The sequence below is a fragment of the Pseudomonas akapageensis genome, from assembly GCF_011355085.1.
In the GTDB taxonomy this organism is placed as follows: Bacteria; Pseudomonadota; Gammaproteobacteria; order Pseudomonadales; family Pseudomonadaceae; genus Aquipseudomonas; species Aquipseudomonas akapageensis.
On sequence record NZ_VXCP01000029.1, the window covers coordinates 1 to 57,303 of the forward strand.

Genomic DNA, 57,303 nt, shown 5'->3' on the forward strand with positions numbered 1-57,303 from the left:
GCCCCTCCATGGGCCCTACGCTGCGCTCCGGGTTCCCTCCCTCCGGTGTCACTGCGGGGGATTGCGGCCCAGGGTTGCTGCGCAACCCTACAGCTCGCAACCTCGGCTACGCCTCGGGCGCTGCGCGCTCCCCCCTCCGTGACACCTCCGCTCGGCCTGCTGGAAAGGGGCGGAAGATCAAAAGCAAAAGCAAAAGCAAAAGCAAGATCAAAAGCTGGACCCTGTAGCCGCTGCCACATGGCTGCGCTCGCGCGCGAAGCGGGCGCAGAATCTCAAGACCGCCGGGGAGCCCCTGCGGGACTCCAGCGCAGCCTGCGGCAGCGGCTACGTTAGCGTGGGCCGCACGAACTGCTTTGGCTTTGGCTTTTGATCTTGCTTTTGATCTTGATCCACCCGCCCTTTCCGGCAGGCCGACCGGAGGCGCTGTGAAGCAGGCGGTGCGCAGCACCCCTCGGCGCAGCCGAGGTCGCGAGCTGTAGGGTTGCGCAGCAACCCTGGGCCGCGAGCCTGCGTAACAGCGCCGGAGGGAGGGGACCCGTAGCGCAGCGAAGGGCCAACGGCAGGGCGAGACCTTTTGGTTACTTTTGGGGCGTTTGCCAAAAGTGACCCGCCGTAAGGGCGGAACCGCCAGCAGCAACACCACCCAAAACGGATATGCCCACAAAATCAAACATCAAACATCAAACATCAAACATCAAACATCAAACATCAAACATTAACCACCAACCGCTCAAGCGCCGAACGCAGCGCCTGCGACATCGCAACGGGACGCCGCGACTCACGCCCCACATACACATGCACAAAATGCCCCTGCGCCGCCGCCAGCGTCTCCCCCTCCCGGAACAGACCCACTTCATACCGCACACTGGACCCACCCAACCGAGTCACCCGTACCCCCGCATCGATCACATCAGGAAATGCAATCGAAGCAAAATAATTGCACTGAGTCTCAACCACCAGCCCGATAGTCTCACCACGCTCGTAATCGAGCACCCCCTCGCTCAACAGAAAGCCATTCACAACCGTATCGAAGTAACTGTAGTAATTGACGTTATTGACATGACCATAGACATCATTGTCCATCCAGCGCGTCTGAATCGGACGAAAATACCGGTAATCATCGCGTGAATTGGCGACAGGCTTTGACATGAGAAAATACACCTGAAAAAAATTGGCCCGACTCAAGGATTACGCACGTCGCCAGAGCGACGTGCCCATGAACCGCGTTACTCGAAAATCACTTTCTGACCGCTGCTGCACCAGGCCTCGGCCCGATCGACATAGCGCTCCTCAATGACACCGCGACGGATTTTATGGCTTCCATGAAGTCCACCAGTTCCTGGGGCAGATGCGCCATGACATCCTCGGCCAGGTAGCTTTGCAGGTCGTCCGAGCGCCAGCCCAGTTCGCGCAGGCTCTCCCGGGCACCGGGGTTGCTGCGCAGCAGGATCACGATCAACTGCAAACTGGCAGGCCAGCCACTGGTCAATTCGTGGATGAGATGATTCGTTGCTGGCACCTTCAAGGGGCGTGCCGGTGTCGATCGTGACACCCAGCCGATTGAGCGCTCCCCTCAAGTAGGCGAAAAAGGTCGAAAGATGTTTGTCATCGGCACTGAGCGACAGCCAGGCCACCTCGGCGCCGGCGCGCATCATCGTCTGGCGCCATTGCACCAGCAAGGTGGTCTTGCCAAAGCCCGGGCTGCCAATGACCAGACCGACGGTGCAGTGCTCCATGCGCTGCAGTTGCTCGATCAATTGGCTGCGGGGAATCGATAGCGTGCCGATTCGCGGCGGAGCGAATTTGGTCGATACAAGCAGTTTGTCCGTGTGTATTTCCAAACCGAATCTCCGGTTCCCTGCCGCCTGTGAGAGGCCCAGACAGGCCGTGACATTGATGAAAACAGCGCTGGGGCGCATGGGCCGGGCGTGCGCTCCATTTTAGCAGAGCACGACAGGCCAAACTCCGCACAGATTCAGAACCTGGGCGATAGTGCGGGCTGCGGCGGCACAGCCTGCCCCCTCTATTGGAGGGGGGCCGCCCCCTTCGTCCCCCTCTACACGAGTGGCCATGCCCCGGGGGGTTTTGAGTTTCAGTCCTGCCGGGCCCTGGTGCCTGCGCCCGGCAGATCGGCGGCAAGCGACGGGCCACTGGTCACCACAGGACAAAACACATAAAAAGTAGCCAACAACCACTGCGAGGTATTCCAATGAGCGTTCTGAATGCATTTTCCCTGGCCGGCAAGATCGTGCTGGTCACCGGCGCCTCCAGCGGCATCGGTGCGCACCTGGCCCAGGTGGCGGCGCGCGCTGGTGCCCGCGTGGTGCTGGCGGCGCGGCGCCTGGAGCGCCTCGACCAGGTGGCCGCAGCGATCCAGGACGAAGGCGGCCAGGCCCTGGCAGTGAAGTTGGACGTCACCGATCGCGCCAGCGTCGAGGCGGCCTTCGATGCCGCCGAAGCGGCCTTCGGCGTGGTCGACGTGGTGCTCAACAATGCCGGCGTGGGCAATGGTCAAGGGGCGCTGAAAATCAGCGAAGAAGCCTGGCGGCAAATGTTCTCGACCAACCTCGACGGCGTCTGGCGTGTTGCCCAGGTCGCCGCGCAACGCCTGGCCAACGCCGGAAAACCCGGCAGCATCGTCAATATCGCTTCGATGCTTGGCCTGCGCGTCGGCACCGGCTATAGCCACTACTGCGCAGCCAAGGCCGGCGTGGTCCAGCTGAGCAAGTCGCTGGCGCTGGAGCTGGCGCGCTATCACATCCGCGTCAACGCCATCGCTCCCGGCTACTTCAAGACGGAAATGAATGACGACTTCTTCGACAGCGAGAAAGGCCAGGCCTACATCCGCGAAGCGGTACCGATGCGTCGCCTGGGTCAATTGCAAGAGCTGGAAGGCCCCTTCCTTCTGCTTGCCAGCGAAGCAGGCGCCTACATGAGTGGTGCGGTACTCGCTGTGGATGGTGGGCAGTTGGTCGGCAGCCTGTAAAACCAATGACCGAGTTCCTCTTTCCCACGCTCCGCGTGGGAATGCATCCAGAGACGCTCTGCGTCGCGGTCACGCAGGTCGACGCGGAGCGTCTGGCACGGCATTCCCACGCAGAGCGTGGGAACGAGAACAAAGACCGTGGTGCGCGCCCCCGCTGCCGCCAGGCTGGGACCCACCCCAATAAGGGTGGTGTTTCCTGGGCCAAGTCTGTTCAAAATCGTGAAATCGTTCGACGCCGATGCGCTGGACGCCCCACAAAACAGTTTTCGTAGGAGCAGACATACTTTTCGACAGACTGGGCGGTCACCCTCCTCTGCTGAAAAGCTGCTCCTACTTTTTATAAGGAGCTGAAGACGGATCTGCGCAGAGCGTTCCGGGCTTTGGCTTCAGTGTTATGCGTGGTGCTCAAGGTACTCACTCAGCGCCTTGCGGGTCAGGTCATTGAGGGAAATGCTTTGCCGGGTAGCGGCAACGCTGGCGGCCAGGTGCAGGGCATGCCCCACCCGCACATTGAACGAGCCTTTGCAAGGCACCTCCGCCTCCTGCCCAAGTGACTCACAGGTGTTCAGGTAGTCGTCGACTGCCTCGCGGAACGCCTGGGCCAAATCGGCAACGGTTTCACCTTCATAGCTGATCAAGGCGCGAATGAACTGAAGCTTGCCGAACAGGCAGTTGTCCTCTGGGCTGGCGTCGATGGAGCCGTAATAGCCACGGTGCTGCAACATATTTCTCATCGGATCAACCCTCCTGCCTGCAATTGCTCGATCACTTGGCGTTTGACGTAGGCCTTCAGCTCATTACCGGGATGCGGCTTGTGCAGGCTGATCATCGCCTGCGGGTTGCCGTTGTCGAACTTTACTCGGCTCCCGTCGCCTTCGATCTGGCGGTATCCAAGTCCACTCATCAGCGTAACCAGCTCCGACCAGGTAAACCCGGCCTGCTTGTTCAGCAACTTGGCAAGCAGTTTTCCTTTCCTGGACATTTGAGACCCTATGGTGCAACTATTTTCAGTTGCTTGCAAAAGAATGATCAGCCGAAACCCAAAGAGCACAAATGTACTCCTGCATTCTTGTCAGTCAGACCACCCTTTTACTGTATTTATATACAGTTGGCAGACGTAAAAACATGTCGAAAGGTAAACTCACATCCAGAGCGGGATTGCCGAATCGTCACCCTTGCTCGGCGAACCAGACTGAAGTATCCAGTGACAAATGGCGGCGTGTGGCAACAAGCAAAACTGCTTCCTCTCTTTAAAGCCGGGAAATATCCTACGCACCAGATCGGTACCGCCTTATTGGCTCGATCTACACCATCACACTACCCTCCTCCAGTCGCTGCAAATTCAGCGATCGGGCGTAGGAACCCGAAGATCTTCAGGCGCGCAAGCGCCCACCTTCTCGTGTGATGGCGTTTTTTTATGTCAGCACGTCGAGTTATGGCGGCTGTGCGCGGGCATGCTTCGACATGGCCGGGTGCCTGGAGTCCCGGTTCCTACCCCGCGTATGGCTGCCACCCCAAGCCCGTAGGAAGGCCGGTGGCAGTTCCCTTACTTCAGGAGCTGCATGAAATGATCAAGATCGTTCCCGATCCACCTGCCGATTCCGACGAGTCTCTCGCCTGCCCCACCGGCACACTTCACAAAACCGCCCTGACTGTGTTCGGCGCCTGCGATGCCGGGCATGCGCCCTTGTTCGCCGTGTGCGCGGGCATTCCGGCTGAAGATGCCCTGGTGCATGCGTCACTCTTGCTTAAGGGCGCGTTCGCTTCAGCCTTTGCTGCTTGCGATGTTGGGGGTGACGGGGAGAAGCAGGGGTTGCTGTGGTCGACGTTGCATGCGGTCGAGATGGCCAAGGGGTTGATTGATGCGGTGTTGGATGGGGCTGAGGTGGAGGGTTTGGAGCGAGGGTCGAGACCATAGAATTGGGTAGCCAGTCATTGCGGCCGCTGCGCGGCCGATCGCTGGCAAGCCAGCTCCTACAGGAATCGATGTCGGGCACATAATGGCGGTTTGACGCAGGGCCTGTTCCTCGTTCCCACGCTCCGCGTGGGAATGCCGTGCCAGACGCTCCAGCGTCGACCTGAAGGGCGTGTCGTGGAGCATCGCCGGAGGCATTCCCACGCAGAGCGTGGGAACTAGGAAAGATCTGATTAGTTGAGCGCCTTGAAGTTCTGCGGCAATGGATAACCACGGCTGGACACACGACAGAACGCGAAATCACTGGACAAAGACAGCTCAAACTCACTTGGCAGAACTTCGAGGCCCGAACGGGCTGGACTACCGACAGCTTTCCAACCCAGCATCATCGTGGAACTGTTGCGATGTACAAGCGCCACCCCCCGGTAATTGCTCCTGTCCTTTTCGCACCATAGCGAAACGGCTGCGGCCATGACCGCCTCTAGATGTTCATCCTCCAGCGCTTCTGCGTAGGCGGACTGCTCCAGCCAACGGTACAGCTTGAGATGCTGCGTCCAGTCAAACACCCGGCCACGGTAGTTGAAATGCCGTATGAAATCGCGAAACAGCTTATCGCCTTGAGCGTCATCAAGCTTCAATAACTCCGGACACAAATCAAACAGGGTGTGCCGGTGCAACTGAAGCCCTTTACCTGCTCGATACTCTGCCTTTCTCATCAATAGCACCCTGTTAAAGTCCCGGCGCCAAACGAGGCGCCGGGCATTCACATCTTGAAATCAGCATCAATGAGTGGTCATACCGGCCATATGCATCATCAGCCGGAAAAAGCTGGCGACGACACCCAATGCAACAACACTGCCGAACCAGATAGCTATCAACCAGAGAACCCGTCGATACCAGGGGGCGGATTCGCTTTGTGTAACCGATACTTCAGAGCGTTCCATGTAGAACCTCCATCATCAGCCCGGTGGCGGATGCCAGCATGATCAATCCGCCTGGAAACATGAGACTTGACTCAGCAACTTGCTTGTAAAAGGGAACGGGTTGTTCAGTGCTTTGGGTGTTTGCGCGATCAATGGTAACCATCACCAATCCTCACTTTTCCGCGGAACACGTAATAACTCCAGCAGGTGTACGTCAGAATGATTGGCAGGATGAACAAGGTGCCGATCAAGATGAACAACTGGCTGGACAGCGGCGATGCGGCCTCCCACAAGCTGATCGAGGGCGGTACGATGTTCGGCCAGATACTGAATGCAAGGCCCATGTAACCCAGAAATACCAGCGCCAGGGTGAACACGAATGGCCAGTGGGAGTGGTACTGGCGCAATGTTTTCAGCAGTCCGACCAGCGCCAGCACACCCAGGATCACCAACCCGCCAAACACCACGGTATGCGCATGGGTGAACCAGCGAGTCGCAATCTCGGGATGTAACAGCGGTGTCCACACACAGAGCACAGCGACAATTGCCATCAGTACGAACGCCAGCGGCCGGGTGTAGTGACGCATGCGCGATTCAAGCATGCCTTCGGTCTTGACCAGCAACCAGGTACTGCCCAGCAGCGCGTAGGCGACGACCAACCCCACACCACAGAACAATGGAAAAGGTGACAGCCAGTCAAAGGCACCGCCCACAAACACGCGATTGACCACTGGAATGCCAACGATGTAAGTACCAATCGCTATGCCTTGGCTGAAGGTTGCCAGCAGTGAGCCGCCGATGAAGGCCTTATCCCAGATATGGCGTCTTTCAGGGCTGGCCTTGAAGCGAAACTCGAACGCCACGCCGCGAAATATCAACCCCGCCAGCATGAAAATCAGAGGCAGGTACAACGCCTCCAGAATCACCGAATAAGCCAGGGGAAACGCACCGTAGAGTGCCGCGCCACCGAGTATCAGCCAGGTTTCGTTACCGTCCCAGACAGGCGCTACGGTGTTCATCATCACATCGCGCTCCTGCGCATCCGGGATGAGCGGGAACAGGATGCCCAACCCCAGATCGAACCCGTCCATGATGACGTACATCATCACCCCGAAGGCGATGATGACGCCCCAGATCAACGACAGATCTATGCCTTGAATACCCATGATCGATCCCCCTTGTTCAGTTGACGTGTTCGACGGACGCGAACGTCTCGGCGACGGCGGACAGGGGACGGCGTGCCGTGCGCTCCTGGCCGGGACCGCCATGCGGCGGATGCTCGTGATGGGGCTGAGGACCCTTGCGTACCAGTTTCATCATGTATCCGATGCCCACGGCGAACACCGAGAAGTAGATCAATACAAACAACGCCAGCGAAATGCTCAGTTGCACGGCACTGTGATTGGAAGCCGCATCGGCGGTTCGCTGCAGTCCGTACACGACCCACGGCTGACGGCCCACTTCCGTGGTGATCCAGCCTGCCAACATGGCGATGAGTCCGGTGGGGCCCATGAGCAACACCAGGCGCAGGAACAGGCGATTGCGGTACAGCGCACCACTGCGACGCAAGGCAAGACCCAGCAACCCGGTGAGGATCATCAACATCCCAAGCCCGGCCATGATCCGAAAGCTGAAGAAAATGATGGTCGCGTTCGGCCGGTCCTCTTTCGGGAAACTCTTGAGCGCGGGGATCTGCTTATCCAGGCTGTGAGTCAGGATCAGACTGCCCAGGTAAGGCACTTCTATCGCATACCCTGTCTTCTCGGCCTGCATGTCGGGGATGCCGAACAGCACCAGCGGCGTTGGCTCATTGCCGACGTTTTCCCAGTGGCCTTCAATGGCGGCAATTTTCGCCGGCTGATGTTCCAGGGTATTCAGACCATGGGCATCACCGACCACGGCCTGGATCGGCGCGACGATCAAGGCCATCCACAATGCCATCGACAGCATCTTGCGTACTTGCGGTGTGTCATTCCTGCGCAGCAGGTGCCAGGCGGCGGAAGCCCCGACAAAGAACGCCGTCGACACAAAGGCGGCGATCGCCATGTGCGCCAGTCGGAACGGGAACGACGGGTTGAACACGATGGCCAGCCAGTCCATCGGCACAATTCGGCCATCCACAATGGAGAAGCCCTGTGGCGTCTGCATCCAGCTGTTGGAAGACAGAATCCAGAAGGTCGAGATCAATGTGCCGATGGCGACCATGACCGTGGAAAAGAAGTGCAGCCCACGCCCTACCCGGTTCCAGCCGAACAACATCACCCCGAGAAAGCCCGCCTCGAGGAAAAAGGCCGTCAACACCTCATAAGTGAGCAACGGCCCGGTAATGCTCCCGGCGAAGTCGGAGAATCGGCTCCAGTTGGTACCGAACTCGTACGCCATGACCAGCCCGGAGACCACCCCCATGCCGAAGTTGACCGCAAAGATTTTCGACCAGAAGTGATAAAGGTCCTTGTACACCGAGTTGTTGCTTTTCAGCCAAAGCCCCTCGAGCACAGCCAGGAAACTGGCCAGCCCGATGGTGATGGCGGGAAACAGGATGTGGAACGAGACCGTGAACGCGAATTGAATGCGTGCCAGGTCGAGCGCCTCCAGATTTAACATGACGATACCCTCATAGTGGCTCGATGCGTATGCATGCAAAGCCCGGCCGCCGTGAGCCTTTCGGCTCGCAGCGAACAGATTTCAGTGATGCGGCAAGGTTGGGGCGACGATCACACCGCCCCGGCCAGACTCAAGCGCCGGTGGATTGGATCAGGTTGCTGGTCCTGGCCTGTTCGAGGCGAATGGCGACGAACTTCGAAGTCGGCGTGAACGTGCGATCGCCATAGCTTTCCAGCGGCACCAGCGGGTTGGTTTCCGGGTAGTAGGCGGCGGCCTGGCCACGCGGAATGTCATAGGCGATCAAGGTAAAGCCGGTCACACGACGCTCGCGGCCATCCCCCCACAGGGAGACCATGTCGACCTTTTGCCCCGGCTCGTAGCCCAGTTCGCGAATGTCCTGCTCGTTGACGAACACCACGTCGCGCATGCCGTAGACGCCGCGATAACGATCATCCAGCCCGTACAGGGTGGTGTTGTACTGGTCGTGGGAACGCATGGTTTGCAGGATCAGATCCGGTTTCACGTCCAGGTTGCGCACGCCTTCACTGACCAGGTACTCCGGCAATACGCTGGGGGTGAACTGTGCCTTGCCAGTGGCGGTTTTCCAGTTGCGTTCGGCAGCGTCGTTACCCAGGTGAAAGCCACCGGGGTGCAGGAGTTTTTTATTGAAATCCTCGAAGCCGGGAATGGTGTCGGCAATCAGGTTGCGGATTCGGCTGTAGTCTTCGATCACCCAGAGCCAGTCAATGGGGTGTGCGCCCAAGGTCGCGTTGGCAATCCCGGCAATGATCGCAGGCTCCGAACGCAGCAACGGCGACTTGGGTTTCAGTTGGCCGTGGGAAATGTGCACCATGCTGAAGGTGTCTTCCACCGTAACGCCTTGCGGGCCCAGGGCCTGCATGTCGATATCGGTGCGACCCAGGCACGGCAGGATCAAGGCCTCACGACCGGTGACCATATGGCTGCGATTGAGCTTGGTGGAGATGTGCACCGTGAGGTCACAGTTGCGCAGTGCGTCATGGGTCCGCGGGCTGTCGGGAGTCGCTTGGGCGAAGTTGCCGCCCAGGCCGATGAATACCTTCGAGCGCCCCTCTTCCATCGCGGCGATCGCCATCACCGTGTTATGGCCGTGTTTGCGTGGCACCTTGAAGGCAAAGCGTGCTTCCAGCGCGTCGAGCAACTCGGTGGGTGCCAGTTCGTTGATGCCCATGGTGCGGTCGCCCTGCACGTTACTGTGCCCGCGCACCGGTGACAGCCCCGCGCCGGGGCGACCGACATTGCCGCGCAGCAACTGCACGTTGATGACTTCCTGGATGGTCGGCACCGAGTGGGTGTGCTGGGTCAGGCCCATCGCCCAGCACATGACGACCCGCTTGGCTTTGCGGTACATGCGGGCGGCAAGCTCGATATCCGCCAGGGTCAGGCCGGACTGTTCGACGATGTGCTCCCAGGTCGTGGCGTCGACTTCTGCCAGGTAGGCATCCAGGCCCGAGGTGTGCTCGGCGATGAAGGCGCGGTCGAACACCGCCTCGCCGTTGTTCGCGAGCGCTTCCCGCTCCCACTGCAACAGAAACTTGGCGATGCCGCGCATGGCTGCCATGTCACCGCCCAGGGCCGGACGAAAGTACGCCGACGAGGTGGGTTCGGAACCGTTGGTGAGCATTTCCAGCGGATGTTGCGGATGCTGGAAGCGTTCCAGGCCACGCTCTTTGAGCGGGTTGAAACAGATCACCTGGGCGCCCCGCTTCACCGCTTCGCGCAATGGCTCAAGCATGCGCGGATGATTGGTGCCGGGATTCTGGCCGATGACGAAGATGGCGTCGGCTTCTTCCAGGTCATGGAAGACCACCGTGCCTTTGCCCACGCCGAGGGCTTCACCCATGCCCACGCCGCTCGCTTCATGGCACATGTTCGAGCAGTCCGGGAAATTGTTGGTGCCGTAGGCGCGTACGAACAGCTGATAGAGGTAGGCGGCTTCGTTGCTTGCCCTTCCTGAGGTGTAGAACTCGGCCTGGTCCGGCGAGTCCAGCCCCTTCAGGTGTTTGGCGATCAGGGCAAAGGCATCGTCCCAGCTGGTTTCCACGTAGCGATCAAGGGCGGCGTCATAGCGCATGGGGTGAGTCAGGCGCCCCTGGTATTCGAGCCAGTAGTCGCTTTGCGCCGCCAGTGCCGACACGGTGTATTTGTTGAAGAAGGCAGGGTTGACCAGACGGCCGGTGGCTTCCCAGTTGACCGCTTTGGCGCCGTTCTCGCAGAACTTGACCATGCCATTTTCCGGCGACTCGCCCCATGCGCAACCCGGGCAATCGAAGCCACCGTTCTGGTTGGTCTTGAGCATGGTACGAATGTTCTTGAAAGCGTTTTCGCTGCCCAACCAGTTTCTGGTCACTGCAATGAGCGCGCCCCAGCCAGCGGCGGCTCCCTTGTACGGTTTGTAACGTTCAACTTCGCTCATAAGACTTCTCCAGGACGCTGCACTAGGCTGCGGTCTAATGCCAAGCCATTGTTAATGACTGTTTTGTCGCGTGTATAAAAGGCAGTGTTAATTGAGCCTGGTGGCAGAACATTCGTACTTGTTCACTTCATGGATGCTGCTTCAGGACTGCGAGCCAAGACTATTCTGCGCGTGACGAGTCTGTCTAATCGCAAATAATGACCACATCATCGAAATGATCTATCAATATTTTTTCGTTACAAAACATGCATTTATGAATTAAACACCGATCGAACAACCTGATGTTCCCCTTGATAGATCCAATTGATCAATCAGTTGTTAAAAGTGATTAGTCCACGACTTAAAATATTGACCAGCAGTGATAGAACCAATCGATCGATCGTTAAATACTTCTGATTGGACTGAAAATACGAAGGGTGAGATCGTCTGGACATCCAACTATCCGTGTTTTCAATCATGACACTTACCTGCTCTCCCGCCGCTTCATCCGTACCCTGTTCAGTGCTACTACTTGCCGGGGGGCGCGGGGTGCGCATGGGGGGATGTGATAAAGGGCTGCTGCCCTGGAAAGGGAAGCCGCTCATCGCGCATGTACAGGCTGTCGTTCGCCCCTTTACCGATGACGTGATCATCTCCTGCAACCGTAATCAGAACAGTTATCAGGCCTATGCCGATCAATTGGTTGAGGACTCTCAGAAGGATTTCCCGGGGCCTCTGGCGGGGGTGCTGGCTGGACTGGCTGTTGCGCAGCATCCGTGGCTACTGGTCCTCGCCTGCGACGCACCGAAAATAGACGAAGCGTTGATCAGGGCCCTGTTCGCGGCGCGCCCTGCAACGGATTCAGCGTTGATGGTGCAGCAGGCCGGGCAATGGCAACCTATGTTCAGCCTGATTCCCAAGGCGTTGTTGCCGGGCCTGCAGCAAGACTGGGATGAGGGAGAGCGAAGCCTGTTACGCGCACTGTTGAAACGTGACCCGAGGGCATTGACGTGCGCTTCGGACGACCCGCGCCTGAGTAATTTCAACACCCCGGAACTGCTCATTGGGTCGCACTGACCTGCCGCCACCCCTCCAGCCCGTTGACTTTGTTCTCACTAGCCAAACAAGCGTCGGCGCTGCATTGGCGCTGTTTTAAGGCCGGCGATCGGCAATAGCTTCCAGCAGATCCGCTGAAGGAACGAAGAACAGGCCGCCGGTGACCGCCGTGCTGAAATCGAGCAAGCGGTCATAGTTGCCCGGCGGCTTGCCGACAAACATGTTCTCGAGCATTAGTTCAATGGGGACAGGCGAACGCGCATAGCCGATGAAGTAGGTGCCGAACTCGCCTGCGCCTGGCCGGCCGAACGGCATGTTGTCGCGCAGGATTTTCACTTCCTGCCCATCCTGGGTGATGGTGGTCAAAGTACTATGGGAACAGCTCGGTTTAACGGTTTCATCGAGTTCGATATCGGACAGTTTCGTGCGCCCGATAATGCGTTCCTGGGCCTCGACGGACAATGCGTTCCACGCGCTCATGTTGTGCAGGTACTTCTGCACCAGCACATAACTGCCACCGCTGAACGACGGGTCTTCATCACCGATTATCGTGAAATCGACCGCCCGGTGGCCGACAGGGTTTTCCGTGCCATCGACAAAGCCGATGAGGCTGCGCATGTCGAAATAACGGAACCCCTGGACCTCATCGACCACCGAGACCGCATCGCCCAGCGATGCGAGTAACCGTGTCGCCAATTCGAAACAGAGGTCCATGTGCTCTGCACGAATGTGCAGCAGGATGTCACCTGGCGTTGCAACCGCGCGACGCCCCTCTGTACCGAACTCGCGAAACCCATGCAATGAAGCTGGACGTGGGCTGCCATACAGGGTGTCCCAGGCACTGGAACCAAAGCCACAGACGCACGACAGATTACCCGAGGGGACACGCTGGCCGACCGATCGCACAAGCGCCGCGATGTCTGCGCACCAGGCCCGTACTCTTTCGGCAGGTTCAGCACCGGCTGTGAGTGTTGCAACGATGAAAATCGCGCTGCTGGTAATGGGATTACAGACGGGTTGGGGATCTGGAATGTCGTTAGCCATTGTTGTGAGTACTCCTCGTTCCTCGTTCGTTCCTCGTTCCCACGCTCTGCGTGGGAATGCCATGCCAGACGCTCCAGCGTCGATCCCCGGGCGCATCGCGGAGCGTCGCCGGAGGCATTCCCACGCAGAGCGTGGGAACGAGGAAACTGGCAGGACCAGATTCAATTCAACTCCGAACGCATCACACGAACGGGAACCGACTTGTAGGAAGGTGTCCCACTATCGACATCGATATAGTCCAGCGGCACCAATTGATTCGCCTCGGGATAATAAGCCCCCACCGAACCCGGGGATATCTTGTACTCGATAGCGGTCAGTTTCTCGTAGCGCATCTTGCGCCCCTGGGTGACCGTCTCGATATCCACCAGGTCGCCATGGGCCAGGCCACGTGAATCCAGGTCCGCCTGGTTCATGAACAACACGTCTCGCCGACCAAACACGCCGCGATAGCGATCATCCAATGCATAGATGGTCGTGTTGTACTGGTCATGGCTGCGCAGGGTGATCAGCCGCAGGACATCCGCACCGTCGACCACCTTGTCTTCATGCAAGCCAGGGAAGACAAAGAACTCGGCCTTCCCTGAAGGGGTGGTCCATATGCGCTCGGTAGGCGGAAGCGGCATGCGGAACCCTCCCGGAACACGGATGCGCTCATTGTACGCCTCGAAGCCAGGCACCGTTTTCTCGATCAGATCGCGAATCTTGTCATAGTCGGCCACGAGCTCCAGCCACGGCACCTTGCTATCAGGCAAGGTGGCATTGGCCATCCCCGCCACGATCGCAGGTTCCGAACGTAGAAACTCGGAAGCGGGTGTCAGCTTGCCGGCCGAGGCGTGAACCATCGACATGGAGTCCTCGACGGTGATCGACTGGCGCACCCCGCCTTGCACGTCGAGTTCAGTACGCCCCAGACAAGGGAACAGAAAGGTCTCCTTCGCGACCAGCAAGTGTGTGCGATTGAGTTTGGTACCAATATGTACACTCAGGTCCAGTTTGCCCATTGCCGGGAAGCACAGACCCGGGTCAGGCAAGGCAACCGCAAAATTGCCCCCCAGGCAAATCAGTGCCTTGGAGGTACCGGCGATCATTGCCTGCATCGCTTGCACCGAATCGTGGCCGTGGGCCGCTGGCGGCTTGAAGCCCAACACGTCCTCGATCTTGCCCAGAAAACTGCTGGATGGCTTCTCGGTGATGCCGACAGTTCTATTGCCCTGGACATTCGAATGGCCACGCAACGGGCAAATACCGGCTCCTGGCTTGCCAAAGTTGCCCCGCAACATGAGCAAGTCACAAATCAGTCGGACGTTGGCAGTGCCTTCATTATGTTGTGTGATGCCCATGCCGTAGGTGACGATGGTGGCATTGGACTTTGCGTAGGCTGCAGCCACTTTCTCCATTTCGACCTGATGAAGCCCACTGGCGTGTTCTATATCAGGCCATTGCGTTGCGTCCAGATCTGCCTTCAGCGCGTCGAAGCCTATGGTGTGCTTGGCGAGGAACTCATAGTCGAGGGCTTGCCCCACCGTTTTGTCCAACTCCAGCAACGCCTTCATGACCCCCTTGATCGCCGCCGCATCCCCCCCTGCCTTGACTTGCAAGTAGGTGGAGGCAATCCGGGTGGACCCATAAGTTGCCATTTCAATCATGCTTTGCGGGTCGGCAAAACGCTCGAGCGCCCGCTCGCGAAGTGGGTTGAACACCATGATCGGGACCTTGCGCCGCGACGCCTCGTGCAGCGTTCCCATCATGCGCGGGTGATTGGTGCCCGGGTTGTGGCCAATGGAAATGATGAGTTCACAGACATCGAAGTCTTCCAGTGAAACCGTCCCTTTGCCGATGCCAATCGATCGAGGCAGCCCGACACTGGTCGGCTCATGGCACATGTTCGAACAATCAGGAAAATTGTTGGTGCCATATTCCCTGGCGAACAACTGGTAAAGATAGGCCGCTTCGTTGGACGCCCTCCCGGAGGTATAGAACTCCACCTGGTCAGGCTGCAGTCCACGGAGTATTTCGCCGATCCTCGCAAATGCCGCTTCCCACTCGATAGGCTGGTAGGTATCGGTTGCACGATCATAAACAAGGGGATGGGTCAGACGCCCGAGGTCCTCCAACTCGTAGTCGCTACGGTGGAGCAAGGTCGAGACGGGATGATTGGCAAAGAATTCCGGGGTAACCCGCTTGTTGGTCGCCTCCCAGGTGACCGCTTTTGCACCATTCTCACAGAACTGGAAGGTAGACCTGCTCTCCTTGTCAGGCCATGCGCAGCCCGGACAATCGAACCCCTCCGGCTGATTGGTCCTGAGCAGCGTGACAGGCGCCTTCAAGGCGTCCATCTGCTCGCGAACAGCCGTTGCGGTAGCCTTGAGTGCGCCCCAGCCCCCGGCAGGGCCGTCGTAATCACGAACGCCTGGTACCTTGCGTCGATTCGCCATGATCGCTCCTCATACGACTCATACCTTGCAGGTGTAATTGCACGTCAGAGTCGCGGGTTGCTTATCATCTGCCTCTATAGCGGCATTACGTAACGATCTACCATTCTCGCCAGAGCGGTAAATGTCACAACCTCACAGCAAAAACACAGACTTATAACCGAGGATTGGATAGCGGACTGGGGATTAAACCCGTTGACTCAACTGAAATAGTTTATTCAAACTTTTCGACCGTGATCTAAAATCTTAGCGGCATGCACCCACGTGTCAAGGCAACGGGCAGCCAATGAACGAGCTGACGTAGTTGCTATTTATTCGCATTGCTGGCGAATTTGCCCCTACCTGTGAGGCAGAAAAAGCATGGACCCATACAGCTCGACCGCAATTGATCTGGCGCGCCTTCAATTTGCATTCACCGTTGGCTTCCACATTATTTTTCCAGCAATAACGATCGGCCTGGCTAGTTTCCTTACAGTGCTGGAAGGTTTGTGGCTTAAAACCGGAAGAGACGTATATCAAGATCTTTATTCTTTCTGGGTAAAGATCTTTGCCCTGAATTTCGGCATGGGTGTGGTCTCGGGCCTGGTCATGGCCTACGAGTTCGGAACGAACTGGAGCCGTTTCTCCTACTTCGCCGGTGGTATTACCGGCCCACTGTTGACCTACGAAGTGCTTACGGCGTTTTTTCTCGAAGCCGGCTTTCTCGGCGTGATGCTCTTCGGTTGGGAACGTGTTGGCCGTGGGCTGCATTTCTTTGCAACGGCGACGGTGTCGCTGGGCACGCTGATTTCGACATTCTGGATCCTCGCGTCCAACAGTTGGATGCACACCCCGCAAGGCTTCAGCATCATCGATGGACGTGCCGTACCCGTCGACTGGCTGGCTGTTATCTTCAACCCCTCCTTCCCCTTCAGGCTCGCGCACATGGCAATCGCTGCGTTCCTGGCCACCGCCTTCTTCGTGGGGGCGTCAGGGGCATGGCACCTGTTGCGTGGAAAGGACAGTCAAGCGGCGCGCACCATGCTGTCGATGGCCACCTGGATGGCACTGGTCGTGGCACCCATCCAGGCTGTGGTCGGGGATGCACATGGTCTTAATACACTCGAACACCAACCCGCGAAAATAGCAGCCATCGAAGGTCACTGGGAGAACTTTCCCGGTGAGCCCTCTGCGCTTATCCTGGCCGGCTGGCCAGATATGAAGGCGGAAAAAACCCGCTTTGCGATTGAGGTCCCGGTCCTGGGCAGTCTCATCCTGACCCATAGCCTCGATCGCCAGATTCCAGCACTGAAATCATTTCCTCCCGAGGATCGCCCCAACTCGACAGTGATTTTCTGGACCTTCAGGTTGATGGTCGGCATGGGGATGCTGATGATCCTGGGAGGGTTGTGGAGCCTCTGGTTGCGTCGCAGCAAACAGCTCTATACCTCACGGGCGTTCCTCACCTTCATGCTCTGCATGGGCCCGGCCGGCCTCATCGCATTGCTCGCAGGCTGGGTCACCACGGAAGTGGGCCGCCAACCCTGGGTGGTCTACGGAATCATGCGCACGGCGGATGCCGTATCACCGGTGTCCGTTACTCAGATCAGTATCAGCCTCGTCCTCTTCGTCCTCATCTACTTTGCACTTTTCGGCACAGGCATCGCGTATATGCTCAAACTGGTGCGCAAAGGCCCGCAACCCCATGAAGGTGAGCACCCGATCGAAGGTGGCGCGGGCCAGTCGCGAACACCCGCCCGGCCAATGTCGGCCGCCGACGACAACTGATTTTGCTGATGCAGTTTCGAACCTGAGGAGCGACTGCCATGGGCGTCGACATCACGCTGATCTGGGCGTTGATCATTATCTTCGGCATCATGATGTACGTCATCATGGACGGTTTCGACCTGGGCGTCGGAATACTCTTTCTCGCCATCAAGGACAAGGAAGAGCGCGATGTGATGATGAATACGGTTGCCCCTGTATGGGATGGCAACGAAACCTGGCTGGTATTGGGCGGTGCCGGACTCTTTGGCGCATTCCCCCTGGCCTACTCCGTCATTCTCAGCGCCCTGTATTTGCCACTCATGTTCATGCTCCTGGGCCTGATTTTCCGCGGCGTGGCATTCGAGTTTCGATTCAAGGCGAGCGATCGCAACAGACACTTCTGGGACAAGGCCTTTATTGGCGGTTCGATCGTTGCGACATTCGCACAAGGGGTAGCGCTCGGCGCTTTCCTGGACGGCATACCGGTCGTTGACAACGCGTATGCCGGTGGCGGCCTGGATTGGTTACGGCCTTTCCCGCTGTTTTGCGGTTGTGCGCTGTTGGTTGCCTATGCGCAGTTGGGCAGCACCTGGCTGATCATGAAAACAGAAGGCGCGTTGCAAAATGAGATGTACCGCTTTTCGTCTTATTTCATCTGGATTCTGCTCGGTGCCTTAGCCGTGGTGAGTCTCTGGACCCCGCTTGCACACCCGGAAATTGCGCAACGCTGGTTCACCATCCCAAACCTGTTTTATTTCCTGCCCGTACCGCTACTTTTGCTGTTCTGTTTCTTTGCCACATTGATTACGCTGGCACACCGTGCAACAGCATCGCCCTTCCTGCTGACGCTGGTAGTCATTTTTCTTGGCTATAGCGGTCTCGGCATCAGTATCTGGCCGAATATCATTCCGCCCTCTGTCTCCATATGGCAAGCAGCCTCTCCCGTGGCAAGCCAATTGTTCTCACTGATCGGCGCACTCTTCATTCTGCCCTTTATTCTTGTTTATACCGCCTGGAGCTATTACGTATTCAGAGGCAAGGTCAAAATTGGCGAGGGGTATCACCACTAGATCATTTGAATGATATTAGCGCGGCCATTTCGATATTACGGGCGCATAAGTTGCGCCCCAACTAACGATTGTGCCAGGCACACTGATCGATCGCGTCAATCACCGCATCGGAACAAGCGATTGGACGCAATAATCCGTTGCCCGTAGCCTGAGGCCAACTCTGAACTTCGAGAGATTCGCCATGGGCTGCCAGGTCGAACAGCAACATGAACACAGCGACGCCAATGCGCCTGCGCCAAAACCGTCGATCGTCAATTATCGAGAATACGACGCGAGCGGATCTGTCGGCCAGGCTGCACTGGCGGCCGAGGTCGCCCTGGCCATTACCTACAACGGGCTGAGCCAGGCCGTGATGATGGTTTCGCCCGGCAACATCGAGGATTTCATCCGGGGGTTCAGCGTCAGTAACGCTATCGTCGAAGGTCAACACGAAATCTACGATATCCGCCTGTCGCACTTCGACCAGGCCTGTCAGGCGGACGTGCAGATTTCCAGCCGCGCGTTCTGGGCGTTGAAAGATCATCGCCGGCAAATGGCCGGTACCAGCGGTTGCGGCCTGTGCGGAGTAGAAGCGCTGGAGCAGGCGCTGCCGCAACTGGGCATTCTCGACCCCTCACCCCTGCCGCCACCGGAGCACTTCAGCGGTATTCGCGAACGCATCGAGCAGGCCCAGCAAATGGCGCGCAGCAGTGGCGCCTTGCATGCGGCGCTGCACTTCGACTCCCGGGGTTCGGCGCTCTTGTGCCGGGAAGACATCGGTCGCCACAACGCCCTGGATAAATTGATCGGCGCCATGCAGCGCGACCAGGTCGAGGCCCGCGAGGGTTTCACGGTGGTCACCAGCCGCTGCAGCCTGGAGCTGATTCACAAGGCGGTGCGGGCCAGGATCGGCACCCTGGTCAGCTTGTCGGCCCCCACCGCGTTGACCGTGCAGTGGGCAAACAGACACCGCCTCAACCTGATTCACGTGCCCCACCGAAACGCGCCACGCATCTACAGCCCGGCTTGATACTTCTACGACATCGCCGCTCTCGTGAGCGCAGGAACTCAACATGACCGAAACCTTGGATACCCCATCTGACAGCCTGACCCACCTCGACTGCCAAGGCCGTGCGCACATGGTCGATGTCAGCGACAAGGCATTCACCCGGCGCGAGGCCCAGGCCCAGGCCTGGGTGCGCATGCGGCCGCAGACCTTGCAGCTGATTCAGGCCAACGGGCATCCGAAAGGCGATGTGTTCGCCGTTGCGCGCATCGCCGGCATTATGGCCGCGAAAAAAACCCATGAATTGATACCGCTCTGCCACGCCCTGCAACTCAGCTCGGTGGAACTCGAACTCAAGGTTTGTGAGCCCGATAGCGTGAAGATCGTGAGCACCTGTCGCCTCAACGGCCAGACCGGTGTCGAACTGGAAGCGCTGACAGCTGCCAGTGTGGCTGCGCTGACGATCTACGACATATGCAAGGCGGTAGACCGCGGCATGGTCATCGGCGAGATTCGCCTGCTCAGTAAACAAGGCGGCCGCTCGGGGCACTTTCAACTGGAGGACACGCCATGATCCTGATCAACTACTTCGCCCGCTACCGCGAACAGCTGAACCTGGGCGGCGAAAAGCTAGCGCTGACGCCATCGCTCAAGAGCATCGAAGATGTGCGTCAATTGCTCATGGCCCGTGGTGGGGTCTGGCAGGACGTCCTGGGCGAGAGCAACCTGATGTGTGCCTTGAATCAGGAGTTGTGCCGCCTGGACCGACCGGTCGAAAACTTCGACGAGATCGCCTTCTTTCCTCCGGTCACCGGAGGCTGAACCATGGGGATTCGCATACAGCGCGAGGTATTCGACATCGGCCAACTGACCCGGAGCCTGCATGCCAATAATCCCCAGGTGGGCGCGGTGGTCAATTTCGTCGGTTATGTGCGCGATATCAACAACGCCCGGAAAGTCGACAGCCTGTTTCTCGAGCATTATCCCGGCATGACCGAAAAGTCCTTGCAAACCATCGTCGACAAGGCCAACGACCTCTGGCCCCTGCAGGCGGTCGATATCGTTCACCGCATTGGTCGTCTGGCCATCGCTGACCCTATCGTGTTCGTCGGCGTCGCCAGCCAGCACCGCCAGGCTGCGTTCGATGCCTGTGCGTTCATCATGGACTTTCTCAAGACCCACGCGCCCTTCTGGAAGCGCGAAGACACCAACGCCGGACCGCGCTGGGTCGATGCCCGGGACAGTGACAGGGTCGCAGCCAGCCGCTGGGTGTGAGGTTAATGTGAAACTACCTGACCAACCCTGACCATTTCATTGGGTTCGGCGCTGACCGAAAGATCAAAAAAACCCTCCCCGCAGGCAAACGCAGGGAGGGTGGCACAACGCACGCGTATCAGCCCTTTGCCTGGCTCATGCGAGTGAACAGCTCGGTGGGTACTTTCTTGCCGTTGGAGATGTACTGGTTGGTGCGGAACTTGTAGACCTCGGCCTCGGACAGGTAGCCGTCGCTGTTGGTGTCCATCGCCTTGAATTCCTCACCACCCTTAGGGGCCACGGTCAGGAGTTCCTTGAGCGATACGCGGCCGTCGTCGTCGGTATCGGTGCGGGCGAAGGAGGCGTCGCCACACTTGCCTTCACCGCACTTGCCTTCGGCCTGGGTCGCCTTGGCGCCGGCTTCGCTGGCACCGCACTTGCCTTCGCCACACTTGCCTTCCGCGGCCTTGTCCGCCGAGGCGAGTTGGTAGCCCTGAGGCAGCGCCTCCATGGCAAAGGTGGACGAGGCCATGTTCATGCCGCCCACCAGGGCAACGGCGAGCAGGCCAAGGCGGGTCTTGTTCGGGAACTGAATACGGGACATGGTGTTTCTCCGGATACTGTGTGCGGCCAGGCCGCCAGGTTATTGCCACTTGGGCGATTGAGCCCTGAAGCGAGGAGCGTGGGGCTGTCTCGCTTGGGTGAGGCTATTTGGCCTTAACCGTGTATCCGGGATGTATCGGCAACGAAGTGCATTTGTAAGCCAGTCCCCGGGGTGCCGGGTCTGGATACATAGTGAGACAAAAGCGCCCTGCTTGTCTGTGAAGTCACGGACGTTCTTCCAGCAAGTCGAACAGTGCCACGAACTGCCGGCACAGCTTGTGTTGTGGTTCCAGATGGATCAACGGCTTGCATGCCTGGTGAGACTCGCGCATTTTCACTGAGCTCATCAGATACACCGGCAATATCGGCATCTTCTCGGCAATCAATTCATCGAGCAGACGTTGCGGCAGCGCATTGCGAACCTGGTATTGGTTGACGACGATGCCCTCAACTTCAAGCCGCTCGTTATGATCCGCCTTGATTTCCTCGATTTCTCGAAGCACACCGTAGATCGCCTGACGGGAAAAACTGTCGCAATCGAAGGGAATCAAGCAGCGGTCGGCTGCAATCAATGCCGAGACGCTGTAGAAGTTCAGGCCTGGAGGGGTATCGATGTAGATCCGCTCAAAGTCTTCATCGAGGCTGTCGAGCAGCTTGCTCAGCTTGTGAATCTTGAATCGAGTCTCGAGCTTCGATTGCAGCTCACCCAGTTCCGACGATGCCGCAATCAGATGGAGGTTGTTGAACTGCGTCTCGTGGATATGGGCTTGAACGTTCTTTGAGGCGGGGCTTGGGAAAAGCGTTTGCTTGAAGAAGTCGGCAATACCGAGTGGCGCATCTTCTCCGCCCAGACCCGTCACGTAACGCGTAGCGTTTGCTTGTACATCCAGATCGATCAGTAATGTGCGGTATCCTTCGAACGCACTGATGGCCGCCAGATTGCAAGCGATGCTGGATTTACCAACGCCCCCCTTCTGGTTGAACACCACACGCCTCATGACCCTTTCCAGAACGCACTGATTACTGGAATTCTACTCCGTTGTGACTACAACCGAAGCATGACCAGTCGTAAATCCCTCCCTGCTGGCAAGCGCAGGGAGGGTGGCACAACGCACGGGTATCAGCCCTTTGCCTGGCTCATGCGGGTGAACAACTCGGTGGGCACTTTCTTGCCGTTGGAGATGTACTGGTTGGTGCGGAACTTGTAGACCTCGGCCTCGGACAGATAGCCGTCGCTGTTGGTGTCCATTGCCTTGAATTCCTCACCACCCTTCGGGGCCACGGTCAGCAGTTCCTTGAGCGAAACGCGGCCGTCATGGTCGGCGTCGGTGCGGGCGAAAGAGGCGTCGCCACACTTGCCTTCACCGCACTTGCCTTCGGCCTGGGTCGCCTTGGCGCCGGCTTCGCTGGCACCACACTTGCCTTCGCCACACTTGCCTTCCGCGGCCTTGTCCGCCGAGGCGAGTTGGTAGCCCTGGGGCAGCGCCTCCATGGCAAAGGTGGACGAGGCCATGTTCATGCCGCCCACCAGGGCAACGGCGAGCAGGCCAAGGCGGGTCTTGTTCGGGAACTGAATACGGGACATGGTGTTTCTCCGGATACTGTGTGCGGCCAGGCCGCCAGGTTATTGCCACTTGGGCGATTGAGCCCTGAAGCGAGGAGCGTGGGGCTGTCTCGCTTGGGTGAGGCCATTTGGCCTTAACCGTGTATCCGGGATGTATCGTCAACGAAGCCTGTTTGTAAGCCAATCCCCGGGGCGCCGGGCTCGTATACACAGGGATACAAAACCCCCGATCAATCGAGCCCGATGTTCAAACCTCCTGCCGCACCACGCCACGCTCTTCCAGCAGGCGCACGAACATGGTCAGGCTTTGCGACACCGTGCCCCGGCGCCACACCAGCCAGGTTCGCAGGTAGCGAAAGGATTCCGACAAAGGCCAGACACTCACCGTGGCGCAACCCGGCATGCTTTCGAGCATGCTGCGGGGCATCAGCGCCAGGCCGGCGCCGGCGCTGACACAGGCCAGCATGCCGTGATAGGACTCCATTTCGAAAATCTTGCCCGGCACCGCGGCATCCCGGGTGAACCAGCTTTCGAAGTGGTGCCGATAGGAACAATTGGCGCGGAAGGCATAGATGCTTTCGCCGTTGACATCCCGGGCGCGGCCGATGGGGGCATGATGGAGCGGTGCGATGACCACCATTTCTTCCTCGAACACCGGCACGCCTTCCAATGCCGGGTGCAGCACCGGCCCATCGACAAAGGCCGCGACCAGCCGACCGGCCAGCACCCCGTCGATCATGGTCCCGGAAGGTCCGGTGGAAAGATCCAGCTCGACCTTGTTGTACTTCTGGTTGTAGGCGGCCAACAGTTCGGGAATACGCACCGCCGCCGTGCTCTCCAGCGAACCCAGCGGAAACGAGCCCTGGGGCTCGTCGCCGGCCACGGTCGCCCGGGCTTCCTGCACCAGGTCGAGGATACGCCGAGCATATTCCAGAAAACTCCAGCCCGCCGGCGACAGGCGCAGGCGACTCTTCTCCCGGATAAACAGATCCACCCCGAGATCCAGTTCCAGCTGTTTGATCCGCGTCGTCAGGTTCGAGGGCACGCGATGAATATGCTGCGCCGCCACACTGATGCTGCCGTGCTCGGCCACGGCTTTGAAAATTTCCAGCTGGACCAGATCCACGTCATTCTCCAATCGCGAACAATTTGCTCGTCAGTATTCAGTTTATGAGTCAGGAACACCAGCCCCGCCGGCCCATGGTCTGCCTGCACATTCATTACATCACATCACTAATGATGTTCCTCGCCCCACCTTTATCCCTCCCTGGCATCGGCCTAAATTGAGCTCCAACACCTACCCATCATGTCGAGGGAAGGTCACTGTCAGAGGTTCATCATGAGCAATTCGAAAAAAGTCGTTGTCGTCACCGGTGCATCCCAGGGTATCGGCGCCGCTGTGGTCAAGGCCTTCCGTGATCTGGACTACCGGGTAGTCGCCACTTCGCGTTCGATCCAGGCGTCCACCGATCCGGACATTCTCACCGTGGCAGGCGACATTGGCGATCCGGAGACCGCCCAGGCTGTCATCCGTGAAACCCTGGCGCGTTTCGGCCGCATCGACACCCTGGTCAACAATGCCGGGATCTTCGTCGCCAAGCCGTTCACCGCCTACACCCCCGAAGATTACGCCGCGGTGCTGTCGGTGAACCTCAATGGCTTCTTCTACATCACCCAACTCGCGATCACCGAGATGGAAAAACAGGGCAGCGGTCACGTCGTCAGCATCACCACCAGCCTGGTGGACCACGCCATCGACGGGGTGCCGTCGGTACTGGCATCGTTGACCAAGGGTGGCCTCAATGCCGCGACCCGATCCCTGGCCATCGAGTACGCCAAGCGCGGCATCCGTGTGAACGCGGTTTCCCCCGGCATCATCAAGTCGCCGATGCACGGCGCAGAAACCCATGAAGCGCTGGGGCGCCTGCACCCGGTCGGGCACATGGGCGAGATGAGCGACATTGCCCAGGCGGTCGTCTATCTGGACTCCGCCGGTTTTGTCACCGGTGAGATCCTGCACGTCGATGGCGGTCAGAGCGCCGGCCACTAAAACCTGCGCGCAGCGTCGTCGATGAATGTCGGCGGCGCTGTCTTGTTTCTGGCGCCTGGGCTGCTTGTTGATTTGTATCGGTCTGTAGTGGCTTGCGAAGATCTTACACAGCCTTACATAAGTGCCCGATCACGACACATCCCTCCTACATGGACATGAAAAGCTGAACACATCGGGCTGCTGCCATGACCCGATGACTCAACGCTTTCAATGGTGGCAAGTCCCACCCCTTCAGGAGCCAATCATGATCAACACCATCGACAAAGTGCTTTACACCGGCAAGACCCACACCACCGGCGGCCGCGACGGCCAGTCGCGCAGCTCCGATGGACGCCTGGACATCAAGCTTTCCCCGCCAGGCTCCACCGGCACTGGCACCAACCCCGAACAGCTGCTGGCGGCGGGTTGGTCGGCCTGTTTCATCGGCGCGATCGGAAAGGCGGCTGCCAAATTGCAAGTGACCCTCCCCACCAACCTGGCCGTCGATACCGAAATAGACCTGGGCACCACCGACAATGCCTACTTCCTGCGGGCGCGCCTGAATGTCAGCCTCCCCGGGCTGGATCCTGCTGTCGCACGAGCCCTGGTCGATACCGCACACCAGACCTGCCCCTACTCCAAGGCGACTCGCGGCAATATTGACGTCGAAATCAATCTGGCGTGAACCCGGCACCCGGTGTGGCCTGCCTCTTGCGGCAGGCCACTCTGGCAGGCGCTCCCATCCCTGGCCGGGGTCAGACATCAATCATCGATTGCTGCCGTTGCATTATCAGCGTGATAGCCGCCACCCAAAGCCTTGATCAGCGCTACCTCGCTTTCCAGACGCTGCCCCTGCAACAAGGCCAGACTGCTCTGCTCGGCCAGCAGCGGCAGATTCGCTTCCAGCGCTGCGACCCGGCCCAACAGGCCACGCCGGTAATGTGCCTCGGCGCTGTCGCGGTTGAAACGCATATTGCCGATGCGTGCCTGCTGTAGCGTCGCCTGCGCTTCCAGTCCCTGGAGCTTGCTACCGGCCACGGCGACATCCCGCACGGCGTCAAGCACCGCCTGGTTGTACTGCTGCACCAGACTGTTGCTCAGGCTGCGGGCGTCAGCCAGTTCGGCATTGAGGCGGCCTCCGTCGAAGATCGGCAGAGTCATCCCCGGAATCAGGTTGATCTGCCGGCTGCCGTGGTCCCACAGGTCACCCATGTGCAGGGCATCGGCACCGAAGAAAGCCTTGATGTCGAAACTCGGGTAAAAAGCCGCCTTGGCCGCATCGATGCTCGAATAGGACGACTGCACCAGCCAGCGCATTGCCTGCAAGTCCGGGCGACGCGCCAGCAATTCATAGCCCAGGCTCTGCGGCACCCCATAGGCATGCTCCGGCAGGGAGCGTGGTGCCAGTGGCAGCGATACTTCGGCGCCGACGCCGATCAACGCACGCATGGCTTCGCGCAGTTGCCGCGTCTGGCTGCGCAGAGCGGCGATCTGACGATCGATCAGTGCCTGGTTGCTCAGCGCCAGCTGCTTTTGTGGCTGCGACTCCAGCCCACGCTGGATGAGTGCCTGATGCGCGGCCACCACTTCGGCCGCGATGGCCGACATGCGCTGCAGGTCGGCAAGCAGTTGCTGCGCAGTCTGGACCTGGAAATACAGCAGGGTCACACCGCTGGACACCTCCAGCTCGATCCAGGCTGCCTCGGCCTGACGCGCATTGCGCACACCCAGGGCTGCGTCCACCTGCGCTCGCTGGCGTCCCCAGAGATCGAGTTGATAGACGCCGCCAAGCCCCACCAGACCCTCGGTGTACCAGGGCCCGGTGAGGCCGAGGGCTGGCTCGTTGCGGGCGAAGGGGCCAAGAAAGCCATTGGCGGAGACATGCTCGCGGTTGACCAGGGCAATCAGCTCGACCTGCACGCCGGTCAGCGATTTTACTGTGTCCGCCTGGGCGCGGGCCTGGTCGATATGACTGCGGGCGATGGCGATGCTCGGCGCCTGGGCGAAGGCCATGTCGATCAACTGGTCGAGCTGCGGGTCCTGGTAACGTGTCCACCAGCGCGCTTCGGGCCAACCTTCGCGGGCCAGGTGCAGATCATCGGCCAGGCGGATGTCGACCGGATCGCGCGGCTGCGTCAGGTCGCCCTCCTCGCGGATCAGCGCGCAACCGCCGAGGGCCAGGATCAAGCCCGCTATCCCGCAAATACGGGTGCGGCCACTCATGGGTGCTGCTCCGCGAGCGCGCCATACTCGAAGTGTTGCCAGTCCGGCAGCGAATCCAGCAGACGGTGCAGCTCCTGCAGGTTGCGCAACAGCGCGTCGCCACCCGCCCCAACCTCAGTTGATGGATCGAGTGGCGGAAGGCCACCAGGCACGACCGTCGGGTCCTGCAGACGTGCCGCGTAATTTTCCAGCCAGGCACCCAGCCGCGCCTGATGTTCGCCCAACCAGGCGCGCAGTGGCATTGGCAACTGGGCATCGAGCAACGCCCGGTAACGTTGCAGCTGGCCGGTGAGCAGGAGGATGTCCCGCGCCTTGGCCAGCAGCGTCTGGGTAAACAGCGTCAGTTGCTCATGCTCGCCCTGTTGCCAGCCGGGCTCCAGTGCCACCCGCGCGAGCATGGCCTGGCATTCGGCGAGCTGACTCCAGCTGCGCAGGCTCAGCCCGTGCAGCGGGTCTGCCGGCGCGGCTGGCACCTGCGCCGGTGCGCGCAACAATCCGGCGATGCTCTGCAGGGCTGCGGCCAGGCGCCGACGCAGGCTGTCACCCTCGCTTTCCGGCCACATCAGACCATGCACCAAAGTGCTGACCAGCACACCGAGGACGATGCCGACCAGGCGATCGCGAATCTCCGTAAGGTCGATGCTCGGGCCGAACTGTTCGAGCAGGGCCAGGGCGAAGCAGAACGCGATCTGCAGGCCGGCATAGCTGATGCGCTCGGACCCCGCCGCTACCCAGGCCCCGAGGCCGATGACCGGCAGGCTCATGGCCAACAGCCCGACCAGCGTTTCGATGCCCGGGATGACAAAGACCATGCACAACAGCGCCAGGGTACTCCCCACCAGGCACCCGCCGATGCGCAGCAGGCCCTTCTGGGTCGAAGCGCCGAGGCTCGGCAGGGCGAGGATCACGCAGGTCAGCATCACCGTATGGATGCCCGGCCAGTCCACAGCGTTGTAGAACACATAGCAGAACATTGCGGCCAGCCAGCTCTTGAAGGCAAAACGCAGGTAGTTGGGATTGCTGAAGGCATCACTCACCAACAGCGGCTCCTTAGCCCCGGCCCCCGCGTCTGGGGGGACGCGCTCGCTGGCGGCCAGTGCGCGCAGGGCATCGCGCATCTCCTCCAGCGCCGCAGGCGCCAGCGACCGCACAAGGGCCTCGCTGTGCAGGGGGGGCGTCTGCGACACGGCATCGGCATTGATGGCCGAGGCCAGGGCCGCACAATCCTGGCGCAACGCCATCAGTGCCTCGATGTCCGTTGCGGGCGCGTTCAGGGAATATACAGCGGCGTACAGTCGCGACACGCATGTGATCAATGCCAGATTCTGCACTTCCCGGGCGCGGTAGCCGGCATCGCGCATGCTGGCGAACTTCAGCAGCTTGTGCAGGCTGAGCACGCCCTGCTGCACCTCCGTCGGGCTGATCCCCGAGGCCTGCGCGCGCCCCTCGGCCAGCGCGGCCAGACGCGCCTGGACCTGCGTCAACTGCCGCAGCATGGCCTCGCGCAACTGCTGCTGTGGCTCCTGTGGCAGCAGCAAGGTGTTCACCAGCAAGGTCACCAGGATCGGATAGACCACAGCCATCCACACCCACAGGCAGGCGCGCAACAGCAGCTCGGGCTGCGCAGTGAGGTCCACCAGGCTCTGCACGTAAATGGTGACGATGGCCACCAGGAAGAACAACGGGCCAAGGCGCGTGGCGCGCATACCGAACATGCTGGCGAGGAACACCACGCTGGTGCAGAGGATGCGCAGCAGCGGGTAACCATAGGTGAACTTGAGCAGGAGGATGGCGATACCGATCGCGAGGGTCGCACTAATGATGAACAGGGTACCGGCCATCCTCGTCAGGACCACGTTGCTCTGGCTGACGAAGAACACCATGATCAGCGACAGCGCCAGCAATGGCACTTCCAGGCTCATCGAGACAACGATGACCAGCGTACAGGCCACAAGATTGCGCAACAGCGCGTTACCGCGCCCGGGAAAGTCCGCCAGCTCCGCGCGGAGGAAGCGCCATAGACGGTCGGGCCAACTATCCACGGCAGTCACTGTGGCTCGCCTTCGTCGCTGTCGGCGTGGATCACCGCCACCGCCGATGCGCCGATGCGGAACAACTGCGGGTCGGGCTGATCGACGCGGATGCGCACCGGGAAGCGCTGCGCCACCCGCACCCAGTTGATGGTTCGCGCGACCCTCGGCAGACCGCTGACCTGGGCACCGCCATCGTCGGGGAAGACGCCGAAGCCAATGGAGTCTACGGTACCGCTGAAAGCGCGCCCGCTGTCGCTCATCAGATAGAGCGTGCTGCGGCTGCCGGTGTGGATGTTGTCCAGCTCGGTCTCGCGAAAATTCGCCACCACGTACCAGCGCCGCGTATCGATCAGACTGAACAGAGGATGCCCGGCGGCGGCAAACTGGCCGTCGGAAGTCGTCAGGCCGACGATGCGTCCGTCGAAGGGCGCGCGCACAACACTGTGCTCCAGGTCCAGTTCGGCGCGGGCGATTTGTGCCTGGATCACTGCACGCCTGGCCACCAGAGCGTCAACCCCACTGACCGCGGCAGCGGCCTGTTTGGCCTGTAGTTGTGCTGCGTTCAGCTCGGCACGGGTGCTCCTGGCGGCGGTACGCGCCTGGTCCACCTGCTCCTCGGAGACATAACCGGGCGCCAGCAGCGGCTCCATGCGTCGCAGGGTGTCCGCGGTCTGAGCGGAAGTGGCCTTGGCGCGCTCGAGGCTGGCCTTCACTGCGTCAGAGTTGAACTGTTGGGCGTCGACCTGGCGCTGGCTGAGGATAATTTCCTGGTTCAGCGCGTGCAATGACGCCTGGGCCTGGTCCAGGACGTCCTGGTAGGGCCGTGCATCGATGCGCAGGAGCACATCCCCCTGCTTCACCTGCTGGTTCTCGTGCACCGGCAGCTCGACGATACTGCCGCTCACCTCGGGGGTGACATTTATGGTGTCGGCGTAGGCATAGGCGTCATCGGTGCGCGGAGCGTTGTCGAGACGCCAGATCACCCACACCAGCAGTACCAGAGTCAGCCCCAGCAGCACCAGGATCAGGACGCGCCGGGGCGGCGTCTTCACAGCATTCTCGCTCATGGTGGGCGACTCCCGGTCAGGCCTGGAAGAACAGCAGCCAGGCGCTCAGGGCAAACAGCGCGGTCAGCACGGGGTAAGCCAGCGCCGGTGGCCCCAGCCAGGCCCCAAAACCGCGCCGAATCAGCAACGTATGGACAAGCAAGGCCAGCAGCACGGCACCGAGGATGCAGAACAGCCAGTCGGGGAAATAGGCCCCCAGCACGGGCACCGATGGCGCGTTGGAACAGGCCGGGAGTGCCAGAGTCAGCAGAACAAGGCTCCCCCGCCAAGTTCTGGCGTCCCTCCCCTTGCGGCTCATCAAGACCCTCCATCAAAGGGAAAACCGTGCTTGAACAGTCTCAGGCTCGATTCACGTGATTCCTTTATAGCCCACAAAAGCAGGAAGTTCATGGCCGCCGCTTTAGCCACCATTGCAGAAACCCGGTCTTTTTGATTGGGGATGGCTTGGGCGTCAACAACGAGTCGCTGAGTTGACTGCGTTGATGGCGCAGATTGGAGATGGCCGCTAAAACCTCCACGTGTTGTTCCAGATAGCCTTTGATGATGTCCTTATCGATGCGATAGATCTTGCAGGGCGTCAGCGCCGTGAACCGGGCCAGCGAGGGAGCCTCGGCAGCCACGCCTTCTTCTCCGAAGATATCACCGGGTCCCAGACGGCCGGCCTCGAGCGTGTCGCCCTGTTCGAGAACCGTTGCGCGGACCACACCTGTACCAATCACTAAAAGGCCGCCAGCGATCTCGCCATAATCAAGCACAACCTGGCCCGCGGAATAAGCCAGCGGTGACATATGTTGGCTGAGGCTTTCCTTTTCTGCGGTACTGAGGTCCCGAAAAACCTTCATTTCCTCCAGCAGCAAGCGTGACGACTGGTGCCGGGTTACGGGCTCGCTGGTAAAGTCGATCCCGGATGCTTCCAGATGGCGATGGGCCAGGTCATACATCAGGTTGCGGATTTCGGCCTTGTTCTCCCCGGCGCGCACGAAGCCGATGGCCTCATATTGCATTGATTCCAGATCCGAGCCTTTGATGGTTACCTTGGGCTTGGGGTTGGGCAGCAAGGCGCCGATCCCCTGCATAGCCTTTTCCAGAGCGTCCAGTACCAGGCGCGGTCGTACCTGGACAGGCACGCTCAAATGGATGGTCACGCCATTGATATCAATGGGCCGGCTGAAATTGTGCACCTTGGTTTTGGCGGCCAACGAGTTGGGAATCACCACTGTGCTGCCCTGACTGGTGAGCAGATGCGTTGCCCGCCAATCGATCTCGATCACCTTGCCTTCGGTATCTTCGATGCTGACCCAGTCATCCAGTAGATAGGGTTTGGTGATGTTCAGCACAATGCCCGAAAACACATCGCTGAGGGTGCTCTGCAGCGCCAGGCCGATGACGATGGCCATGATCCCCGAAGTGGCCAGCAATCCCTTGACCGGAAGATCCAATACATAGGTTGCCGCTGCCACTATCGCAACCAGAAAGATCAAGGCCCCCAGCACATCCTGAAACAGCCGGCCGGCGTGGCCTATGCGCGGCATGAGCAGGCTGATGACCACTGTCAGTGTACGTGCACCGAACAGCCACCAGATGATCTCCAGTATGGTGGCTACCAGGTTCTGGGTGTCGTCCGTGAAGGGTGGCGGATTCGTCGGCCCCATGCCCGCCTGGAAAATCACCGCGCTGTAAAGCACGAACAACAATAGACGGGTCGATGCACTCCAGATTTGACGGCTGGCAGGAATCATCCGCCACGCCAGCACGTCGAGCAGCAGCAAGACCACACTGATGACAAGCGGATGGTTCTGGACGAATGGGGGCATGGGCACATTTTCCGCAAAGCGTCTCGCCGCCCCGCGACAGGCACGCGTCACGCCGTCGATTGGAAGCGCCGCCATGGCGCAGGCAATGCAGCCAGACCTGGCGCTTTGTGCTCTGATCGCTCCTGCGTGGGGGGTTCATCGAATAGACGTTATTGAGCCTAGCAGAAGCCATTGGTATTGCTGCTCATGGGCTTGGGCTAGAGCACGCAGATAGCCCCCGAGCGTCACTGCCGGGTCTTCACGGTAATGAACATTTTGATGCGATCGTGGATTTCCTGTACAGCATGACGGAAGGGATCATGCCTTTCACTGGTCACCGGATCTTCGAAACTCCATGCGATCACCTCGTCCGAGGTGGGCATCCGTGCAGCTTCCTCGGACGACTTGTCACAAAGCGTAATCACATAATGGAATGGCTGGCCCTCGAACTCATCCATGCCTTTACTGCATAGTCCCGTGGTGTCGATGCCGATGTGATCGAGAGACTCCAGCGCGCGGGGGTCGACCTCACCGGCCTCAAGGCCGGCGCTGAAGGCTTCGAAGTGCTCGGAGTCCGTGTGTTTCAGCAGTGCTTCGGCGATCAGCGAACGGGCGTCATTTTTTGCACAAACAAACAAAACCCGGAATTTGTCAGGCATAACCTGCTCCCCGTATTGGTTTGATTAACACGCCTTTTTATAACAGCAGTGTTTTATGACGATTCGGTTTCAACTCCATGGATCGCACTGGGTCATGTCGAAGGGACTCCTGCCTGGGCGCTCACTTGTCCAGCACAACGAGCGGCTTGCCCTGCTCGACGATATAGGTGGCGAGCTCCGCCGCGTTGCCGCTGCCGACGTTCGTCACCTCGTGCTTGGCTCCGGCGGGAATGAACAGAACCTGCCCGGGCTTGAGCGTCACCGGCGGCTGGCCCTCGATCCGATACTCCATTTCGCCTTCGATTGCATAGACGATCTCTTCGCCCGGGTGGTTGTGTTTGGGCGCCACTACCCCGGGGGCGATATCGACGCGCACCTGGACCACCTCGCGTCCGGGGACGGACAGCGCGTGCCGCTGCAGATCGGTGCGGGTGACGCCCGCCATCTGCGCATTTTGCGCGTAGGACGGGGAAGCGAACGCGAACAGGCTGACCAGCACTGCGCTGGTGGATGCGATAGCGAGACAGGTTTTCATGACGGACTCCCGAAGGCTTCGAGCCGGACGCGCCGGCGATGGGGGTATTTGAGCGGGTGCCTGTGTCGGCAATGTGTCGGGTGGTGGGTGATTTGTATGCCCCTGTGTCTCTGTTCTGGTGGGATACAGGGGCGTACAAAGAGATCCTGCGCCCGCTGACGCGCGCGAGCCGTCATATCCCCGTGAATAGTCCAGTCGGACGAAGAGCGTGCTTTCAGTCCGTTCATATGATGACCCTGCGAACGAATCACTCTCACAGGGGCATATCAATGCTAATGCGAAACAAGGTTGTGGTGGTGTCGGGTATTGGTCCGGGGCTGGGGGTCAAGCTTGCGATCCATGCCGCACAGGAAGGCGCACACGCGGTCGTGCTCGGCGCACGGACTGCGGCGAAACTGGATGAGGCAGAACGGCGCATCCTCGAACTGGGCACCGACTGCCAGGTGCTGAAGGTGGTGACCGACATTACCGACAAGGCCCAGTGCAAACACCTGGCGGACCAGGCCATCGCCCGCTTCGGCCGGATCGACGCCCTGGTCAACAGCGCCTTTGTCCATGGCAATTTCCCCGAGCAGGTCGAGGGCGCCGATCTGGATGTCTGGCGCGAGGTCTTCGACACCAACGTGATCGGCACCATGAACCTGACCCAGGAAGTCGTGCCACACATGAAAAAGCAGGGCTTCGGCGCGATCGTCATGATCAACACCCAGGCCACGCGCAAACCCTTTCCTGGCGAATCCGGCTATGCCGCCTCCAAAGGCGCGCTCGCGGTGGCCGTCAAATACCTGGCCAGGGAACTGGGGCAATACGGTATTCGCGCCAACAGCGTCTATATGGGCTGGATGTGGGGCGCGCCGGTGCAGGGCTATGTCGAGCATGCCGCGGCCGAGCACAACGTGCCGCAAGCGCAGATCATCGCGCCGATCACCGCCAACATCGCGCTCGGACGCATGCCGACCGACGACGACTGCGCCAGGGCGGCGTTGTTCCTGGTGTCCGACTACGCCAACGCCATCACTGGCGCGGCACTCGACGCCAATGGCGGCGACTTCATGCCTTGACCGCCCCGGTTCAGCGGAATGTTGCCTGAAAATTACAAGAAAAAGGACGGTATACATGTCATCCAGTTTCTCCGTTTCACACCCCTGTCGCCCCCACCAGGTCCCCCAGTGGGATACTGAAACCGATGTCGTCATCGTCGGATTTGGTGCGGCAGGCGCTTGCGCCGCCATCGAAGCCGCCAGTGCCGGCGCTGCCGTGACGCTTCTGGAGGCGGCCTCCGGCAACGGCGGCACCAGCGCTTTATCCGGAGGCGAAATCTATCTTGGCGGCAATGGCGGCACCCCTGCCCAGCGACAGGCCGGCTTTCACGACGACACCGAAGACCTGTTCCGCTACCTGATGATGGCCGGTGGCGTCGACGCCGACGAGTCGAAAGTGCGCCTGTATGCAGAAAACAGTCTTGGCCACTATGAGTGGCTGGTGGCACAAGGGGTCACGTACAAGAACACGTTCCTGCCGGAAAAAATGCTGGAGCCGGAGACCGACGACTGCCTGATCTGGTCCGGCAGCGAAGAAGCCTGGCCGTTCTCGGAAAAGGCCAAACCCTGCCCCCGCGGACATACCCCACAGTGGACCGGCTGGGGCGGCGGACGCATGCTGATGGACACCCTGGCCGCTCGCGTCGAGCAACTGGGCGTGGACATTCGCTACGACAGCCGGGTGCTCAGCCTGGTAGCCGATGACGCCAGCAACGTCCAGGGGGTTGTCGTGCGAACCGACGGCCAGATCCGCTTTGTACGGGCCCGCAAGGGCGTCATCCTGTGCGCCGGCGGCTTCGCGATGAACCGTGACATGGTCAAGCGCCACGCGCCGCTCCTGCTGCGTTCCGATGACCCAATTGGAACACCCGGGGACGACGGCACGGGGATCCTCCTGGGCATGAGCGTGGGGGCCGCAGCGATTCACATGGACGAGGCTTTCCAGAGCCTGCCGTTCTACGCCCCCGAATCCCTGGTAAAAGGCATTTTCGTCAATGAGCGCGGCCAGCGCTTCATCAACGAAGACTGCTATCACGGACGCATCGGCCATCACATTATGCGGCAAACGGGCGATCGGATTTATCTGCTCGTCGACAACGCGTCCTACTCGCCACCGACGGAAATGACCCGCATCGACATTGCCGCCGCCGGAGAGACCTGGGAAGAGGTAGAGCACGATCTCGGCTTGCCCGAGGGCGCGTTGGTCGAAACCGTCGCCCTCTTCAACCGTCACGCGGCCGAAGGCAAGGATCCCCTGTTCCACAAAGCCGAAAAATGGCTCAAGCCACTCATTGAGCCGCCCTTCGTCGCGCTGGATTGCCGAGTCGATTATGCCTTCTATCCGCACTTCACCCTGGGCGGGCTGGACACGCTGCCGACGGGCCAGGTGCTGACCGAGAAGCGTGACCCCATCAACGGCCTGTATGCAGCCGGGCGCACCGCCTGCGGGCTACCCCGCTGGGGCGGTGGCTATAGTTCCGGCATGTCGCTGGCTGACGCTACCTTCTTCGGACGCCAGGCGGGGCTGAGCGCCGCTCTCAGGTAACCGCTACGCGCTGTGCTGTCGCGTGCAAGGTGTTCTTGGCCACCTTGCCCGCGGCATTGAGCGGTAACTCGGTGACGAACTCCACACTGCGCGGCACCTTGTAGTTGGCCATGCGCTGGCGGCACCACTCGATCAAGGCGTCGGCCGTGATGGCGGCGTCCGGGCGTGCAACCAAATAGGCCTTGCCCACTTCCCCCAGCCGGGTGTCGACAACGCCAATGACAGCGACCTGGGCGATCGCCTCGTGTTCCATGAGAAGGCGTTCCACTTCTGCCGGGTAGCAATTGAAACCACCGACGATGAACATGTCCTTGAGCCGATCGGTGATCTGCAGGTAACCGCGCTCGTCGAGCACGCCCACGTCCCCCGTGTGCAGCCAACCCTGTTCATCGATGGCATCGGCACTGGCCTGGGCATCGTCGAAATAACCTTGCATCAGGTTGTAGCCGCGAATCAGCACTTCGCCCGGCTGCCCGCTCGGTAGCCGTTGTCCCTGGGCATCCACGCAACGAATTTCGATACCGTCCAGGGGGCGGCCGCAGGTGCCGGCAATGGTCTGCAGATCATCCCCGGGCCTGCAGACCGTGGCCAACCCGCAGCATTCGGTGAGACCGTAGGCCGTAATAACGCTCTCGAAACCCAACTCTTCGCACATCCGCTGGATCAGCACGGGCGGTACCGACGCCGCGCCGGTGACCGCCACGCGCAACGAGGAGAGATGGAAATCCCTGCGCCGCGGGTGGTCCAGCATGGCGATATACAGTGTCGGCGGTCCGGGCAGGAACGTCACCCGGTCGCGCTCGACCCGCTGCAGCACGGCTTCGGCATCGAAGGTTCGCTGAGGCAGGATGGTCGCCCCGCTGACCAGCGCCGCGAGCCAACCTGCCTTGAAGCCGAAGCTGTGGAAGAACGGGCTGACAATCAGATAGCGGTCGCCGGCCTGCAGGCCGACGATCTCGCTCCAGCTGTCGAACAGCCGCAGGTTCTGGCCCTGGGCGCAGAGCACGCCCTTGGGGTAGCCGGTGGTGCCTGAGGTGAACATCAGGTCGCACAGAGTGTCGGCGTCCAGGGTAGCGATGCGCTGGTCCAGCACCGACTCGGACACCTGTTCGGCAAGGGCGAGAAACGCCTGCCAGCCACTGGCCTCGACCCGCGCCTGCTCCAGCACAATGGTCCGCCGCAAGTGCGGAAGCGTCTGGCCGAGCAGTTGGTCGGGGTAGTAGGTGCCGAGAAACTCGCCAACGCTGAACAACAGCCCTGCGCTGCTGCGCCCCAGGATATCGGCGGCCTCGGAAGCTTTCAGGCGGGTGTTCAAGGGGACCAGGACTGCACCGACCAGCAGACAGCCGAGGGCCGCGACTATCCATTGGTGACAATTGGGCGCCCAGATGGCGACTCGATCTCCCGGTTGGACCTCCAGGGCCAGCAAAGCGCGCCCGGCCTGGCGGCTCAGGCGGTAGAGCTCGGCATAGGAGATCTGCAGCCCCTGCTCTTCTATCGCGATGCGCTGGTCGTGGGTGCGGGCCGCCAGGGCCAGCATTGCCGCCAGGGTGTGTGGTTTGGCACTTGACGAACTCATGGCCGGCCATCCTGCGGGTGGGTGAGATAGTCGGTGAAGCCGCGCGCGCCGCTGGTATAGAGGGTGGCGCGATCGAATGCGGCGAGCGGCGCGTGTTCACGCAGGCGCGCCACCAGGTCGGGGTTGGCGATAAAGTGACGGGCGAAGGACACGGCATCGCCTACCCCATCGTCCAGGGCCTGGACAGCACTGCGACCGTCGAAACCGTCGTTGACAATCAACGGGCCGCTGAAGTGGCGACGTACCAGGGCGAAGGCGTCCAGATCCGCTTGCGGCGAACGGCTCACCTGCACATACGCCAGGCCGAGGGGATTCACGGCATCGAGCAACGCGCCATAGGTCGCGACCGGGTCGTCGTCCTGCATGTCGTTGTAGGGGTTGGCCGGGCAGATGCGCAGGCCGACCCGCCCAGCGCCAATGGCCCCGGCCAGGGCCTCCAGGCATTCCACGGTGAAGCGGATGCGTTTGGACAAGGAACCGCCATAACCATCCTGACGCTGGTTACTGCAGGCCAGCAGGAACTGCATCGGCAGGTAGCCGCTGCTGCAGTGCAGTTCCACGCCGTCAAAACCTGCCGCCCGGGCATTGAGCGCGGCCTGGCGGTAGTCCTCGATCACCCTGGCTATTTCATGACCGTGCAGGGCTCGCGGCATGTCCATTGGCACCATGCCGTGACTGTCGCTGTACAGGCTGCCCTGTGCGGCAATGGCCGAGGGGGCGATGGTCTCGGCGCTCTCGGGCTTGTTGTGCCGGCTGGCGGCCCGGCCCACGTGCATCAGTTGCAGCACCATGCTGGCGCCCGCCTCGCGCACCGGGCCGGTGACCTGACGCCAGGCCTCGACCTGGCGTGGCGTGACGATACCGGGGGTACGGCAATAGCCCTTGCCGTCCACACTCGGGTAGGTGCCTTCGGCGATGATCAGGCCGGCGCTGCCGCGCTGGCCGTAGTAGGCCGCATGCAGCTCGGTCGGCGCGTCATCGGCGTCGGCACGGCTGCGGGTCATCGGCGCCATGACGATACGGTTGGCCAGGCGCAGTTCGCCCAACTGCAGGGGCTCGAATAGTTTGCTCTGCGCAGACGCCATCAACGAACCCTCACTCGCGGCGCGGCGGAGCCACGGCGCATGCGCTCGAGGAACGTATCCAGAGGCGCAGGTTCAGCGACCTCTGGCAGCGCGTCGTCGGGCTTGGCGTTCCAGAACGCCTTCCAGCTCGGCCATAGCTCGTGCCAGGAACCCTCGTAGGGTTCCCTGCCCGGCCAGCGCATCTTCCGTTCGCCGATCGGGGGCTTGTTCAGGTCGCACGCATACAGGTAGCACGGCAGGCGACGGCGGAAGTACCAGCGCCCGTCGATGCGCTGGTAGTCATCCCAGTAGAGCATTTGCATGATCACCCACTCGGGCCCGGTCTCGTGCTCGTTCTTCGAATAGACCACGCCGCTGGCATTGTCCCGGTCCTTGAACTCGATGATATGACCGCCGATATGGTGCGAGGTGGTACTGAACTGCTGGCGCAGGGTCTCGTCGATCCAGGCCTTGAGGTGGCTGCGGCCGACCCTGTCCTTGCCCACCTTGACGTCTTCGGGGAACAACCCGACCCAGGCGTCGAGGTCGCGCATGTCCTGGGCCAGGGCGTACTTGGCCGGCAGCATGCGGATTTCTTCCAGCGACTCCAGGCGGTCGAGGCGCTCCTGCACTGTTTGTTCGTTCATCATTGCGCTCCCGTCGGCTCAGCGTTGCGAAGAAATATTGCCGCCGTCCACAAGGATCTCTGCAGCGTTGATGTAGCTGGCTTCATCCGACAGCAGGAAGCGCACCACGCGGCCGACCTCGTGCGCCTGGCCGAGCCGGCCGAGCAGGATGCGACGCTCGAACTGCCCGGGATGGGCGGCCACCACCGGCTCCAGCATCGGCGTCAGGATCTGCCCGGGCGACACCGAGTTGATACGGATGCCATCGCCGCTCAAGGCGTCGGCCAGGGACCGTACCAGCGACAGCAGGCCCCCTTTGGATGCGCTGTAGGCTGGGATCAGGGCATTGCCCAGGGTGGCGTTGATCGAGGCGATACCCACCACTGCGGCACCGGGATTGGCGCGCAGATCCGGCAGCATGGCCTGCACCAACAGGGCCATGGCGCGCAGGTTGACGTTCAGCACCTGGTCCCAGCTCTGCGCCGAGAGCTGCTCCAGGCCACTCTGGTCGACCACTCCGGCGGCATGCACCAGGGCGCCTGGCGCGCCCAGCTCGGCGCGGGTCCTGACCAGTGCCGGGGCAATCGCGTCCGGGTCGCGCAGATCGATGCCGATGCCCAGGCACGGCACGGCATGCTGCTCGGCGAGCCGGGCAGCGACTGCTTGCGCCTTGTCCTCGAACAGGTCCCAGATCGCCACCGGGCGGCCGACTGCAGCCAGCGCCGCAGCGCTCGCCGCACCGATGCCGGAGGCGCCGCCGGTGATGACTACCGGGCTTGCAGGTGAATTCAATAGCGTGTTCACAGGTTCAGATCCCCTTGGGTTGCCCGGTATTCACTGGAGGTTTGCGAGGTGTAATCGGTAGCGCCCACATTGAGTTCGCAGGTCTTGCCACCATCGACGATCAGGCTTTGCCCAGTGATGTAGGAAGACTCGTCCGAGGCGAGGAAGAGGATGGCGTTGGCGACCTCCTCGGGCTCGCCGATACGCCCCAGCGGCACGGCCCGCGCGGTGGCGGCGATCATCTGTTCGCTTTGCATGGCCTCGCGCGTGCCCTCGCTCCAGACAATCCCGGGGATCACCACATTGACCCGGATCCTGTCGGCAGCCCCTTCCAGGGCGACGGCGCGGCTGAAATTGATGACACCGGCCTTGGCCGCACCGTAGGCGCTCAGGCCGGGGCTGCCGAGCAAGCCGGCCACCGAGCCCATGTTGATGATCGAACCGCCCCGACCCTGCATCGCGCGCATGGCTGCCCGTGTGCCGAAAAAGGCCACGTCGAGGCTGCCGCGCAGGCTCTTGTGCCAGTCCTCGGTGCTCAGTTGCGCCAACGGCCCCCAGGTGTAGTTCACCGCGTTATTGACCATGACATCCAGGCGACGAAAGCGCTCCAGGGTCCTGGCCACCGCCCGCTCCACCGCCTGCTCGTCGGTGACGTCAGTCTGCACCCAGTCGGCCTCCCCGCCCTGCTCGCGAATCTTCGCCGCCATCGTCTCGATGGGTTCGCGCCTGCGCCCGCAGAGCATCACCCGGGCGCCCTGGGCTGCGAACAATTGCGCCGCTGCGGCGCCGATACCTGTTCCGGCGCCACTGATCAGCGCCACCTTGCCTTGCAATCTTCCATTCATGGTTACTGTCCTCTCAATGCATCAACATGCCGCCACTGGCGGCCAGGGTTTGTCCGGTAAAGCAACTGGAGTCGTCACTGGCCAGGAACAGGCAGGTACGGGCGATTTCTTCAGGTTCGAGCAGGCGTCCCAGGGGGATGGCTTGCTGCAGGGCACGAGCCCACTCCTCGGAGATAGACTGCATCATCGGCGTGCGGGTCGGCCCCGGGCAGATGGTATTGACCCGGATGCCGCGCGGCCCCAGGTCACGGGCCAGGCATTTGCCCATGCCGAGCAAGGCGGCCTTGGACGCGCAGTAGGACAGCGGCCCCTCGCCACTGAGCGCGGACAGGCTGGCGATATTGATGATCGAGCCCTTGCTGGCGCAGGCGATCATCAGGCGCACTGCGGCGCGGCTGCAGTAGAAGGCGCCGTTCAAATTGATGTCCACGATCCGCTGCCAGCCGGCGTCGGTGAGGTCGACGATCATGTCGGTGAACACCTCGGGCTCTCTGCCTGCCGCCAATTGCTCGCCGCGCTGGGCCAGGCGCTGCTGGTAAAGCTCGAAGCCATCACCGGGCACCTGCCCCAGCCCCGCGTTGTTGACCAGCACATCGAGGCGGCCGTAGCGCCGTTCGACTTCCGCAAACATTCGCCTGACTGACTCGCTGTCGGCGATATCGCAGCCCACTGCCAGGCAGTCGCCGCGCCCGTCGATCATCTGCAGCGTTTGCTGCGCCGCGGTCTGGTCGATGTCCGCAAGCACCACACTGGCGCCTTCGGCAGCGAACAGTGCGGCGGTCGCACGCCCCATCCCCGATCCCGCCCCGGTTACCAGCGCAACTTTATGTTTGAGCCTCATACCCGTTTGTCTCCACTGATTGTTGTTTTTGTACGTCGCTCAGATCAGGTGCAGTTCGCTGCGGGCCTGTTCAGGCACCTCATCGAGCTGGCGCCAGATACCGCCCTTGCTTTCGAAAACCTTCATGCGTGGCGCGGGCAGTTCGGCGACGTCGGTATAAAACTGCTCGTACCACTCACGCAGCTGGTAGACCGGCCCATCGCCCTCGCAGAGCAGCGGCTTGTCGATGCGGGTCTTGCTGTGCCAGATCTCCACGTCCTGGAAGAACGACGTGTGTGCCTGTTCGGCATAGCCCCGGGCGATGTCCTGGTTGGCCGCCTCGTCGAGCGCCGGGTTCTTGCGCACCTTGATGGCGTAGCGCAGCTCGAAGCTGTTGTGGTCGATGGGCACATGGCAGTTGAGCAGCAGGGTATCGATCGTCTGCTCCCCTGCGCGGGCGGTCATCCGGGTAACGTGATAGGCGGGGCCGAAGTAGGCACTGTCGGCGCGCAGGCCGCTGCCGAGCAGCTCACTCTCCTCGCCGTGAAACATCTGCCGGCCGATATGGCCATCGAAGGTGTTGCAGAAGTAGCTGGCAGGCGATCCGTGCACCGGGCCGAAATGAGCGGCGTCGGCAAGGTTGTCCACCAGTTCGCGGCAGCTGGTCTGGATCACCATCTTGCGCATCATCCAGTCGGTCCAGTCCGTGGAGAAGCAGGCTTCGATGCGCGGGATCTCCACCAGCGGGTCCGGTGCGTCGCCTTGCGCGTCGTGCCAGACGAACAGCAACTTGTTCTGCACCAGGGTCGGCCAGGCCTTGACCCGCGCCCGTGGCGGAATGCGTTTGCAGTAGGGAATCGATGCACACTTGCCATCGCTGCCCCACTGCCAGTGATGGAAGGGGCAGACCAGGGTACTGCCCTGGACTTCGCCCTTGCTCAGGTCGGCGCCCATGTGCGGGCAGTAGCCGTCGAGTATGTGCAGCGCGCCCGCCTCGTCGCGATAGGCCACCAGGCGGGTGCCGAAGATGTTGAGTGGGTGGGGCTTGCCATCCGCGTAGTCGGCGGCCAGGCCCAGGCAGTGCCAGCCGCGGGCGTAGCGTCGTGCCAATACAGGGATCAGAGCGGTGCTCGACATTTCCATGCTGCTCTCCTGAAGGTGAAGGATGTCGAGGCGAACTATCCTCCCAGCCAGCAGCACCCCACATCCCCGCGCTGGACTAACCCCCAAGGGTGACTCGGGTAACTTGCACGTGCCGACGTGTGACGCATCCTCCGTTTGAACGATGTCCGCCACATCCCGGCGCGCGAGTCTTGAGCAAAAGCCACGAAATCCGTGGCCCCCAGGATGGGCGACACCTATGTACACCGCCGATGTCTCGCTCGATGAGCTCTGTCACATTATCGAGTTGATCTATGAAGGCCCCAGCGAAGCGTTGCCCTGGCAACAGAGCCTCGAACAGCTGCGCAGCAGTTTGCAAGCCAGCTACGTGACGCTGATCCTGCGCCCTTCCACGGCCGAAGATCCCGGTTTCATGGTCAATGCCGGCACCGTTTCCACCTGGGCGGTCGGCGCCTATGCCAGCACTTACTATGCCCTTGACCCCTTTGTCGGGCTGCCGCCAGGCGAAGTGCACACGGTGGCGGAAATTCTCGGCGAGGAGCGCTGGCTGAACTCCGCCTTCTACCAGCAATTCAACGCACCGCTGGACGTTTTCCACATCATGGGCGCAGACCTGCGCAGCACCGACGGCAGCGAGTGCCGCCTGCGCATTTGCCGTCCACGCCGGGACGAAGCCTTCAATAGGGAGGACAAGGCGCTGTGCACGCGCCTGCTGCCGCACTTGCGACGGGCAGTGGGCCTGCGCAGTCAGCTCAAGCGCAGCGAGGCAGAATGCCAGCTCTACGCCACGGCCGTGGAGCGCCTGCAGATCGGTACATTGATTCTCGACGACAACCGCAGAGTGCTGGAAATCAATGAAACCGCCAGAGAGCTGCTCGCCGAGGACGATGGTCTCAGACTGGTGGACGGCAGCCTGCAGGCCGCCTGCAATCGCGACGACCATGCCTTGCAGCGGCTGATCGGGCAAGTTCAGGAAAAACGCCTGCAACCGGGGCCGAAAATCGCCGAAGCCATTACCCTGAAGCGGCCATTGAGCGGTGGCAGCCTCGGCGTTGTGGTACAGAGCCTGCCGCGCCCGGAAGGCCCGCAAAGTCGCCTGCCCGCATTGGTGGTCTACCTGCGCAACCCGGAGCGCAAGGCCTGTGTCCAGCAGCAGACCCTGCGCCAGCTGTTCGGCTTCACCCCCACCGAAGCCGAGCTGACGCTCCAACTGGCCCACGGTCATTCACTGGATGAAGCAGGCGCGCGGTTGAACATCCGGCGCAACACGGTGAAGACGCACCTGCGCTCTATCTACGCCAAGGCCGGCGTCACCCGGCACACCGAACTGACCCATCTGTTGCACAGCAGCGTGGCAGTCCTGGCCGGAACGAGTTCTGCAGAGCATTTGTAGCCGCTGCCGCCAGGCTGCGCTGGAGTCCCGCAGGGGCTCCCTTGCAATGTCAACGTTGCATTCGGCCGCTGCGCGGCCGATCGCGGGCAAGCCCGCTCCCACAGAGGTATTACGTACACCGGACTACTGTGGGAGCTGCGGTGCGGCGATCCGACTTGCCAGCGATGAGGCCCGCAGGGCCTCTAATTACCCCAAGGCCAGGATCAAACCAGCCGTTCCAGTTCCGGCACGGCCTCGAACAGGTCAGCCACCAGGCCGTAATCGGCCACCTGGAAGATCGGCGCTTCTTCGTCCTTGTTGATTTTCCGGCAGTTGGTGGGCATAGGCTGCGTTATCGGCAACCAGTACCTTGGCAACGCCAGCAATTTTTGCAGCGGCTTCGGCCACAGCGCCAACACCGGCACCGGCCACCAGCACGTGAATGTCGCCACCGATTTTCGCGGCAGCAGCAACGGTGTTCAGGGTTGCCGGGGCAACGGCAGCATTTTCCTGACCTTGTATAAAGTCAGCGATCACCAGGATACGCCTATGTGCGGGCCGGCTGTACCATCCCAGGACAGCAGCCAAGTAGTCTGTTTGAGGGATTACGCGTTCCTGGCCTTGATTGACCATGGGTCCAAGGCCTCGCCTGGAAGTCGGCTCAGGCCCGAGCACCCTGGATGAGCTGCGCCGCAATGCGGCCGATCCATCCATCAACCGAAACGAGGATCTTGATCGCTATGGAAAAAGTCATCTACCTGCTCTGGCGTGATACCCAGACCAGCCGCGAAACCTTCGCCCGCCGCCTGCGCAGCGAGGTCGCCGAACAACTGCAGGCCCTGGGCGCCCAGGGTCTGCAACTGAACCTGGCCGACGCCGATGTCGAACCTGCAGCCGGCCTGCGCCAGGAGAACAACCGGCCTTTGCCCGATGGCAGCCTGTCGCTATGGCTGGACAGCGCAAACGGACCTGCTCGCCGCCCGTTTGACGATCTGATTGCTGCGGCGACGGCACGCATGGCCGCCTATCTGGTCTGCGAGTCGGTTGCGATCCGCAATATCCGCTTCCCCGCAACGCCCGGCGAGCGCACCCACGGCTTCGCTCAACTGGCCCTGCTCACCCGCCCTCCTCGACTCACCCCTGAAGCCTGGCTGGATATCTGGCGCAACCACCACACCCCGGTGGCCATCGACACGCAAGACAACTTCCTATACGTGCAGAACCTGGTGGTATTGGCACTGACTCACGGCGCGCCGCGAATCGATGCCATCGTCGAAGAATGTTTCCCGCCAGCCGCCATGACCGATCCCCAGGCGTTTTTCGATGCGGTGGGCGACGAGGCGAAATTCCAGCGCAACCTGGGCGCGATGATGGACAGCTGCAATCGCTTTATCGATTTCGACAAGATCGACGTGCTGCCGACCAGTCAGTACTGCCTGTAGGGGAGCCTACAGAATTCGGAAAAATCGTACGCTAAAATTTTCCGAACTGTCAGAGGCCTGTCAGGTGGATCTGCACCTGGCGCGGCCCAACCGCAGCACACTAGGTCGGCCCCAAGGAGGCGGGACGCGTCTGCACAAGAGTCGGCCACGAATCCAACGTTGTCCAATCGATGCCTTTTTCCATTTCAAATCGACAGACAGGCCCGCGCATCAATATCTGAGCCTGGATGGCCTGCTCAGCGTCGGCGGTGTGTCCCCAAGGAATCGCATCCAAGTCCCGTAGTAGACCCGCCAATATGTCCTGATCAAGGCGATCGCCAAATCGAGCGGCCAAAAAATGTTTCGCCCGACGAAATCGAGTTCCAGTGCCGATTAGTTGCGTAGCCAAGAGCGTTGCGCCACGGCCCTCCACAGCAATTTCGGGGGCATGCCGCACTATCATCGCCGGCATTCCCGATAGGGTTGACGATCCCGCCGCCACGATTTGCCGGAGGTCATCCGCCAAGTCCGAACGTTTGAACAGGCAGGCTGCGATCAGGTCATCGCCGACATTGAAGATGCCCCGCCCGGCGAGTTCCGAAAGCGCCTGTCTTGGCCAATTGGCCGCCAGAAACAGGCTGGCCTGCCGGAGCGACTCATAGCGATCGGACCACAGCCCATCGTCCGCGGATTCCTGATTCAGCCAGTGCGCATACCCGTCAATCAAGCCTAGGCAATAATCGAATCCCCTGCGCAGACAACGTAAGAGCAGACCACGAACGACTCGACTCCGCGCCATCGCGGCGACGGTCGACGACATCGGCAGGGCGTGCAAGGCGACGTACTGCGACGCGTCGTCGAGTACCGCCCGGTGCCGTATCAGTGTGGTGAGAATCGCCTTCCATTGCGGCCCGTCAAAACATTCGGCGAAGCCTTCGACGGCTTCGTTGACGACATACGAGAAATCGTAAGAGGCGTCGAATAGCAAACGCGTGGCGACCACAAAGTGCCTGAGATGCTCGTAATCCCAGGGATCTGATCCTTGCGCGTTGAGGCGGATGAACAGTGTCCAGGTACCCAGCACTTGCTCGCGCCGGACCGTCAGTGCCGGGAACATCCAGGCGCGGAATCGATCCAGGAACACCTCAAACGCCAGGATCCGGGCGATTTCGCCCCCGGGGCAATCAGGCGGCTCCGTCCACTCTACCGAGATCTGCCGTGGCGTGAACACGTAGCTCGCCTTGTGCGTTCCCATCGGAATCTGGATCTCGAGCAACTCTCGTTCAAATCGCAGAACCTTCGTCGAGCGACTACTAAACGTCGAACAGAAGTGCTCGAGCGCTTGTACGCGCCGTGGTAGCCGCTGCGTGTCAATACGCAGTCCTGTCAGGGAGTATTGGTGAAGGAGATTATGTAGAACGTGCGGATTCTCATACCGCTGTGGCGTCTCGCGGGAAGCCACAATGGCGTCAAACTCGAATCGCCAGTTGCGGTCCTGTATCTCGAATGACTCGGGGATCGCTTCATCAGTCCACTGACGCAGCCAAATTTGAAAGCGCTGAAGCACTGCGGCATCGCGCTCAGGTAGCGATCCCATGCACAGAAATCTGATCCACCATTGCATCACCATGAGGTAGCGGCCATAGCTGCTGACGTCGCCCTCATCCACCACGCGCCCTAGCAGCATTTTCAATGTGGCATCGTAAGTTTCGACTAACGATCCTCTGATCTGCTCTGCAACGTTATCCAGACCTACCACGTACAGCGCGTCCCGGAGCGTCAAATAGGCATCGTTGAGTTGCTGAGGAAGCTGCGCCGTCGCTTCGCCTCCCGACACAATGCTTCTAAACGACGTTACTGACTGCCGGAATGCGTCCACTGGCTCAAGGACGGCGGGATTGTTGAGAGCCTGGCGTGTAAGCAGGATCCCGCTTGCGATCGGCAACTCCAGTGAACGTATGGATACCATCGCTTCGACAAGCAAACCGTCTTCAAGGTCGTGCGCTAGTGCGTCGATGTAGGAGGCAGCGTCATCCAGCACATAAACTGGTAGTCGCACACATTCCGTCCTGACGAAGGCCAAGCTTTCAAGAATCAATACGGCATTGTCGCGCCGAAGCGCCGTCAGTTGAACTGCGGCCGAGTCAAGCAGACGGCGCAACGTTTGCGGCGGTACCCAGGACGTCGCCGCTTCGCAGGCGAGCAGTGCCATGACGATTCGAAGGTCACCACTGGCGACCAATGTGCGTGTCACGGACGACAGCGCGAACAGTGTACGCAGGTCACGCTGCGGCCTACCCTGTGATACTTGGACGGCACGTTCGTAGTCTCTCGCAAACTCCGTGAGCGCGCAATATTCGCCGGCGTACCCTGGGTTCTTTGAGCGCCAGATTGCCGCGAGCAGAGACGGTGACTCCACTACGCCGTCGGCGCGTTGCATCCACCTCGCCGGTGTTGGCTGTTCGCTAAGTGCCAATAGTCGGTCCTTGACTTCTCGCCCGACCGGGAGACGACGTAACTGGGTAAGAACTTCGACACAGTCTGGCGCCAGCTCGCCGCCAGGTATCAGCACCTCGTCGGTGAAGACAAGTGCGCAGTCGTCGGGCAACACCAACTCTCGGCGAAGCTCACTCTGAATTGATCGCAGCATGGTCGAGTCGCCCAGGATTAAGGCGCCGCGGTCAAATACAACGCAGTCTGCTCCGGCTGGCATGCGCCGAGTGTCCATCCTGACGCAGGTAATTTTCTGCTGGCGGAACATGATACCCGCGTGTTCCTCCGCGCTGCCTTCGTCCACTATCACCACTGCCACGCCGGCCTGCTCCCACGCGTTGAGCGCAAGATATCGGCGCCAGGCGCACATGAGATCCGGTGCCACTAATGCGCGGCCCGAGGATTGTGTGCCAAGCATCAACAAGCCGGCTTCCGCGACATCGTAGCGCCCGATCAACGCTGCACGGCATGCATCGGTCAACACATCACGGTCGCGAAAGGCATCATCAGGATATGCCGGCCGCACCTGCAGCAGATGCAACCGTCGAACCGTCGTCGCGCGCAGATGGCTCCCGCGCCAGAGCCTGAGGTCTGAGCAAGCCGGACGCAAGACTAGGGTCGTCGCCTGCGAGCCGGTACTCTGAGCGCTGGCGAAACCGAAGCCGATCGTATGCGCGACGTTCATCAGCTGTGGGTTTCTCGGCATGACGGTGGTCACGGACACGAAGCCAAGTGTCGTCTCGAGTCCCCATTCGCAGTCGATCGCTGTAAAGTCGAACGTCTGCATCAGCTGGTTACATACCGCCTCCATGTGATCAAGAACTGCCGTGTCCAGATACGGCGAATGATCGTGACCGACATCGCCACAAACATCGATATTCAGCAACGGCTGCACAAAGCATGGAATGGCCTCGACATGATCGTAACGCCCCGAAAGCGCAAGCTGGCGTCGTGCGTGCTCGGTCGATCCACTCATGGCCACAGCGGCAATGCGCCGTATGAGCGCTTGGGGCTCGGGACATATCAGACTTTCGTAGCCGCCGGCATTGACGTGATCCGTCAGATCCTCGTTACCTGCACTACGCACGATCCAGGGACCTGGACCACAGACGTCCTCCACTTGTCGCGTCAGCTGTGGAAAAGCCTCCTCCAAAGCGGCTGCGTAAATCGATACTGGGTCGTCCGCCTGTGCCAGGCCGCCCGCCACTGCGGTCGGCAAAGGGGCGATCGGAAAGACGGGCAGGACAAGACTACTTAGGGATTCGATCTTCCGAATGCGCAGAAGCCGATCCACCTTGGGTCCGTAGAGCTGTTCTTCGTCTGTAGTCATGGTTTAGCACCCAAGATTCGATGAATAAGATGGTGCAGCATGGCGATGGGCCGGCAACGGCATATATCAATCTCGCTACACTTTCGGTGCAGGCACGTCTTCAAGGGGTCACGTACTTTCATCTAGGGTCGCCCAGGAATCCGCCGCTTTGGTGAGCCCACAACCTCGCGTATAGACCTCCTTGCGCAAGCAGGGTCGTGTGGTCGCCCTGTTCGACAACACGTCCCTCATCAAGCACGATCAAACGGTCCATCGCCGCGATGGTGGACAACCGGTGCGCGATCGCAATCACGGTCTTGCCTTCCATTAACCGGTAAAAGCTCTGCTGGATTACGGCTTCGACTTCGGAATCAAGTGCACTGGTCGCCTCATCGAGCAGCAGGATCGGTGCGTCCTTCAGCATCACGCGAGCAATGGCAATACGCTGACGCTGTCCACCAGAGAGCTTGACGCCGCGCTCGCCCACATGCGCCTCGTAACCGCAGCGATTGCCCGCATCACCGAGATCTTGGATAAAGGTATGTGCCTCTGCGCGCCGGGCAGCCGCTTCAATCTGCGCCGGAGTCGCATCGGGTCTGCCGTAGGAAATGTTGTCGGCTACCGACCGATGCAGAAGTGAGATGTCCTGCGTGACTATGCCGATTTGGCTGCGCAACGAATTCTGCGTAGCGTGTGCGATGTTCTGCCCGTCGATAAGGATGCGACCGTTTTCTAGATCATGGAAGCGCAGCAGCAAGTTCAATAGCGTCGACTTGCCGGCCCCCGAGCGGCCAACCAGGCCAATCTTTTCACCAGGCTTGACCGTGAGGTCCAGATCGTCGATCACTCGTGACCCGTTTTCGGCATAGCGGAAGCTCACTCGTTCGAAGCATACTTCGCCACGTGTCTCTGCGAGTTCGACGGCGCCAGGTACATCGAGAACGGCAGGTGGGATCGACAGCATCTTCATGCCGTCCTGCACCGTGCCGACGTTCTCGAACAGGCTGGTCATCTCCCACATGAGCCACTGCGACATGCCTTGCAGCCGCAACGCCATAGCGGTGCAGGCGGCTACGGCGCCCACTCCCACTACACCTTGCGACCACAACCACAACGCGGTACCCGTCGTGCCAATAGTGAGCCCAATGCTCAGGAGATGGTTGACGATCTCAAAGGCGCTCACTAGCCGCATCTCGCCGTAGCCAGTGCGCATGAATTCGCGCATCGCCTCGTGCGCAAACCCTGCCTCGCGCTGCGTGTGCGAGAACAGTTTGACAGTGGCAATGTTGGTATAGGCGTCGGTCACGCGTCCCATCAATAGCGCTCGCGCGTCAGCCTGCTCCTTGCCGAACTTGCCAAGGCGAGGCACGAAATAGAACAACGCGGCGATGTAAAGGACAAGCCAGATCACGAAGGGCCATACCAACTGCGCATCGAGCACGGCAACCAGGACGATCATGGTAGTTATGGAGACACTCATAGCGACCATGACGTCGGCCAACACGAATATGGTTTCGCGTACCGCAAGTGAGGTTTGCATCACCTTCGCCGTGATACGACCCGCGAACTCATCCTGATAGAAGGCCATGCTCTGCCCCAGCATCAGCCTGTGAAAGTTCCACCGCAGCCGCATAGGCAGGTTCACCGTGAGGGTCTGATGCTTGACGACGGACTGCAGCGCCACTACTACGATGCTGGCCACCATTACAGCAACCAGCCATAGTAATGTCTCGCCACGCTCAGCCCACAGGCGTGACGGCTCCTGCAAGCTGAGCCAGTCGACGATGCGGCCGAACATGGCAATCAGCAGCGCCTCTAACGCCGACATAATCATCGTGAGTACCGCCATGGCGGCGATCTTGCCGCGTACGCCCTGCGTGCAAGCCCAAAGAAAGGCGAAAAATCCCCGGGGCGGCGGTGATGGCTCGGCGGCAGGGAACGGACAGAGCAATTTTTCAAAGAAGCCGAGCAAAATATAGCCTCACTAATATTCCGCGACTGATGCCACACGCCTACCGGGTGGCGGGTAATGTTTTGACATACCAAGTCAATGCGATAAATGCGTCGCTTGCGCATTCGCTCAAGCACTTCAGCTGTCGATCAACCTGGCTACTTTTTCGAAGGCGGCGGCCACATGTTCTATCGCGCTCGTATCGGCCAACAGCATCCGGTGAGGAAGAGCGATGCAGGACCTGGAAAATTCTTGCGCTATAGGCAATTGATAACGGGTTGGATCGACCGCATCGGTGAATGCCTTGCCCAGCCCGAACCGGTTTCTCGAGGAGGGCTTGTAGAGACGATTCTGGTTAAGCGCGCTGTACATCGTCTTGCAGGGCAACCGAATTTCCGCAGACAGCGCCGCAGCGAACCTCTCCGCGCCCTGTGTCTCGACAATCGACTGCGGCAACCGCACCACGTAGATGTAATGCGCCCGCTCCGTGGTGCGAGGGGCGGTAGCCTGTGGCAGGAAACCAAGAGAAACCAGAAAGCTGTCCAGAACGGCGGCATTACGACGCCTATGTGCCAGTTGCTCGTCCAACACCTCCAGTTGCGCCACCAGGATGGCGGCATGAAACTCCGAGAGACAATGGTTGTTGCCCATGATCTCCGCGGTTTCGACCAGCGCCATCTCATCCATTCCAGGGGGCTGTGCAGAGAGCGTTCGGCCGTCGGCCCGCAGGTGCGCCAGGCGGCGTGCGACGCCCTCGTTGTCAGTAATCACCGCCCCACCCTCGCCGCTCGTCAACAGCTTGCTGTGCTGCATCGAAAACGTACCTGCCGCGCCGAAACAACCAACATGCCGACCGGCATACCTGGCGCCATGTGCCTGGGCGCAATCTTCGATCAAAGGAAGGGAGTGCGCCTGAGCGATTGCTACGAGGCGATTCAGGTCGGCGACCGCCGATCCAAGATGGACCACAGTGATGGCTCGCGTACGCCGCGTGATTGCGCGCTCAAGTGCCACTGGATCAAGGCAACCGGTCTCGGGTTCCACGTCGGTGAGGACGGGGATAGCATTGATGCCGAGTACCGCGGACGCTGATGCGACCCAGCTCACGCCGGGCACGATTACCTCGTCGTGCGCCCCGACCTCGCAGGCCTCCAACGCCATACTCAAGCTGGCGGTGCCCGTCGAGGACGGCACGCAATACCCGGCGCCAGTGTATTCGGCAAACGCCTTTCCGAAACGCTCTTCCCAAGACGGCTGCCCGCGGTATTGACCACTGATGGACCATCGGTGGCTGCCCAGTACGGCATTGACATTACGCAGGGTGTTATCAGTGCTCTGGGGCCAGTTGGGCCAATTCCCGTCGTGGACCGGCGTCCCTCCGTAAATTGCTAGCTTTTCCAACATGGATGCCTCCGTCAATCAGGGTTAATTCGGTCTATCCAGGACAGCCACGGGATCAAGCCAGCGGTTGTTCCGGATCAACTCTTTCGCTAGAACGGATTCAATTCACGCGTCGCCACAGGCGCTCCGCATATCGTGCGATGCCGGTGCCGACACGACCGGCATGTAGCAGCATCTCAGCGATGGTGGATGCACTGGTCTGTGAACGGTAACCCCACATGTCCTCGCATTTGCTTTCCAACACAACTTCGATGTCGGCCGTCATGGCGGGTGCTAGGCCTTGAATGGCAAGCTGTCTTTCGAGTTCCGGGAGCGGCAAGCTCGAGCTGTAGGGAACGTCTTCGTAGTAAAGGACTTCGACGTGATCCAGCGTATCAGCGGCAATTCGTACGATCTGATGATCGACATGCCCACCAAGGCCGCACGGAGCAAGCACAACCTGAGGCGACCGACACGCCACGGCGTTACGGATCAAGTTCACGACGTCCTCGGTCCTGGGATCATCGGTGGCTGCGATGCTAAGTTCTGTCGCTTTGTCATATCCCATCACAAAGCTGTCTGGACAGGACAACAGGTCGTAATCGATCCGCCGTCGCGCGCAATACGCTCGATCCTCCCGCTCCCGTTCTGCCGATATCGCATGTGCAGATTTCTCCCACGAAGCCTGCGGCAGTGCCCATCCGCTGTGGCCGAAGATTGTTACGAGACGGAGATCCGCTCGCATAGAAAGCCGCACAACGATGCCGCCTATGGAGTAGGCAATATCATCCGCGTGAGGTGATAGCAGCAGGATTCGCCTGCCCATCATTGACTCCAGAGATGACGAGATCACCGCTCCTCCTTGATCCAGCGAATCGCTTCCTCGACAGGAACGAGATCGTTGGCTCCGTCTATCATGCGAAAGGCTGCCTGGAAGCGCCGCTTCCGGTTGATCGACACGGGGCCGCCTCTTCCGAACCGTTGCGAAGTGGCAGTGAGCCCTTTCTCGAAACGTTCGAGCAATTCGTCAAGTACGTCGCCGGTCGCGAGCGAGACAGCTTGATTGTCCCCTTCGTATAGAAGTAGGCCCGCCATGGCACAATTCGCGTACAGGGCTTGATCCAGGGCTTCTGTGGCACCCACGATTTGCAGCATTGGACCATCGCCGTAGATCACGATCGGCAGCCCCCTGCGTTGCACGATATTGCGCATTTCTGCAGCCAGGGTGGCTCCACACTGGACCAATCGCTGGTAACCATCGTGGCTGTCCATGTAGTCCAATGTGGCCAACGCTGCCACGATCGGGATCGTGTCAAAATAGGCGGTATAGGTGAACTCCTTCGCCGCGGCCATCACATCGGATCGGCCCACCAGGCACGAGAGTCGGTGGCCATTCGCCAATCCTTTGGCGAAGGTGTACAGATCTGCATGGAAGCCGACCGTCCGTGGAAATTGGGAGGCGCGCACCGAACGGTAGCCTTGCTTGACGTCATCGCAGCACAACAGCACCCGCTCATCCCTAGCGATTTTCGCCAGCCGACGAAGTGTATCCGGTTGCAAGTGGACGTAGTCCGGCGACAGAATTACCAAGGCCGTTTGTCCGCGATGCCGCTCAAGCACCTGTTCCAGCAGTTCTGGCACGAAGTAGAAGTCAATGACTCCACTCGCATTGGCTTCCAGTAGATTGTCACTCGTAGCCCAGTAGTCGCCCCAGCCGTGATAACCCGCACTTGCAATGAAGTGCCGGCCCGTGAATTGCCGCGCAGCCTGAACGGCGGCTCGACAGGCTTCCGTCCCCGTACTGAACAGGGCAAGCCGCGCTTCGTCCATTCCGACGTCGTCGATGATCCGGTTTGTGAGCACCTCATGCAGGTCACTCCAGCAGGTCGCCGATGCCAGCCCGCTGTGTAAATGGCGAGTAATCGCCAAGTTCACTGCTGGGTGGTGGTGCCCGAGCGTGACGCCGCCTTTGCCATTCATCAGGTCGATATACTGCTTGCCGTCCGAGAGCGTCACCGTGGCCCCACTGGATCTGATGGCGCGCAGCCTAGGCTGTGCAGTGCAGATGTTGCTGACGATGTGCTGAGGTCTGTCCATGTCATTTCCGGGAAGGCGCGTCGATCTCGGCCAACTTGGAAGTTGTCCGCATCAATTGATGGAAGTCTTCATAGAGGGTGATGCGTCCACTTTCGCTGGGTATTCTCACGCTGCGAACTCTAGACTCGACGATCGTCAGCGCAGCCAGTGACAGGCACTCCCTTACGCTCGACCAGGTGAGACCGCACATCGATGCGAGCTGCCCAGCGTCATCGATCGCCAGGCAATTTTCGAGAATGAAAGCTGCCAATTCCAGCTCGGGAAAGCTGATGTCTCCCCAGTTTGCTTCCAGCTGAAAACGATGAAGCCTTCCGTGTCGGTCAACCTGCCAATGCCAGCCACCGCTGCCATAACGTAGTGACGAACGGAAGGCCCTGCCCGTCCGTCCCGGCCACGGTACCGGCTCCGCTAGAAACACTCTCAGTGGCTCAGATATTTCCTGTAGCGGATCGCAACCGCACCACTTTCGCATGGTATCTGCCATTGCCGACCAGCGAGGATCAAGTTCCATGACCACGGGGCTGTGGTACGTGTGCGCAATGGTTTGCCGTGCAGGGGCGGCCAGCCAGTTCGCCGCTTGAAGCAGTAAGTCGGCTCGTCTCGGCTGGCTCGCAGCATGAAACTGCTCCTGGAATGATTGTGTGGCCCCGATGTCGACCGTGATGGCATAACCGTCAACTAGCCAGGCTACCCCCATTGAACCCATCTTCCTCACGCGCTCGAACTCCGCACGCCCGAACACGCCTTCGCCGATAAAACGCAGATGTAACAACGCCTCACCATCAGGCCCAAGAATTTCGATCGGCGTCTTGCGTGGGTTCACCAAAGGGCGACACCCGTTCAGGACCCGTGGATCGTTCCATGGGAGCCAGGCGCGACTGAGCCCGTAACGCATTTCACCGTGTGGGCACCGGAAGTGAAGTCGCACCTGGGCCGGGAGCGAAGGAATGCCCGCTGTATCCCGCAGTCGTGCGATGAATTCAGGTTGTTCACCAGGTAGCAAGCATTCCCAAAGCCGTGGTGCACTCGAGTTGCGCATCACGTGCGTCTGTGAGTGTGCCGGCATCGGCTGCACCGCCGGACCGTGCCAAAGAGTTCCGATGCTCGAGAACCATAGATCGACGACGGGCTCGCGCAACTGTGCCGCTACACCTTCCATGGTGGCTCCGGTATCCGGACGATCGTCCACCACCACGATCACAGGGGCGAATCGGTGCTCCAACCAGGCCCGCGCGATTTCCAAGTCATCCGACGTTGCGCATCCTTCTCGCGGGCGCACCGTACACCAGTGCACATCGGCAACGCCCAACCCGGTCAGTACTGCCTTCCAGAGCGGAGCAAGGTATGTTCCACCGGTGCGGATCCCAACAATCAGGAAGGCCCGATCAAGGCGCACCTGCGCGATCAATTGATCAACGTCGCTGGCAATCAACGCAAGATCAGCAAGGTCGTAGCCACAGCACTCCGGGATCGGCAGGTGGAGCACTTTGCTCAGAGAATTGAGCGATGAGTTGGCATGGAGCGCGACACTCGCAGAGGCGAGGTGATCGATGTTTATGGACGCAGTCGCGGTCCGCCCCAGCATCATCTGTGCGGCGCAATCGGCTGCACATTCGGCGTGGCGAAGCTGCTCTTCGAGTTCTTCCATCGTCGTATCGCCAAGCACGCCGTTCGATTTTCCCACAGCGATCAGGTCGGCCCAGAATTGCACGCTGGCGCAGGCCACCAGATATCGGTCCAGAGGGTTTGGGGTGGCTGCGGCACACAGGCGACTCAATGCAAGCCTGATATCGATGCGCATCAGTCCCACAGAGCCCGCCTGGGCAGGTTGGTTAACAAGAGGGTCGTTCATAGTTATCGCACGCAAAGAGATCCGTGGGCGCGTCGATCGCGAAACCTCGACGTCATTAGAGATTGGCTGGCCCGCAAATGGCCATGACTTGAAAAGCCCTTGTCACTGCCGAGATTTCTCGACGGCGATATCCTTGATCTCCGTTAAGCAATCCTCAATGCAACACTGAACTAGCGAGGCTTCGACCAGTATCAGGGGTCTACCAACTGGTCCGGCCGGCGCCCCCAGGCCATCTAGCAGGATCATGGCAACCTGATCAGGACGAGCGCAGACATAACCTCGCTTGTTGTCCGTGCGCAGCAGCGCCATCACTGCAGCGACAGTAACCCCGGCCGGCAACCGAACCGTCAGTCCATTACGTCTGAGTAGCCGATAATGAAGACTCCGGTCTGCTTCGCTCAGCCGCCCTAAGCGACTGGCAACTTCAGCTGCCACGATCATTCCGAGGCCGACGGCTTCTCCATGTGGTACTCGCCCCTCCGCTGCCAGTTCGATTGCGTGGCCAACCGTGTGGCCGTACTCGAACACAAGAGCCTCTTTGCGCTCGCATTTATCGGCTTTCATCACCCTCTGCTTTGCAAGCAAACCTGCCTCGACAATGACCAAGAGTTCCTTATCGGAATAATTGGCGTCCGGCTTCAATCCACTTTCGAGCAGCGGTATGGTCTCGGTTGCCACGGTCAATGCGTTCTTGATGATCTCGAACATGCCAGACCGAATTTGCGTCGCCGGCAACGTCCGGAGGAAGTGAATATCAATCAGAACAGCGGTGGGCTTGTGAAAACAGCCAAGCAAATTTTTGCCTATAGAAAGATTCACTGCCTGCTTGAGCGAGGCTACTGAATCTGCCGCCGCTATTAATGTCGTCGGCACATGTACGAGGCGAATACCGCGAAACAGCAATGCAGCTATTAATCCCGCGAGATTTCCGACAACCCCGCCACCCACGGCGACAATGACGCTACCCCGGTCAATACCAGCCTGAACCATTTTGTGGGCAAGACGCTCGACAGTTTCCAAGGATTTGAATGATTCGCCATTGTCGACG

Annotated in this window: 51 protein-coding genes and 1 pseudogene (1 of these 52 only partly in view); 15 read left to right on the forward strand and 37 right to left on the reverse strand. The window is 60.4% G+C overall.

From position 1 onward, the window contains the following. Nucleotides 1–708: 708 nt before the first annotated feature. Together F2S13_RS18990 and F2S13_RS18995 are read right to left on the reverse strand one after the other, a co-directional pair. Nucleotides 709–1,149 carry an acyl-CoA thioesterase gene (locus F2S13_RS18990; protein ID WP_166363581.1) on the reverse strand — a complete coding sequence of 147 codons (441 nt, stop codon included), beginning with the start codon at nucleotides 1,147–1,149 and terminating at the stop codon, nucleotides 709–711. 77 nt (nucleotides 1,150–1,226) lie between these two features. Further along, entirely contained in the window at nucleotides 1,227–1,919 is a 693-nt protein-coding gene (locus F2S13_RS18995) for a hypothetical protein (protein WP_246237939.1), read from the reverse strand. A 290-nt stretch (nucleotides 1,920–2,209) separates the two neighbouring features. Here F2S13_RS18995 and F2S13_RS19000 point away from each other — a divergent pair, with 290 nt between their 5' ends. Then, a complete protein-coding gene (locus F2S13_RS19000; protein WP_166363583.1) occupies nucleotides 2,210–2,986 on the forward strand; it encodes an SDR family NAD(P)-dependent oxidoreductase in 777 nt (258 codons plus the stop codon). Between the two features lie 392 nt (nucleotides 2,987–3,378). Here F2S13_RS19000 and F2S13_RS19005 read toward each other — a convergent pair whose 3' ends face one another. Beyond that, nucleotides 3,379–3,720, reverse strand: coding sequence for a type II toxin-antitoxin system HicB family antitoxin (locus F2S13_RS19005; RefSeq protein ID WP_166363585.1), 342 nt, complete (start codon nucleotides 3,718–3,720; stop codon nucleotides 3,379–3,381). Continuing rightward, nucleotides 3,717–3,968, reverse strand: coding sequence for a type II toxin-antitoxin system HicA family toxin (locus tag F2S13_RS19010; RefSeq protein WP_166363718.1), 252 nt, complete (start codon nucleotides 3,966–3,968; stop codon nucleotides 3,717–3,719). Before F2S13_RS19010 ends, F2S13_RS19005 begins: the two co-directional genes overlap by 4 nt. A gap of 585 nt (nucleotides 3,969–4,553) precedes the next feature. On the opposite strand from F2S13_RS19010, the gene F2S13_RS19015 reads away from it, so the two are divergent. Continuing rightward, complete coding sequence (locus F2S13_RS19015) at nucleotides 4,554–4,904, forward strand: DUF3077 domain-containing protein (RefSeq protein ID WP_166363587.1); 351 nt, start codon at nucleotides 4,554–4,556, stop codon at nucleotides 4,902–4,904. A 230-nt stretch (nucleotides 4,905–5,134) separates the two neighbouring features. Here F2S13_RS19015 and F2S13_RS19020 read toward each other — a convergent pair whose 3' ends face one another. The 5 genes from F2S13_RS19020 to F2S13_RS19040 form a co-directional block, all read right to left on the reverse strand. Further along, entirely contained in the window at nucleotides 5,135–5,617 is a 483-nt protein-coding gene (locus tag F2S13_RS19020) for a putative natural product biosynthesis protein (RefSeq protein WP_166363589.1), read from the reverse strand. A 66-nt stretch (nucleotides 5,618–5,683) separates the two neighbouring features. Then, a complete protein-coding gene (locus tag F2S13_RS19025) occupies nucleotides 5,684–5,845 on the reverse strand; it encodes a DUF2474 domain-containing protein (RefSeq protein ID WP_166363591.1) in 162 nt (53 codons plus the stop codon). Between the two features lie 128 nt (nucleotides 5,846–5,973). Then, nucleotides 5,974–6,990 (reverse strand): cytochrome d ubiquinol oxidase subunit II, encoded by a 1,017-nt coding sequence (gene cydB, locus F2S13_RS19030; protein WP_166363593.1) that lies wholly within the window; start codon nucleotides 6,988–6,990, stop codon nucleotides 5,974–5,976. Nucleotides 6,991–7,006: 16 nt separating this feature from the next. After that, the gene (locus F2S13_RS19035; RefSeq protein ID WP_166363595.1) at nucleotides 7,007–8,428 is read right to left on the reverse strand and encodes a cytochrome ubiquinol oxidase subunit I; all 1,422 of its coding nucleotides are present in this window, start codon (nucleotides 8,426–8,428) and stop codon (nucleotides 7,007–7,009) included. Nucleotides 8,429–8,558: 130 nt separating this feature from the next. Further along, the gene (locus F2S13_RS19040) at nucleotides 8,559–10,883 is read right to left on the reverse strand and encodes an FdhF/YdeP family oxidoreductase (RefSeq protein ID WP_166363597.1); all 2,325 of its coding nucleotides are present in this window, start codon (nucleotides 10,881–10,883) and stop codon (nucleotides 8,559–8,561) included. 456 nt (nucleotides 10,884–11,339) lie between these two features. Here F2S13_RS19040 and mobA point away from each other — a divergent pair, with 456 nt between their 5' ends. Further along, a complete protein-coding gene (gene mobA / locus F2S13_RS19045) occupies nucleotides 11,340–11,939 on the forward strand; it encodes a molybdenum cofactor guanylyltransferase MobA (RefSeq protein WP_166363720.1) in 600 nt (199 codons plus the stop codon). A 75-nt stretch (nucleotides 11,940–12,014) separates the two neighbouring features. Here the strand turns inward: mobA and F2S13_RS19050 are convergent, their stop codons facing one another. Next, nucleotides 12,015–12,962, reverse strand: a complete 948-nt coding sequence (locus F2S13_RS19050; RefSeq protein ID WP_166363599.1) for a Dyp-type peroxidase — start codon at nucleotides 12,960–12,962, stop codon at nucleotides 12,015–12,017. 161 nt (nucleotides 12,963–13,123) lie between these two features. Next, entirely contained in the window at nucleotides 13,124–15,397 is a 2,274-nt protein-coding gene (locus tag F2S13_RS19055) for an FdhF/YdeP family oxidoreductase (RefSeq protein ID WP_166363601.1), read from the reverse strand. Between the two features lie 357 nt (nucleotides 15,398–15,754). Between F2S13_RS19055 and F2S13_RS19060 the strand changes: the two genes are divergently transcribed. The 6 genes from F2S13_RS19060 to moaE all read left to right on the forward strand — a co-directional run bounded on the left by F2S13_RS19060 (nucleotide 15,755) and on the right by moaE (nucleotide 20,470). Then, entirely contained in the window at nucleotides 15,755–17,161 is a 1,407-nt protein-coding gene (locus tag F2S13_RS19060; RefSeq protein WP_166363603.1) for a cytochrome ubiquinol oxidase subunit I, read from the forward strand. A 38-nt stretch (nucleotides 17,162–17,199) separates the two neighbouring features. Then, nucleotides 17,200–18,210: a cytochrome d ubiquinol oxidase subunit II gene (gene cydB, locus F2S13_RS19065; RefSeq protein ID WP_166363605.1), complete on the forward strand. Its 1,011-nt coding sequence runs from the start codon at nucleotides 17,200–17,202 to the stop codon at nucleotides 18,208–18,210. Between the two features lie 181 nt (nucleotides 18,211–18,391). Beyond that, nucleotides 18,392–19,219, forward strand: a complete 828-nt coding sequence (fdhD, locus tag F2S13_RS19070) for a formate dehydrogenase accessory sulfurtransferase FdhD (RefSeq protein ID WP_166363607.1) — start codon at nucleotides 18,392–18,394, stop codon at nucleotides 19,217–19,219. A 43-nt stretch (nucleotides 19,220–19,262) separates the two neighbouring features. Next, complete coding sequence (moaC, locus tag F2S13_RS19075; protein WP_166363609.1) at nucleotides 19,263–19,769, forward strand: cyclic pyranopterin monophosphate synthase MoaC; 507 nt, start codon at nucleotides 19,263–19,265, stop codon at nucleotides 19,767–19,769. Then, nucleotides 19,766–20,017 carry a MoaD/ThiS family protein gene (locus F2S13_RS19080; protein WP_166363611.1) on the forward strand — a complete coding sequence of 84 codons (252 nt, stop codon included), beginning with the start codon at nucleotides 19,766–19,768 and terminating at the stop codon, nucleotides 20,015–20,017. The genes moaC and F2S13_RS19080 overlap by 4 nt, the downstream gene beginning before the upstream one ends. A 3-nt stretch (nucleotides 20,018–20,020) precedes the next feature. Beyond that, nucleotides 20,021–20,470, forward strand: a complete 450-nt coding sequence (gene moaE, locus F2S13_RS19085; RefSeq protein ID WP_166363613.1) for a molybdopterin synthase catalytic subunit MoaE — start codon at nucleotides 20,021–20,023, stop codon at nucleotides 20,468–20,470. Nucleotides 20,471–20,588: 118 nt separating this feature from the next. Here moaE and F2S13_RS19090 read toward each other — a convergent pair whose 3' ends face one another. The 4 genes from F2S13_RS19090 to ptrR all read right to left on the reverse strand — a co-directional run bounded on the left by F2S13_RS19090 (nucleotide 20,589) and on the right by ptrR (nucleotide 23,742). Then, nucleotides 20,589–21,053 (reverse strand): HvfA family oxazolone/thioamide-modified RiPP metallophore, encoded by a 465-nt coding sequence (locus F2S13_RS19090; protein WP_166363615.1) that lies wholly within the window; start codon nucleotides 21,051–21,053, stop codon nucleotides 20,589–20,591. 223 nt (nucleotides 21,054–21,276) lie between these two features. Beyond that, a complete protein-coding gene (locus F2S13_RS19095) occupies nucleotides 21,277–22,050 on the reverse strand; it encodes a ParA family protein (RefSeq protein WP_166363617.1) in 774 nt (257 codons plus the stop codon). Nucleotides 22,051–22,172: 122 nt separating this feature from the next. Beyond that, on the reverse strand, nucleotides 22,173–22,637 hold the full coding sequence (locus tag F2S13_RS19100; RefSeq protein WP_166363619.1) for an HvfA family oxazolone/thioamide-modified RiPP metallophore: 465 nt from the start codon (nucleotides 22,635–22,637) through the stop codon (nucleotides 22,173–22,175). A gap of 226 nt (nucleotides 22,638–22,863) precedes the next feature. Further along, the gene (ptrR, locus tag F2S13_RS19105) at nucleotides 22,864–23,742 is read right to left on the reverse strand and encodes a putrescine utilization regulator PtrR (protein WP_166363621.1); all 879 of its coding nucleotides are present in this window, start codon (nucleotides 23,740–23,742) and stop codon (nucleotides 22,864–22,866) included. 213 nt (nucleotides 23,743–23,955) lie between these two features. On the opposite strand from ptrR, the gene F2S13_RS19110 reads away from it, so the two are divergent. Together F2S13_RS19110 and F2S13_RS19115 are read left to right on the forward strand one after the other, a co-directional pair. Beyond that, a complete protein-coding gene (locus tag F2S13_RS19110) occupies nucleotides 23,956–24,666 on the forward strand; it encodes an SDR family NAD(P)-dependent oxidoreductase (protein WP_166363623.1) in 711 nt (236 codons plus the stop codon). Nucleotides 24,667–24,910: 244 nt separating this feature from the next. Next, nucleotides 24,911–25,330 carry an organic hydroperoxide resistance protein gene (locus tag F2S13_RS19115; protein ID WP_166363625.1) on the forward strand — a complete coding sequence of 140 codons (420 nt, stop codon included), beginning with the start codon at nucleotides 24,911–24,913 and terminating at the stop codon, nucleotides 25,328–25,330. 77 nt (nucleotides 25,331–25,407) lie between these two features. Here the strand turns inward: F2S13_RS19115 and F2S13_RS19120 are convergent, their stop codons facing one another. The 7 genes from F2S13_RS19120 to F2S13_RS19150 all read right to left on the reverse strand — a co-directional run bounded on the left by F2S13_RS19120 (nucleotide 25,408) and on the right by F2S13_RS19150 (nucleotide 32,955). After that, nucleotides 25,408–26,868 (reverse strand): efflux transporter outer membrane subunit, encoded by a 1,461-nt coding sequence (locus tag F2S13_RS19120; protein ID WP_166363627.1) that lies wholly within the window; start codon nucleotides 26,866–26,868, stop codon nucleotides 25,408–25,410. Further along, nucleotides 26,865–28,919 carry an FUSC family protein gene (locus F2S13_RS19125; RefSeq protein ID WP_166363629.1) on the reverse strand — a complete coding sequence of 685 codons (2,055 nt, stop codon included), beginning with the start codon at nucleotides 28,917–28,919 and terminating at the stop codon, nucleotides 26,865–26,867. Before F2S13_RS19125 ends, F2S13_RS19120 begins: the two co-directional genes overlap by 4 nt. Continuing rightward, nucleotides 28,916–29,968: a multidrug transporter subunit MdtN gene (gene mdtN / locus F2S13_RS19130; protein WP_166363631.1), complete on the reverse strand. Its 1,053-nt coding sequence runs from the start codon at nucleotides 29,966–29,968 to the stop codon at nucleotides 28,916–28,918. Before mdtN ends, F2S13_RS19125 begins: the two co-directional genes overlap by 4 nt. Nucleotides 29,969–29,984: 16 nt before the next feature. Continuing rightward, nucleotides 29,985–30,176: a YtcA family lipoprotein gene (locus F2S13_RS29655; RefSeq protein WP_343047534.1), complete on the reverse strand. Its 192-nt coding sequence runs from the start codon at nucleotides 30,174–30,176 to the stop codon at nucleotides 29,985–29,987. 178 nt (nucleotides 30,177–30,354) lie between these two features. Further along, nucleotides 30,355–31,782 (reverse strand): mechanosensitive ion channel domain-containing protein, encoded by a 1,428-nt coding sequence (locus F2S13_RS19140; RefSeq protein WP_166363635.1) that lies wholly within the window; start codon nucleotides 31,780–31,782, stop codon nucleotides 30,355–30,357. 224 nt (nucleotides 31,783–32,006) lie between these two features. Continuing rightward, a complete protein-coding gene (locus tag F2S13_RS19145; RefSeq protein WP_166363638.1) occupies nucleotides 32,007–32,420 on the reverse strand; it encodes an arsenate reductase ArsC in 414 nt (137 codons plus the stop codon). Nucleotides 32,421–32,541: 121 nt separating this feature from the next. Then, nucleotides 32,542–32,955, reverse strand: coding sequence for a cupin domain-containing protein (locus tag F2S13_RS19150; protein ID WP_166363640.1), 414 nt, complete (start codon nucleotides 32,953–32,955; stop codon nucleotides 32,542–32,544). A gap of 269 nt (nucleotides 32,956–33,224) precedes the next feature. Here F2S13_RS19150 and F2S13_RS19155 point away from each other — a divergent pair, with 269 nt between their 5' ends. Both F2S13_RS19155 and F2S13_RS19160 read left to right on the forward strand, forming a co-directional pair. Next, on the forward strand, nucleotides 33,225–34,016 hold the full coding sequence (locus tag F2S13_RS19155) for an SDR family oxidoreductase (RefSeq protein WP_166363642.1): 792 nt from the start codon (nucleotides 33,225–33,227) through the stop codon (nucleotides 34,014–34,016). A gap of 55 nt (nucleotides 34,017–34,071) precedes the next feature. Beyond that, entirely contained in the window at nucleotides 34,072–35,541 is a 1,470-nt protein-coding gene (locus tag F2S13_RS19160; protein ID WP_166363644.1) for an FAD-dependent oxidoreductase, read from the forward strand. Here F2S13_RS19160 and F2S13_RS19165 read toward each other — a convergent pair. Genes F2S13_RS19165 through F2S13_RS19195 form a run of 7 tightly spaced genes read right to left on the reverse strand, consistent with a single transcriptional unit; the run spans nucleotide 35,534 to nucleotide 42,395 of the window. Continuing rightward, the gene (locus F2S13_RS19165) at nucleotides 35,534–37,120 is read right to left on the reverse strand and encodes a FadD3 family acyl-CoA ligase (protein WP_166363646.1); all 1,587 of its coding nucleotides are present in this window, start codon (nucleotides 37,118–37,120) and stop codon (nucleotides 35,534–35,536) included. The two genes, F2S13_RS19160 and F2S13_RS19165, sit on opposite strands and share 8 nt — an antisense overlap. Next, nucleotides 37,117–38,205 (reverse strand): alkene reductase, encoded by a 1,089-nt coding sequence (locus tag F2S13_RS19170; protein WP_166363648.1) that lies wholly within the window; start codon nucleotides 38,203–38,205, stop codon nucleotides 37,117–37,119. The genes F2S13_RS19165 and F2S13_RS19170 overlap by 4 nt, the downstream gene beginning before the upstream one ends. After that, entirely contained in the window at nucleotides 38,205–38,831 is a 627-nt protein-coding gene (locus F2S13_RS19175; RefSeq protein ID WP_166363650.1) for a nuclear transport factor 2 family protein, read from the reverse strand. The genes F2S13_RS19170 and F2S13_RS19175 overlap by 1 nt, the downstream gene beginning before the upstream one ends. Nucleotides 38,832–38,849: 18 nt before the next feature. Next, a complete protein-coding gene (locus F2S13_RS19180; RefSeq protein ID WP_343047535.1) occupies nucleotides 38,850–39,614 on the reverse strand; it encodes an SDR family NAD(P)-dependent oxidoreductase in 765 nt (254 codons plus the stop codon). After that, nucleotides 39,611–40,438, reverse strand: a complete 828-nt coding sequence (locus tag F2S13_RS19185) for an SDR family NAD(P)-dependent oxidoreductase (protein WP_166363652.1) — start codon at nucleotides 40,436–40,438, stop codon at nucleotides 39,611–39,613. The genes F2S13_RS19180 and F2S13_RS19185 overlap by 4 nt, the downstream gene beginning before the upstream one ends. A gap of 13 nt (nucleotides 40,439–40,451) precedes the next feature. Further along, nucleotides 40,452–41,279: an SDR family NAD(P)-dependent oxidoreductase gene (locus tag F2S13_RS19190; protein WP_166363654.1), complete on the reverse strand. Its 828-nt coding sequence runs from the start codon at nucleotides 41,277–41,279 to the stop codon at nucleotides 40,452–40,454. Between the two features lie 39 nt (nucleotides 41,280–41,318). Then, the gene (locus F2S13_RS19195) at nucleotides 41,319–42,395 is read right to left on the reverse strand and encodes a 3-ketosteroid-9-alpha-monooxygenase, oxygenase component (RefSeq protein ID WP_218584003.1); all 1,077 of its coding nucleotides are present in this window, start codon (nucleotides 42,393–42,395) and stop codon (nucleotides 41,319–41,321) included. Between the two features lie 223 nt (nucleotides 42,396–42,618). Here F2S13_RS19195 and F2S13_RS19200 point away from each other — a divergent pair, with 223 nt between their 5' ends. Then, the gene (locus tag F2S13_RS19200) at nucleotides 42,619–43,773 is read left to right on the forward strand and encodes a helix-turn-helix transcriptional regulator (RefSeq protein WP_166363658.1); all 1,155 of its coding nucleotides are present in this window, start codon (nucleotides 42,619–42,621) and stop codon (nucleotides 43,771–43,773) included. Nucleotides 43,774–44,073: 300 nt separating this feature from the next. Here F2S13_RS19200 and F2S13_RS19210 read toward each other — a convergent pair. Further along, nucleotides 44,074–44,295, reverse strand: a pseudogene (locus F2S13_RS19210) (adenine nucleotide alpha hydrolase family protein); the annotation flags it as partial. Between the two features lie 197 nt (nucleotides 44,296–44,492). Between F2S13_RS19210 and F2S13_RS19215 the strand changes: the two are divergent. Next, nucleotides 44,493–45,194, forward strand: coding sequence for an EthD domain-containing protein (locus F2S13_RS19215; RefSeq protein WP_166363662.1), 702 nt, complete (start codon nucleotides 44,493–44,495; stop codon nucleotides 45,192–45,194). Between the two features lie 100 nt (nucleotides 45,195–45,294). On the opposite strand, the gene F2S13_RS19220 is transcribed toward F2S13_RS19215, so the two are convergent. From F2S13_RS19220 to F2S13_RS19250, 7 genes are all read right to left on the reverse strand, one after another. Next, nucleotides 45,295–48,996: a hypothetical protein gene (locus F2S13_RS19220; RefSeq protein ID WP_166363664.1), complete on the reverse strand. Its 3,702-nt coding sequence runs from the start codon at nucleotides 48,994–48,996 to the stop codon at nucleotides 45,295–45,297. A 118-nt stretch (nucleotides 48,997–49,114) separates the two neighbouring features. Further along, a complete protein-coding gene (locus F2S13_RS19225) occupies nucleotides 49,115–50,947 on the reverse strand; it encodes an ABC transporter ATP-binding protein (protein WP_166363666.1) in 1,833 nt (610 codons plus the stop codon). 117 nt (nucleotides 50,948–51,064) lie between these two features. Next, a complete protein-coding gene (locus F2S13_RS19230; protein ID WP_166363668.1) occupies nucleotides 51,065–52,330 on the reverse strand; it encodes a DegT/DnrJ/EryC1/StrS aminotransferase family protein in 1,266 nt (421 codons plus the stop codon). 97 nt (nucleotides 52,331–52,427) lie between these two features. Next, nucleotides 52,428–53,159: a PIG-L family deacetylase gene (locus F2S13_RS19235; RefSeq protein WP_166363670.1), complete on the reverse strand. Its 732-nt coding sequence runs from the start codon at nucleotides 53,157–53,159 to the stop codon at nucleotides 52,428–52,430. Then, nucleotides 53,156–54,403 (reverse strand): aminotransferase class III-fold pyridoxal phosphate-dependent enzyme, encoded by a 1,248-nt coding sequence (locus tag F2S13_RS19240; RefSeq protein ID WP_166363672.1) that lies wholly within the window; start codon nucleotides 54,401–54,403, stop codon nucleotides 53,156–53,158. Before F2S13_RS19240 ends, F2S13_RS19235 begins: the two co-directional genes overlap by 4 nt. 1 nt (nucleotide 54,404) lies before the next feature. Continuing rightward, nucleotides 54,405–56,255: a hypothetical protein gene (locus F2S13_RS19245; protein WP_218584000.1), complete on the reverse strand. Its 1,851-nt coding sequence runs from the start codon at nucleotides 56,253–56,255 to the stop codon at nucleotides 54,405–54,407. Nucleotides 56,256–56,357: 102 nt separating this feature from the next. After that, nucleotides 56,358–57,303: the 3' portion of an iron-containing alcohol dehydrogenase gene (locus tag F2S13_RS19250; protein WP_218584001.1), read on the reverse strand. Its footprint extends 137 nt past the window's final position; the window shows 946 of its 1,083 coding nt (coding positions 138–1,083); the start codon falls outside the window, past its right edge; its stop codon occupies nucleotides 56,358–56,360.

Bases quoted from the DNA above. Each gene is read 5' to 3' on its own strand.
- F2S13_RS19120 (WP_166363627.1), bottom strand. From the start codon at position 26,868: ATGAGTGGCCGCACCCGTATTTGCGGGATAGCGGGCTTGATCCTGGCC.
- F2S13_RS19040 (WP_166363597.1), bottom strand. From the start codon at position 10,883: ATGAGCGAAGTTGAACGTTACAAACCGTACAAGGGAGCCGCCGCTGGC.
- F2S13_RS19080 (WP_166363611.1), top strand. From the start codon at position 19,766: ATGATCCTGATCAACTACTTCGCCCGCTACCGCGAACAGCTGAACCTG.
- F2S13_RS19100 (WP_166363619.1), bottom strand. From the start codon at position 22,637: ATGTCCCGTATTCAGTTCCCGAACAAGACCCGCCTTGGCCTGCTCGCC.
- cydB (WP_166363593.1), bottom strand. From the start codon at position 6,990: ATGGGTATTCAAGGCATAGATCTGTCGTTGATCTGGGGCGTCATCATC.
- F2S13_RS19145 (WP_166363638.1), bottom strand. From the start codon at position 32,420: ATGCCTGACAAATTCCGGGTTTTGTTTGTTTGTGCAAAAAATGACGCC.
- F2S13_RS19185 (WP_166363652.1), bottom strand. From the start codon at position 40,438: ATGAATGGAAGATTGCAAGGCAAGGTGGCGCTGATCAGTGGCGCCGGA.
- F2S13_RS19015 (WP_166363587.1), top strand. From the start codon at position 4,554: ATGATCAAGATCGTTCCCGATCCACCTGCCGATTCCGACGAGTCTCTC.
- F2S13_RS19090 (WP_166363615.1), bottom strand. From the start codon at position 21,053: ATGTCCCGTATTCAGTTCCCGAACAAGACCCGCCTTGGCCTGCTCGCC.
- F2S13_RS19020 (WP_166363589.1), bottom strand. From the start codon at position 5,617: ATGAGAAAGGCAGAGTATCGAGCAGGTAAAGGGCTTCAGTTGCACCGG.
- F2S13_RS19240 (WP_166363672.1), bottom strand. From the start codon at position 54,403: ATGGACAGACCTCAGCACATCGTCAGCAACATCTGCACTGCACAGCCT.
- F2S13_RS19160 (WP_166363644.1), top strand. From the start codon at position 34,072: ATGTCATCCAGTTTCTCCGTTTCACACCCCTGTCGCCCCCACCAGGTC.
- F2S13_RS19010 (WP_166363718.1), bottom strand. From the start codon at position 3,968: ATGTCCAGGAAAGGAAAACTGCTTGCCAAGTTGCTGAACAAGCAGGCC.
- F2S13_RS19175 (WP_166363650.1), bottom strand. From the start codon at position 38,831: ATGAACGAACAAACAGTGCAGGAGCGCCTCGACCGCCTGGAGTCGCTG.
- F2S13_RS19025 (WP_166363591.1), bottom strand. From the start codon at position 5,845: ATGGAACGCTCTGAAGTATCGGTTACACAAAGCGAATCCGCCCCCTGG.
- F2S13_RS19230 (WP_166363668.1), bottom strand. From the start codon at position 52,330: ATGTTGGAAAAGCTAGCAATTTACGGAGGGACGCCGGTCCACGACGGG.
- F2S13_RS19035 (WP_166363595.1), bottom strand. From the start codon at position 8,428: ATGTTAAATCTGGAGGCGCTCGACCTGGCACGCATTCAATTCGCGTTC.
- F2S13_RS19195 (WP_218584003.1), bottom strand. From the start codon at position 42,395: ATGTCGAGCACCGCTCTGATCCCTGTATTGGCACGACGCTACGCCCGC.
- F2S13_RS19005 (WP_166363585.1), bottom strand. From the start codon at position 3,720: ATGAGAAATATGTTGCAGCACCGTGGCTATTACGGCTCCATCGACGCC.
- F2S13_RS19115 (WP_166363625.1), top strand. From the start codon at position 24,911: ATGATCAACACCATCGACAAAGTGCTTTACACCGGCAAGACCCACACC.
- F2S13_RS19050 (WP_166363599.1), bottom strand. From the start codon at position 12,962: ATGGCTAACGACATTCCAGATCCCCAACCCGTCTGTAATCCCATTACC.
- F2S13_RS19245 (WP_218584000.1), bottom strand. From the start codon at position 56,255: ATGAACGACCCTCTTGTTAACCAACCTGCCCAGGCGGGCTCTGTGGGA.
- F2S13_RS19055 (WP_166363601.1), bottom strand. From the start codon at position 15,397: ATGGCGAATCGACGCAAGGTACCAGGCGTTCGTGATTACGACGGCCCT.
- moaE (WP_166363613.1), top strand. From the start codon at position 20,021: ATGGGGATTCGCATACAGCGCGAGGTATTCGACATCGGCCAACTGACC.
- mobA (WP_166363720.1), top strand. From the start codon at position 11,340: ATGACACTTACCTGCTCTCCCGCCGCTTCATCCGTACCCTGTTCAGTG.
- F2S13_RS19200 (WP_166363658.1), top strand. From the start codon at position 42,619: ATGTACACCGCCGATGTCTCGCTCGATGAGCTCTGTCACATTATCGAG.
- F2S13_RS19000 (WP_166363583.1), top strand. From the start codon at position 2,210: ATGAGCGTTCTGAATGCATTTTCCCTGGCCGGCAAGATCGTGCTGGTC.
- F2S13_RS19215 (WP_166363662.1), top strand. From the start codon at position 44,493: ATGGAAAAAGTCATCTACCTGCTCTGGCGTGATACCCAGACCAGCCGC.
- F2S13_RS19140 (WP_166363635.1), bottom strand. From the start codon at position 31,782: ATGCCCCCATTCGTCCAGAACCATCCGCTTGTCATCAGTGTGGTCTTG.
- mdtN (WP_166363631.1), bottom strand. From the start codon at position 29,968: ATGAGCGAGAATGCTGTGAAGACGCCGCCCCGGCGCGTCCTGATCCTG.
- F2S13_RS18990 (WP_166363581.1), bottom strand. From the start codon at position 1,149: ATGTCAAAGCCTGTCGCCAATTCACGCGATGATTACCGGTATTTTCGT.
- F2S13_RS18995 (WP_246237939.1), bottom strand. From the start codon at position 1,919: ATGCGCCCCAGCGCTGTTTTCATCAATGTCACGGCCTGTCTGGGCCTC.
- F2S13_RS19155 (WP_166363642.1), top strand. From the start codon at position 33,225: ATGCTAATGCGAAACAAGGTTGTGGTGGTGTCGGGTATTGGTCCGGGG.
- cydB (WP_166363605.1), top strand. From the start codon at position 17,200: ATGGGCGTCGACATCACGCTGATCTGGGCGTTGATCATTATCTTCGGC.
- F2S13_RS19095 (WP_166363617.1), bottom strand. From the start codon at position 22,050: ATGAGGCGTGTGGTGTTCAACCAGAAGGGGGGCGTTGGTAAATCCAGC.
- F2S13_RS19190 (WP_166363654.1), bottom strand. From the start codon at position 41,279: ATGAGGCTCAAACATAAAGTTGCGCTGGTAACCGGGGCGGGATCGGGG.
- F2S13_RS19165 (WP_166363646.1), bottom strand. From the start codon at position 37,120: ATGAGTTCGTCAAGTGCCAAACCACACACCCTGGCGGCAATGCTGGCC.
- F2S13_RS19060 (WP_166363603.1), top strand. From the start codon at position 15,755: ATGGACCCATACAGCTCGACCGCAATTGATCTGGCGCGCCTTCAATTT.
- fdhD (WP_166363607.1), top strand. From the start codon at position 18,392: ATGGGCTGCCAGGTCGAACAGCAACATGAACACAGCGACGCCAATGCG.
- F2S13_RS19170 (WP_166363648.1), bottom strand. From the start codon at position 38,205: ATGGCGTCTGCGCAGAGCAAACTATTCGAGCCCCTGCAGTTGGGCGAA.
- F2S13_RS19110 (WP_166363623.1), top strand. From the start codon at position 23,956: ATGAGCAATTCGAAAAAAGTCGTTGTCGTCACCGGTGCATCCCAGGGT.
- F2S13_RS19220 (WP_166363664.1), bottom strand. From the start codon at position 48,996: ATGACTACAGACGAAGAACAGCTCTACGGACCCAAGGTGGATCGGCTT.
- F2S13_RS19150 (WP_166363640.1), bottom strand. From the start codon at position 32,955: ATGAAAACCTGTCTCGCTATCGCATCCACCAGCGCAGTGCTGGTCAGC.
- moaC (WP_166363609.1), top strand. From the start codon at position 19,263: ATGACCGAAACCTTGGATACCCCATCTGACAGCCTGACCCACCTCGAC.